Origin of the sequence: Chryseobacterium sp. Mn2064 (genome assembly GCF_049319685.1) — a bacterium.
Lineage (GTDB): Bacteria > Bacteroidota > Bacteroidia > Flavobacteriales > Weeksellaceae > Chryseobacterium.
In genome coordinates this window covers 346,029-403,699 of the sequence record NZ_JBMOUE010000001.1, presented here as the reverse complement: position 1 = coordinate 403,699, position 57,671 = coordinate 346,029, and the positions used below count along the sequence as shown (strand labels likewise).

The 57,671-nt window shown below is 36.0% G+C and carries 58 protein-coding genes and 1 riboswitch (2 of these 59 cut by a window edge); of the genes, 28 read left to right on the top strand and 30 right to left on the bottom strand.

Features of this window, described 5'->3' with window-relative positions:
- From pheA to ACL9RH_RS01820, 4 genes are all read left to right on the top strand, one after another.
- A protein-coding gene (gene pheA / locus ACL9RH_RS01835) for a prephenate dehydratase (protein WP_422691620.1) crosses the window boundary here: on the top strand, window positions 1-675 show its 3' portion. It extends 174 nt beyond the left edge of the window; only the last 675 of its 849 coding nucleotides appear in the window; the start codon falls outside the window, past its left edge; its stop codon occupies window positions 673-675.
- Between the two features lie 352 nt (window positions 676-1,027).
- Complete coding sequence (locus tag ACL9RH_RS01830) at window positions 1,028-1,738, top strand: hypothetical protein (RefSeq protein WP_422691619.1); 711 nt, start codon at window positions 1,028-1,030, stop codon at window positions 1,736-1,738.
- A gap of 111 nt (window positions 1,739-1,849) precedes the next feature.
- The gene (locus tag ACL9RH_RS01825; RefSeq protein ID WP_422691618.1) at window positions 1,850-4,072 is read left to right on the top strand and encodes a DUF2339 domain-containing protein; all 2,223 of its coding nucleotides are present in this window, start codon (window positions 1,850-1,852) and stop codon (window positions 4,070-4,072) included.
- Between the two features lie 114 nt (window positions 4,073-4,186).
- A complete protein-coding gene (locus ACL9RH_RS01820; RefSeq protein ID WP_422691617.1) occupies window positions 4,187-4,621 on the top strand; it encodes a hypothetical protein in 435 nt (144 codons plus the stop codon).
- A gap of 57 nt (window positions 4,622-4,678) precedes the next feature.
- Here the strand turns inward: ACL9RH_RS01820 and ACL9RH_RS01815 are convergent, their stop codons facing one another.
- Complete coding sequence (locus ACL9RH_RS01815) at window positions 4,679-5,956, bottom strand: replication-associated recombination protein A (RefSeq protein ID WP_422691616.1); 1,278 nt, start codon at window positions 5,954-5,956, stop codon at window positions 4,679-4,681.
- Between the two features lie 101 nt (window positions 5,957-6,057).
- Between ACL9RH_RS01815 and yidD the strand changes: the two genes are divergently transcribed.
- On the top strand, window positions 6,058-6,306 hold the full coding sequence (gene yidD / locus ACL9RH_RS01810; protein WP_422691615.1) for a membrane protein insertion efficiency factor YidD: 249 nt from the start codon (window positions 6,058-6,060) through the stop codon (window positions 6,304-6,306).
- Window positions 6,307-6,753: 447 nt separating this feature from the next.
- Complete coding sequence (gene lgt, locus ACL9RH_RS01805; RefSeq protein WP_422692646.1) at window positions 6,754-7,602, top strand: prolipoprotein diacylglyceryl transferase; 849 nt, start codon at window positions 6,754-6,756, stop codon at window positions 7,600-7,602.
- A gap of 58 nt (window positions 7,603-7,660) precedes the next feature.
- Here the strand turns inward: lgt and ACL9RH_RS01800 are convergent, their stop codons facing one another.
- The 4 genes from ACL9RH_RS01800 to ACL9RH_RS01785 are packed head-to-tail and all read right to left on the bottom strand — an operon-like array spanning window position 7,661 to window position 10,485.
- Window positions 7,661-8,239, bottom strand: coding sequence for a hypothetical protein (locus ACL9RH_RS01800; RefSeq protein ID WP_422691614.1), 579 nt, complete (start codon window positions 8,237-8,239; stop codon window positions 7,661-7,663).
- Window positions 8,226-8,702 carry an RNA polymerase sigma factor gene (locus tag ACL9RH_RS01795; RefSeq protein WP_422691613.1) on the bottom strand — a complete coding sequence of 159 codons (477 nt, stop codon included), beginning with the start codon at window positions 8,700-8,702 and terminating at the stop codon, window positions 8,226-8,228. Before ACL9RH_RS01795 ends, ACL9RH_RS01800 begins: the two co-directional genes overlap by 14 nt.
- 37 nt (window positions 8,703-8,739) lie before the next feature.
- Entirely contained in the window at window positions 8,740-8,928 is a 189-nt protein-coding gene (locus tag ACL9RH_RS01790) for a hypothetical protein (RefSeq protein WP_422691612.1), read from the bottom strand.
- 51 nt (window positions 8,929-8,979) lie between these two features.
- A complete protein-coding gene (locus ACL9RH_RS01785) occupies window positions 8,980-10,485 on the bottom strand; it encodes an NAD(P)H-hydrate dehydratase (RefSeq protein ID WP_422691611.1) in 1,506 nt (501 codons plus the stop codon).
- 243 nt (window positions 10,486-10,728) lie between these two features.
- On the opposite strand from ACL9RH_RS01785, the gene mscL reads away from it, so the two are divergent.
- On the top strand, window positions 10,729-11,109 hold the full coding sequence (mscL, locus tag ACL9RH_RS01780) for a large conductance mechanosensitive channel protein MscL (RefSeq protein WP_422691610.1): 381 nt from the start codon (window positions 10,729-10,731) through the stop codon (window positions 11,107-11,109).
- Window positions 11,110-11,179: 70 nt separating this feature from the next.
- On the opposite strand, the gene ACL9RH_RS01775 is transcribed toward mscL, so the two are convergent.
- Both ACL9RH_RS01775 and ACL9RH_RS01770 read right to left on the bottom strand, forming a co-directional pair.
- A complete protein-coding gene (locus ACL9RH_RS01775) occupies window positions 11,180-12,139 on the bottom strand; it encodes a D-2-hydroxyacid dehydrogenase (protein WP_422691609.1) in 960 nt (319 codons plus the stop codon).
- 96 nt (window positions 12,140-12,235) lie between these two features.
- Entirely contained in the window at window positions 12,236-12,646 is a 411-nt protein-coding gene (locus tag ACL9RH_RS01770; protein ID WP_068942588.1) for an LNS2 domain-containing protein, read from the bottom strand.
- Between the two features lie 337 nt (window positions 12,647-12,983).
- Here ACL9RH_RS01770 and idi point away from each other — a divergent pair, with 337 nt between their 5' ends.
- From idi to gcvT, 3 genes are read left to right on the top strand one after another with little or no spacing between them, the layout of a single operon-like run.
- Window positions 12,984-13,493 (top strand): isopentenyl-diphosphate Delta-isomerase, encoded by a 510-nt coding sequence (idi, locus tag ACL9RH_RS01765; RefSeq protein ID WP_422692645.1) that lies wholly within the window; start codon window positions 12,984-12,986, stop codon window positions 13,491-13,493.
- Between the two features lie 2 nt (window positions 13,494-13,495).
- Window positions 13,496-13,966, top strand: a complete 471-nt coding sequence (locus ACL9RH_RS01760; protein ID WP_422691608.1) for a hypothetical protein — start codon at window positions 13,496-13,498, stop codon at window positions 13,964-13,966.
- 9 nt (window positions 13,967-13,975) lie between these two features.
- Complete coding sequence (gcvT, locus tag ACL9RH_RS01755; RefSeq protein ID WP_422691607.1) at window positions 13,976-15,052, top strand: glycine cleavage system aminomethyltransferase GcvT; 1,077 nt, start codon at window positions 13,976-13,978, stop codon at window positions 15,050-15,052.
- A 74-nt stretch (window positions 15,053-15,126) separates the two neighbouring features.
- Here gcvT and ACL9RH_RS01750 read toward each other — a convergent pair whose 3' ends face one another.
- Entirely contained in the window at window positions 15,127-15,570 is a 444-nt protein-coding gene (locus ACL9RH_RS01750; RefSeq protein WP_422691606.1) for a hypothetical protein, read from the bottom strand.
- Between the two features lie 5 nt (window positions 15,571-15,575).
- A complete protein-coding gene (locus ACL9RH_RS01745) occupies window positions 15,576-15,929 on the bottom strand; it encodes an arsenate reductase family protein (RefSeq protein WP_422691605.1) in 354 nt (117 codons plus the stop codon).
- 121 nt (window positions 15,930-16,050) lie between these two features.
- Here ACL9RH_RS01745 and ACL9RH_RS01740 point away from each other — a divergent pair, with 121 nt between their 5' ends.
- The 5 genes from ACL9RH_RS01740 to ACL9RH_RS01720 all read left to right on the top strand — a co-directional run bounded on the left by ACL9RH_RS01740 (window position 16,051) and on the right by ACL9RH_RS01720 (window position 21,054).
- Window positions 16,051-16,518 carry an acyl-CoA thioesterase gene (locus ACL9RH_RS01740; protein ID WP_422691604.1) on the top strand — a complete coding sequence of 156 codons (468 nt, stop codon included), beginning with the start codon at window positions 16,051-16,053 and terminating at the stop codon, window positions 16,516-16,518.
- 96 nt (window positions 16,519-16,614) lie between these two features.
- Complete coding sequence (locus tag ACL9RH_RS01735; protein WP_422691603.1) at window positions 16,615-17,451, top strand: GLPGLI family protein; 837 nt, start codon at window positions 16,615-16,617, stop codon at window positions 17,449-17,451.
- A gap of 86 nt (window positions 17,452-17,537) precedes the next feature.
- A riboswitch (Fluoride riboswitch) is annotated at window positions 17,538-17,605 on the top strand.
- Between the two features lie 30 nt (window positions 17,606-17,635).
- Window positions 17,636-18,943, top strand: coding sequence for a voltage-gated chloride channel family protein (locus ACL9RH_RS01730; RefSeq protein ID WP_422691602.1), 1,308 nt, complete (start codon window positions 17,636-17,638; stop codon window positions 18,941-18,943).
- Between the two features lie 157 nt (window positions 18,944-19,100).
- A complete protein-coding gene (locus ACL9RH_RS01725; RefSeq protein ID WP_422691601.1) occupies window positions 19,101-19,976 on the top strand; it encodes a LysR family transcriptional regulator in 876 nt (291 codons plus the stop codon).
- 142 nt (window positions 19,977-20,118) lie between these two features.
- Window positions 20,119-21,054 carry a YeiH family protein gene (locus tag ACL9RH_RS01720; protein ID WP_422691600.1) on the top strand — a complete coding sequence of 312 codons (936 nt, stop codon included), beginning with the start codon at window positions 20,119-20,121 and terminating at the stop codon, window positions 21,052-21,054.
- Between the two features lie 80 nt (window positions 21,055-21,134).
- Here the strand turns inward: ACL9RH_RS01720 and ACL9RH_RS01715 are convergent, their stop codons facing one another.
- The 8 genes from ACL9RH_RS01715 to ACL9RH_RS01680 form a co-directional block, all read right to left on the bottom strand.
- Window positions 21,135-21,317, bottom strand: coding sequence for a hypothetical protein (locus ACL9RH_RS01715; RefSeq protein ID WP_422691599.1), 183 nt, complete (start codon window positions 21,315-21,317; stop codon window positions 21,135-21,137).
- Window positions 21,318-21,485: 168 nt separating this feature from the next.
- Window positions 21,486-22,727, bottom strand: coding sequence for an MFS transporter (locus tag ACL9RH_RS01710; protein ID WP_422691598.1), 1,242 nt, complete (start codon window positions 22,725-22,727; stop codon window positions 21,486-21,488).
- A 73-nt stretch (window positions 22,728-22,800) separates the two neighbouring features.
- Window positions 22,801-24,366 (bottom strand): ribonuclease Y, encoded by a 1,566-nt coding sequence (gene rny, locus ACL9RH_RS01705; protein ID WP_422691597.1) that lies wholly within the window; start codon window positions 24,364-24,366, stop codon window positions 22,801-22,803.
- A gap of 232 nt (window positions 24,367-24,598) precedes the next feature.
- Complete coding sequence (locus tag ACL9RH_RS01700; protein WP_422691596.1) at window positions 24,599-24,886, bottom strand: cell division protein ZapA; 288 nt, start codon at window positions 24,884-24,886, stop codon at window positions 24,599-24,601.
- Window positions 24,886-25,335, bottom strand: coding sequence for a hypothetical protein (locus ACL9RH_RS01695; RefSeq protein ID WP_422691595.1), 450 nt, complete (start codon window positions 25,333-25,335; stop codon window positions 24,886-24,888). Before ACL9RH_RS01695 ends, ACL9RH_RS01700 begins: the two co-directional genes overlap by 1 nt.
- Window positions 25,328-26,110 (bottom strand): porin family protein, encoded by a 783-nt coding sequence (locus tag ACL9RH_RS01690; RefSeq protein ID WP_422691594.1) that lies wholly within the window; start codon window positions 26,108-26,110, stop codon window positions 25,328-25,330. Before ACL9RH_RS01690 ends, ACL9RH_RS01695 begins: the two co-directional genes overlap by 8 nt.
- A 3-nt stretch (window positions 26,111-26,113) precedes the next feature.
- Window positions 26,114-26,845: a bifunctional demethylmenaquinone methyltransferase/2-methoxy-6-polyprenyl-1,4-benzoquinol methylase UbiE gene (gene ubiE / locus ACL9RH_RS01685; protein WP_047096897.1), complete on the bottom strand. Its 732-nt coding sequence runs from the start codon at window positions 26,843-26,845 to the stop codon at window positions 26,114-26,116.
- Between the two features lie 3 nt (window positions 26,846-26,848).
- Window positions 26,849-27,418, bottom strand: a complete 570-nt coding sequence (locus ACL9RH_RS01680) for a hypothetical protein (RefSeq protein WP_105701516.1) — start codon at window positions 27,416-27,418, stop codon at window positions 26,849-26,851.
- Window positions 27,419-27,519: 101 nt separating this feature from the next.
- On the opposite strand from ACL9RH_RS01680, the gene ACL9RH_RS01675 reads away from it, so the two are divergent.
- Both ACL9RH_RS01675 and ACL9RH_RS01670 read left to right on the top strand, forming a co-directional pair.
- A complete protein-coding gene (locus ACL9RH_RS01675; protein WP_422691593.1) occupies window positions 27,520-28,587 on the top strand; it encodes a 3-oxoacyl-ACP synthase III family protein in 1,068 nt (355 codons plus the stop codon).
- A 65-nt stretch (window positions 28,588-28,652) separates the two neighbouring features.
- The gene (locus ACL9RH_RS01670) at window positions 28,653-29,858 is read left to right on the top strand and encodes a metallophosphoesterase (RefSeq protein ID WP_422691592.1); all 1,206 of its coding nucleotides are present in this window, start codon (window positions 28,653-28,655) and stop codon (window positions 29,856-29,858) included.
- A gap of 154 nt (window positions 29,859-30,012) precedes the next feature.
- On the opposite strand, the gene ACL9RH_RS01665 is transcribed toward ACL9RH_RS01670, so the two are convergent.
- Complete coding sequence (locus ACL9RH_RS01665; protein ID WP_422691591.1) at window positions 30,013-30,765, bottom strand: polysaccharide deacetylase family protein; 753 nt, start codon at window positions 30,763-30,765, stop codon at window positions 30,013-30,015.
- 84 nt (window positions 30,766-30,849) lie between these two features.
- Complete coding sequence (locus tag ACL9RH_RS01660; protein ID WP_422691590.1) at window positions 30,850-31,815, bottom strand: NAD-dependent epimerase/dehydratase family protein; 966 nt, start codon at window positions 31,813-31,815, stop codon at window positions 30,850-30,852.
- A gap of 319 nt (window positions 31,816-32,134) precedes the next feature.
- On the opposite strand from ACL9RH_RS01660, the gene ggt reads away from it, so the two are divergent.
- Together ggt and ACL9RH_RS01650 are read left to right on the top strand one after the other, a co-directional pair.
- Window positions 32,135-33,823: a gamma-glutamyltransferase gene (ggt, locus tag ACL9RH_RS01655; RefSeq protein WP_422691589.1), complete on the top strand. Its 1,689-nt coding sequence runs from the start codon at window positions 32,135-32,137 to the stop codon at window positions 33,821-33,823.
- Between the two features lie 193 nt (window positions 33,824-34,016).
- Window positions 34,017-35,297 (top strand): dicarboxylate/amino acid:cation symporter, encoded by a 1,281-nt coding sequence (locus ACL9RH_RS01650; protein ID WP_422691588.1) that lies wholly within the window; start codon window positions 34,017-34,019, stop codon window positions 35,295-35,297.
- A gap of 141 nt (window positions 35,298-35,438) precedes the next feature.
- Here ACL9RH_RS01650 and ACL9RH_RS01645 read toward each other — a convergent pair whose 3' ends face one another.
- The 7 genes from ACL9RH_RS01645 to gyrB all read right to left on the bottom strand — a co-directional run bounded on the left by ACL9RH_RS01645 (window position 35,439) and on the right by gyrB (window position 45,763).
- Window positions 35,439-36,290, bottom strand: a complete 852-nt coding sequence (locus ACL9RH_RS01645) for a diacylglycerol/lipid kinase family protein (RefSeq protein ID WP_422691587.1) — start codon at window positions 36,288-36,290, stop codon at window positions 35,439-35,441.
- A gap of 43 nt (window positions 36,291-36,333) precedes the next feature.
- Complete coding sequence (locus tag ACL9RH_RS01640) at window positions 36,334-37,161, bottom strand: RsiV family protein (protein ID WP_422691586.1); 828 nt, start codon at window positions 37,159-37,161, stop codon at window positions 36,334-36,336.
- A gap of 94 nt (window positions 37,162-37,255) precedes the next feature.
- Window positions 37,256-39,187: a transglutaminase domain-containing protein gene (locus tag ACL9RH_RS01635; protein WP_422691585.1), complete on the bottom strand. Its 1,932-nt coding sequence runs from the start codon at window positions 39,185-39,187 to the stop codon at window positions 37,256-37,258.
- 2 nt (window positions 39,188-39,189) lie between these two features.
- Window positions 39,190-41,082, bottom strand: a complete 1,893-nt coding sequence (locus ACL9RH_RS01630) for a DUF3857 domain-containing protein (protein WP_422691584.1) — start codon at window positions 41,080-41,082, stop codon at window positions 39,190-39,192.
- A 46-nt stretch (window positions 41,083-41,128) separates the two neighbouring features.
- Window positions 41,129-43,045: a transglutaminase domain-containing protein gene (locus tag ACL9RH_RS01625; protein WP_422691583.1), complete on the bottom strand. Its 1,917-nt coding sequence runs from the start codon at window positions 43,043-43,045 to the stop codon at window positions 41,129-41,131.
- 287 nt (window positions 43,046-43,332) lie between these two features.
- Window positions 43,333-43,746 carry a DUF5684 domain-containing protein gene (locus ACL9RH_RS01620; RefSeq protein ID WP_422691582.1) on the bottom strand — a complete coding sequence of 138 codons (414 nt, stop codon included), beginning with the start codon at window positions 43,744-43,746 and terminating at the stop codon, window positions 43,333-43,335.
- 82 nt (window positions 43,747-43,828) lie between these two features.
- Window positions 43,829-45,763, bottom strand: a complete 1,935-nt coding sequence (gyrB, locus tag ACL9RH_RS01615) for a DNA topoisomerase (ATP-hydrolyzing) subunit B (protein ID WP_422691581.1) — start codon at window positions 45,761-45,763, stop codon at window positions 43,829-43,831.
- Window positions 45,764-46,142: 379 nt separating this feature from the next.
- On the opposite strand from gyrB, the gene ACL9RH_RS01610 reads away from it, so the two are divergent.
- The 3 genes from ACL9RH_RS01610 to ACL9RH_RS01600 are packed head-to-tail and all read left to right on the top strand — an operon-like array spanning window position 46,143 to window position 49,012.
- On the top strand, window positions 46,143-47,486 hold the full coding sequence (locus ACL9RH_RS01610) for a cytochrome ubiquinol oxidase subunit I (protein WP_422691580.1): 1,344 nt from the start codon (window positions 46,143-46,145) through the stop codon (window positions 47,484-47,486).
- On the top strand, window positions 47,483-48,487 hold the full coding sequence (locus ACL9RH_RS01605) for a cytochrome d ubiquinol oxidase subunit II (RefSeq protein WP_422691579.1): 1,005 nt from the start codon (window positions 47,483-47,485) through the stop codon (window positions 48,485-48,487). The genes ACL9RH_RS01610 and ACL9RH_RS01605 overlap by 4 nt, the downstream gene beginning before the upstream one ends.
- A gap of 9 nt (window positions 48,488-48,496) precedes the next feature.
- Window positions 48,497-49,012 (top strand): ClbS/DfsB family four-helix bundle protein, encoded by a 516-nt coding sequence (locus tag ACL9RH_RS01600; protein WP_422691578.1) that lies wholly within the window; start codon window positions 48,497-48,499, stop codon window positions 49,010-49,012.
- 36 nt (window positions 49,013-49,048) lie between these two features.
- Here the strand turns inward: ACL9RH_RS01600 and lysS are convergent, their stop codons facing one another.
- The 4 genes from lysS to ACL9RH_RS01580 form a co-directional block, all read right to left on the bottom strand.
- The gene (gene lysS / locus ACL9RH_RS01595) at window positions 49,049-50,746 is read right to left on the bottom strand and encodes a lysine--tRNA ligase (protein WP_422691577.1); all 1,698 of its coding nucleotides are present in this window, start codon (window positions 50,744-50,746) and stop codon (window positions 49,049-49,051) included.
- Between the two features lie 281 nt (window positions 50,747-51,027).
- Entirely contained in the window at window positions 51,028-51,954 is a 927-nt protein-coding gene (rlmF, locus tag ACL9RH_RS01590; protein ID WP_422691576.1) for a 23S rRNA (adenine(1618)-N(6))-methyltransferase RlmF, read from the bottom strand.
- Window positions 51,955-51,957: 3 nt separating this feature from the next.
- Complete coding sequence (locus ACL9RH_RS01585) at window positions 51,958-52,335, bottom strand: c-type cytochrome (RefSeq protein WP_422691575.1); 378 nt, start codon at window positions 52,333-52,335, stop codon at window positions 51,958-51,960.
- Complete coding sequence (locus tag ACL9RH_RS01580) at window positions 52,335-52,553, bottom strand: hypothetical protein (protein ID WP_422691574.1); 219 nt, start codon at window positions 52,551-52,553, stop codon at window positions 52,335-52,337. Before ACL9RH_RS01580 ends, ACL9RH_RS01585 begins: the two co-directional genes overlap by 1 nt.
- Window positions 52,554-52,789: 236 nt before the next feature.
- Here ACL9RH_RS01580 and ACL9RH_RS01575 point away from each other — a divergent pair, with 236 nt between their 5' ends.
- The 6 genes from ACL9RH_RS01575 to ACL9RH_RS01550 form a co-directional block, all read left to right on the top strand.
- Window positions 52,790-53,434, top strand: coding sequence for a hypothetical protein (locus ACL9RH_RS01575; protein WP_422691573.1), 645 nt, complete (start codon window positions 52,790-52,792; stop codon window positions 53,432-53,434).
- Between the two features lie 253 nt (window positions 53,435-53,687).
- Window positions 53,688-55,112, top strand: a complete 1,425-nt coding sequence (locus ACL9RH_RS01570) for an anthranilate synthase component I family protein (protein ID WP_422691572.1) — start codon at window positions 53,688-53,690, stop codon at window positions 55,110-55,112.
- Window positions 55,113-55,161: 49 nt separating this feature from the next.
- Window positions 55,162-55,761: an anthranilate synthase component II gene (locus ACL9RH_RS01565; RefSeq protein ID WP_422691571.1), complete on the top strand. Its 600-nt coding sequence runs from the start codon at window positions 55,162-55,164 to the stop codon at window positions 55,759-55,761.
- Window positions 55,762-55,802: 41 nt separating this feature from the next.
- Complete coding sequence (trpD, locus tag ACL9RH_RS01560; RefSeq protein ID WP_422691570.1) at window positions 55,803-56,789, top strand: anthranilate phosphoribosyltransferase; 987 nt, start codon at window positions 55,803-55,805, stop codon at window positions 56,787-56,789.
- Window positions 56,790-56,840: 51 nt separating this feature from the next.
- Window positions 56,841-57,614 (top strand): indole-3-glycerol phosphate synthase TrpC, encoded by a 774-nt coding sequence (trpC, locus tag ACL9RH_RS01555; RefSeq protein ID WP_422691569.1) that lies wholly within the window; start codon window positions 56,841-56,843, stop codon window positions 57,612-57,614.
- A 48-nt stretch (window positions 57,615-57,662) separates the two neighbouring features.
- On the top strand, window positions 57,663-57,671 hold the 5' portion of the coding sequence (locus ACL9RH_RS01550) for a phosphoribosylanthranilate isomerase (RefSeq protein WP_422692644.1). Its footprint extends 666 nt past the window's final position; the window shows 9 of its 675 coding nt (coding positions 1-9); it begins with the start codon at window positions 57,663-57,665; the stop codon falls past the right edge of the window.

Genomic DNA, 57,671 nt, shown 5'->3' with positions numbered 1-57,671 from the left:
GTTTCTATGACGCTGGATTATTTATATAAGACCCCGTCCATCAAAATTGAAGCGGAAGCAGTAATGCCTATTGCCCATCACCTGATGATTCATCCTGAAAATGCGATAGAGGATATTGAAAGAATATATTCGCACCCTCAGGCATTGGCACAGAGTTTCCATTTCCTGGATACTCATTATAAAGGTATTCCTAAGCAGGATTTTTCTTCTACAGCTGCAGCCGCTAAATTTATTTCGGAAAATCCTGAGACTAAAATTGCTGCCGTCGCCAATCAGTTTGCCGCTAATCTATATGGTCTTAAAATCGTAGACCGCAATATTCAGGATTTTGAACAGAATCACACCCGATTTATTGTGATCTCTAAGCATCAGGAAAAATATGAAAATCCAAATCTGGAAATTCTTGGAGAAAAATCAGGAATGTTGATTACTCTTCCTGAAGATCACCCCGGAGGACTTCATCAGGTTTTATCTGTTTTTGCCTGGAGAAAAATGAACCTCAGCAAAATTGAATCCAGAACATTGAAAACGGGTCTGGGTAATTATTTCTTCTTTATAAATGTGGAAGGACACTGGGAGGAAGTTTTACATGGAAACTCTCTGAAAGAGCTGGAATCCATCAATGCCGATGTCGATTTTCTTGGAAACTATAAAGAATTCCTTCTGGAAAGCTAAAAAAATCTGCTAAAATCTATAAAAAAGAGTGCTGTCATGAGAAAACAGCGCTTTTTTTATGCTTAAAATCAAGAAAAAACGCACAAATAATCATCTAAATTACAAGGGTTTATATTGTATAAAAATAACCCATACAAAAGGGAGAATTATTTTTTTTTAAACCTCTCACAAACACCCAATTAATCAACAAAACTCAATAATAACTCGTAAATTAATTATGTAATATTTATCGCTAAAAAACAAACAAATGTTTAGATATATTACATCATATTAATATTAAAAATATAAAATTCACAATGCAGAGTATAATTTTTATTGTATATTTGTTAACAACTAATTAAAAATCTTGATCATGAAAACTAAAATTTACAGCCTAATATTTGCGTGTGCTTCATTACCATTATTTTCACAAGTTGGTATTAATACAGACACCCCTACAGCCACTTTGGACGTTAATGGAACATTAAGAGTTAGGGTTACTCCACCTGCGGCTACTGTAACTGGATATCAGGTTTTAGCTCAAGACGCAGCTACTACAGAAGTTTTCGCACTGGACCCACAATTATTAATTGCCGCATCCGGTACAAACACTTCCGTTTATGCTGCAAAAAAAAACACCGGTATCAGCCTTCTTTCCGTAGGAGTTCTTGGAGACTTCAAGCCTGTTAATTTCCTAGCAGCCGAAAGAAGTATAGGAAGTGCAGCTTTATTTAATGACACCAATTCAACGTACACCATACCATCTACAGGGGTTTATGCTGTTTCTTACTCGTTCAGATTCGGAACAGGAATACAGGCTTCTTTATTAAGCAGTGGTACAGGTATTGGAATTACAAGAACAAGAGGAGCCGGAGCGGGGGTTACTACGTTAATAGACTCACGTACTTTCAACGGTGTGAACCTTGTAGTAGCCAATTTAACCATATCAGACTCTACGATCAATTCATTATATTCATTTCAGGCAGGTGACAGAGTTACCTTTGGTTTCATAGACCCAGGAATCACTTTAACACTATTATCCACCAGTGTTGCATCTTTCTACATCTACAAAGTATCTAATTAAAAAAACATATTGTTAGTTATCTATACCGTTAACCCATCGCTATACAGTGATGGGTTAATTTTTTAACAGTGTTTTTGAACACATTTCTTTATATTTGATAAAAACTATAACATGAATGAATTTTTTGCAGCTGCATTAGTCATAGTTATTATCATCATTTTTAATAATCTGAATTCAAAAATCAGAAGGCTTGAGAAGGAAATATCTGATCTTAGGTCTAAAATCAACATACCTCTATCAACAACTAAAACGGTCAAAGAAAATATTCCGCCAGATAATATTATTTCTCCTGAACAGCTACAACCTCATGAAACCGAAAGAGAAAATATAAGATTTCCTGAAAATGATCTACCTCAAACTGTTCCTCAAAAAGACTGGATTACTCCCCTATTTGATTTTTTAAAACAAAATGCACTTACCATTATTGGTATTTTCACTCTTGTTCTGGGAATTGGTTATTTTGTAAAATACGCGATAGACAAAAACTGGATCGGAGAAACGGCAAGAGCCGGAATTGGATTCTTCACCGGAGCAGCCATCATCCTTATTGGGCATTTCCTCAGGAAAAATTATACTACTTTCGCTTCTATTATTACGGGAGGTGGAATTGCTGTTCTCTATTTCACAGTAACCATCGCATTCCGGGAATATCATCTTTTTTCTCAGAACACGGCTTTTGTCATCACAAGTTTGATTACAGCTGCGTCCATCATTCTATCTTATTATTATAAAAGTGAAGTTCTTATTATTTTTTCGTTGATTGGTGGGTTTACCGCCCCTTTGATGATCAGTACAGGAGACAGTAATTATCCTTTCCTGTTTATTTATCTTAGTCTTTTAAATATAGGAATGCTTATCATATCTTTCCTTAAGCATTGGAAAAGCATTGGATGGACCGCTTATATTTTTACAACCTGTTATCTTCTTTACTGGACGACAGACGATCCTGAGATTTTAGCAATTATCTTCTATATGATCAGTTATGTGATCTTTTATGTTTTTGCTTTGCAGGATTATATTAAAAAAGGTAAGCTTTCAACGTCTGATATTTTAATGCTTGCTTTTGTTAATTTTTCAAGTATTTTAGGTCCGATTTATATTTTTAATGAATTACACTATGAACCAGCGATTATCTTCCCTCTTATTTTTGCTGTAATCAATTCCATTCTTATTTTTAGAGAATACGGGCGGAAAAGTTTTGCGATACCTTATGCTGTATTTGCAGGAATCACAACCAGTCTGATCACTGTAGCTGTTGCCATTCAGTTCGAAACACACCTCATCACCAGTATTTGGGCGATAGAAGCTACTCTACTTCTTTTCCTCTGGAAAAAAACCGGACATCAGATTTTCAAAATCTGCTTTTATATTCTTTTTCCTCTGGTATTGATCGCTCAAACTATTACATGGACAGATTATCTTGGGGTAAAAAATTATACTATTATCTTTAATCCTGTCTTCATTACAAGTTCTTTTACTATTGCTTCAAGCATTATTAATTTATATTTACTCAAAAACAGCACAAAAGAAAAAGAGAACAACTTCTTTGAAGAGCTTATTACAGTAGCCAGCTACGGAATCATCTACACAACCTTCCTTTTGGAAATCATATGCCATCTTTCCGAAATGCCATGGTCTACAGTTCTAACTTCAGGATTATTATATAGCATTTATTATATTTTCGCATTATTAGCCTTCAAAAAACGATTGGGGATCCGAAGTGAAATTCAGACGGCTTTAATCTATGTTTTGCTAATTCTTTCTGCAATTAATATATCAATAGCCACATCGTCTGTTGTGGACACTATTCTATCTGGAAAATTATCTACCGGTTTTTATCTGCTGCATTTGCTTCAATGGATTCCTCTTATATATGTATGTTTCCGTATTATTCCTTCCTCGGAATTTCATAAACGTACCGTTTCTTATTGGATTCTTTCTCTGGCAATCATCATTTCTGTAAGTTGTGAGCTTCATCATTCCTATGTTTTAACCGTTTCTCAGGATATTCTTCGTTCTTATACTGCCAAAGAACATTTTAATATGCTTTATCTGCCAATAATATGGGCCGTTCTTGCCAGCATTTTTATTTATATAGGTTTGAAAAAGAATATTCAGGAATACAACAAAATTGGTTTTGCATTATTAGGATTAATGATCTTAAAACTTTATGCTTATGACGTGTGGCAGATGGATAATATTTCAAGAATCAGTGCATTTATTGCTCTTGGAGTTATTTTACTGCTCAGTTCTTTTGCTTTTCAGCGTCTTAAAAATATCATCAAAAATATGGTTGATAAAAAGAATGAATCTGAAGAGCATAAAGACTCATAATCAATAGAAAATAAGTTTATTACTAAACAAAACTTAAAACAATGGAACATTCCGTTCACATTTTATAAAAAATAACTATATTTATCTCGTTTTTAATATTTACCTATTCTGATTATGAAAAAATTACTCTATTCTTTTTTACTACTATCGTCTGCGGCTTTAGTAGCACAGCAAAAAGCTTCTCCAAAGTTTGCTATTGCCGATCATGCTATCGGAACAGTGGATATGTTCAATGCAAAAAAATCCTCAGTACAGGTTTTGAAAGTATACGGAACCCTGGCAAGTCTTCCTCAAAATCTGAAGAAATACAGTAAATTATTTACAAAAGGAGTGACTGAATATAAATTTAAGGACGGAAAAAATATATTTGACACCATGTCTTTGGCTGAAATCAATACCCAACATGGAATTTCGCAGGATACTTCTGTTTTTATTGACGGTGTGGAGTTCAATGATACAACAACCTTAATTTACCCACAAATCAAGAAAAAAACTGAGGAAAAAATGCATAATGGTAAAAAGACATTATTCATTTCCACGACTGAGTAATTTCCAATCAAGATATAACAGAAAAGGATACTATTACAACAGTATCCTTTTTTATTTTTAATATTTATTATTCCATTTCTTCTTCAACTCTTCATAGATTTTCTTTTCCGTAGAGTTGTTTCCCGGTTCGTATAATTTGATGTTTTTAATTTCCTCAGGAAGAAAATCCTGATCTACAAAGTTACCTTCATAAGAATGGGCATATTTGTATTCTTTTCCATAATCAAGATCTTTCATCAGTTTGGTTGGAGCATTTCTCAAATGAAGCGGAACGGGAAGATTCCCGGTTTGTTTTACCAGCGCTAAAGCATCATTAATTGCCATGTAAGCAGAATTGCTTTTAGGAGATACCGCAAGATAGACCGCAGTTTCACTTAGAATAATTCTTGCCTCAGGATTTCCGATAACGTTTACCGCCTGGAAACAGTTGTTGGCAATCACCAAAGCATTAGGATTAGCCAATCCGATATCTTCAGCAGCCAGGATAAGCATTCGTCTTGCGATAAATTTGATATCTTCTCCACCAGCAATCATTCTCGCCAACCAATAAACCGCTCCGTTGGGATCACTTCCTCTCATAGATTTGATAAAAGCTGAAATAATATCATAATGCTGCTCTCCATTCTTATCATAAAGAGCCATGGCTTCCTGAAGAACTTCAAGAACATCAGAATTGATAATTTCCTTTACCTTAGAATTCTTATACTGATTCAGAACTAGTTCCACAGAATTGATCAGTTTTCGGGCATCGCCTCCAGAATATTGGATCAAAGCTTCTTTTTCAAGAATTTTAAAATCGGTTCCCTCCTCTTTATTATATCTCGCGGAAGCAATATCAACAAGTTCTTCCAGCTTTTCATAGCTTAATGCCTTTAAAATATAAACCTGACTTCTGGAAAGCAATGCGGAAACCACTTCAAAACTTGGGTTCTCTGTAGTAGCCCCTATCAGAACAATCCACCCTTTTTCAACCGCATGAAGCAGGGAATCCTGCTGGGATTTATTAAAACGGTGAATTTCATCTATAAATAAAATCGGAGGTTTGCCGGAAAATAAGTTCTGTTTTTTAGCATCATCAATCACGTCGCGTACATCCTTCACCCCGGAAGAAACAGCCGAAAGCTTATAGAATTTTCTCCCTGACTGTTCAGAAATTATTTCTGCCAGTGTTGTTTTTCCTGTTCCGGGAGGCCCCCAAAAGATTAAGGAATTCAGGGTATCGTTTTCAATCATTTTTCTGATGGTTCCTTTTTCTCCGGTAAGATGCTCCTGCCCCAGTACTTCAGTCAGATTTTTGGGTCTTAATTTTTCGGCTAATGGAATATTTTGGTTCAAAGTAATTTTATTTTTAAGATCAATATTTCAGATTTTCGAACGCTGAAACTTCTAACAAAATTAAACTAATTTTCATTTTTTTACGCTATTTTTGCATTGTTTTGAAACTTACATTCAATAAAATCATTACATTTCCTTTGGTAATTTTGATAAAATTTTACCAATGGTTTATCTCGCCTATACTTCCCAAAAACTGCCGTTACGAACCTACCTGCTCACATTACATGCTGGAAGCGCTTAAGGTGCATGGGTTATTTAAAGGCTTCTGGCTGGGATTTAAAAGGATTTTGAGCTGCCATCCCTGGGGAGGAAGCGGGTACGATCCTGTTCCGCCGAAACATCATCATTAAAAATCAAACGATTAAATCAATAGAAAAATGAATACTATTTTTTTCAGAATTTATCTGGTACTATTTGCATTGATTACGCAGTGTCTTGTAGCACAGGAATACCCCGGAGGTTTATCTGATGGAACTTTGGATGTCAACGGAAACAATATTCCTGTAAAGATCTTTTCTACTACAGAGTTTGGAGATCTTACTGCTTTTCCCGACAGAGCCATCAATAATAATGTTGTTGTCATCCTGAATGAGGCTAATTTTGAGATAGCTTATTACAATTACGGGATTTCAACGTTGGCGAAATTCAAAGATGCAAAATATCAGTTTTTTGATAAAAATTTCAAATTGATTGAAACTGCTGCTAATAAAGATAACATCACCACATTTAAATACGCTGTAAAATCGGCAAAACCGATCACAGATTCTGATAAAGTAGAACTTAAAACTCCTTTTAAAATATGGGATCCTTCTAAAGGAATCCAAATAGGTGGTTTTACACTGCACTTTTATAGCTTGATGTTTGTGTTTGCCTTCGGATTCGGATATATTCTGATGACGAAAATTTTCAAGATTGATAATGTAAACCAAAAATACCTGGAACCTCTTTTCACATGGACTTTGATAGGAACCATTCTTGGAGCAAGATTAGGCCACGTTATTTTTTACCAGCCGGAGTTGTTCAAACAGGATTTCTGGAGTGTTTTCTTACCGATCAGTACTAAAAACGGATTTAAGTTTACAGGATTCTCTGGATTAGCCAGTCACGGAGCTACTATCGCTTTGATCTTTACTACCCTTTATTATTCTTTTAAAATCATTAAGAAAAATCCTTTCTGGGTATATGACAGATTGGGTATTGTAGTGGCTTTAGGAGGTGCATTTGTAAGGATGGGGAACTTTTTCAATTCTGAGATTTTAGGAAAACCTGCAGACGCTAATTCTCCTTTTGCTTTACTTTTCCCTCAACAGAGCAGTGAGTATGGTCTTACCGTACCTCGTTATCCAAGCCAGCTTTTTGAGGCAATAGGTTACGTTACTCTTTTCATTTTGCTATGGGTTTTATATAGAAAAACGGATAAAAAGTATCAGCAAGGATGGCTATTTGGTCTTTTCTTCATCATTCTCTGGGCGATTAGATTCTTTGTTGAATTCCTGAAAGAACCACAGGGAGACGAATTTATCCAAATTGGAAGTTTGAACACAGGACAGGTTTTATCTATTCCTTTTATGATCGCAGGAGTTGTTATTATGATTGTTTCCAAGAAGTTCAAAATCACTGAAGAAGAGAACGCAAAACCGGAATAAATAAACATATAAATAAATTAAAAAAGCTTTTCAGAATTCTGAAAAGCTTTTTTAATGATTATATCTGAGAATTGATCATATCAATATTATCAAGAAGCCTTTTAATTTTTTTCTTTGAGGCTCTTTCTGCAAAGGGTCGGAAAACAAAATACATCAAAAGAAGAAATATAATAAGAGCAGAATAGGAAAAGATCATTAAAAGATCATTATCTGAAACATCTTTATATATATAAAATGCATACCCCCCTCCCATTAAAACGAAAGCTGACATTTGAAAACCATTTACTTTCGATTCTTTTAAAGTACTTTTTTTAAGGTGATTTAAAAAATCCTGATTAGTAGCGAACTCAGTCGTATTGACTTTATTTAAAGATCGAATTTTAATGAACACCATGATACTGATTCCTAAAAAAATAAAGACTTCTCCTATGATTCTTGTGTAATGATCCGCTTTACCAAATACAATAACGCAAATGATGATTACCCATATAAGAACTGCCGCCGCAGCCAACAAATACATATTCCTCTTTTTTGAAGACTTGTATCGTTTGACACTTGATTTTATTTCTTCTGAATCGGGTAAAAGTACGTTTCTTTCGGAAAGCCATATTTCCTTTATTTTTTCAAAATCGTCCATCCTCTTCAATTTTTTTCATTAATTTCTTTTTAATCCGATGAAGCTTAACGCGACAATTAGCATGTGAAGTACCGGTAATTTCAGCAATTTCTTCCTGTGAAAGTCCGTTTAACGACAGAGCTATCATAATTCTTTCAATTTCCGGCAGCTCTGAAATGTACTGCTGAAGAAGAGACAGTCTTTCATCTTTTTCAAAGTTATATTCTTCCTGTTTTATATTTTCAGGAAAGTCGGTTTTCAGATGGCTCTTATCTTTTTGAATTTGTCTCAAGCATTTGTTGGTCGCAATTCTATAGATCCAGGTACTGATTTCTGAACGTTCTTCAAATTTTCGAATGTTTTCCCACACAGAAACAAAGGTTTCCTGCGTCATATCTCTGGCCATATCATAATCATTGAAATAGCCAAGACACACCCGAAAAATCCTGGGAGAATACATGCGATAAATTTCATCAAAATCCATTGGGAAGATGTCTGTAAATTCTAAATGCAAAATGATATTAGAACCCTATTTTTTTTCCTCGCACTATTGTAATGATGGCCAGAAGCTCCAATCCAATACCAATACCTGCAAGAAGGCCATTGTAAAGGTCCGGAATGACCAACCAGTTTCTTAAGAATAAAGGAAGTATCACCAGCAAAATTCCAACTGCCATGATCTTTTGTCCTCTTTTTATCATTGTACTCATCTCGTCAATTTTAAGTTGCTTTATTCTTTAGATACAAAACAATGAAAAATGTTACAGTTTATATTGTAAAAGCTTAAATACATTTCCCAACTCATTTACCACATCTGTGGGCAATACAGCTTCCTGAGAATACTTTTCAGCAGCAAAGTCCGCTGCTCTTCCATGTAACCACACTCCAAAAATCGCTGCATTTTCACCAGAATATCCCTGAGCCAGAAGTGAGGTAAGAATTCCGGTAAGGACATCACCACTTCCTCCTTTTGCAAGCCCCGCATTTCCTGTAATATTGTAATACACTTTTCCCTGAGGGGTAATAATTTGTGTATGATGGTCTTTCAGTACGATATAAATATTCAACTCTCTTGATTTTTCTATAGCAAGCTCAAGTCGTTTAAAGGAGTTTTCTGTATTTCCGAACAAGCGTTCAAATTCTTTTGGATGTGGCGTAATAATAGATTTTTGAGGAATCAGTTTAAGATTTTCCGACGTTTTTGACAGGATATTCAAAGCATCTGCGTCCAGTACTAAGGGTTGATGATAGTTTTCAAGAAAGTTGAACAAACCTTTCTCTGTGTCTGGATGAATTCCCAAACCCGGCCCAATTCCGTACGTAAAATCTGGATTATTTTCAAAAGCTGTCATATATTTTTCGCCACCTTCTATAAACATGGCCTCTGGACAGGTACTCTGAAGTACATCATAACCACAATTAGGAGAAAGCGTAAAAGTAAGCCCTGCCCCGGTTTTTAACGCCGACTTTGTTGCTAATACGACAGCTCCGATCTTTCCATAACTTCCCCCTGCAATCACTGCTTTTCCATAATTTCCTTTATGAGAAAAATCCTGTCTTGGTTTAAAAATTCTTTCTATCAATAAATCATCTGTCACAAAGTACTTCGTTTCGGTCTTTTCTGAATACTCTTTACTTAAATCAATATCAAGAATCACTACTTTTCCGGTATATTTTCCGGTCTCCGGATGAAGAAAGCTGCGTTTCCAACATTGAAAACTCAGCGTGTAATCTGCTTTCAGAATAACAGCTTCATCTTCAAATAAACTGTCGACAGATAACCCTGAAGGAACATCAACAGATAGGGTAAGATTATCCTTTGTATTGAGTAGCTCAACAAGACGTTGGAGATCTCCTTCCAAGGGTCTGGATAATCCTGTTCCGAAAAGTGCATCAATGATAATCGTTTTATCATCAAAGCTGTGTTGTTCTATCTGACTGAACTTCCGAATGGTTATCCCCGAGATATCCCTGAGTCTTTTCAGATTCACGGCTGCATCTTCAGAAAATTTACTTTTGGGGTCGCTTACAAAAATATCCACATCAAATCCTTTCATGTAGAGCATTCTCGAAATCGCTAATCCATCCCCGCCATTATTTCCGTTTCCGCAAAATACAGCTGCTCTCTTATGGTTTTTACAATGTTCAGAGATCCAATTGGCAATGGCGACTGAAGCTCTCTCCATCAACTGAATGGAAGAAACAGGCTCGTGTGAAATGGTAAACTGATCCCAATTTCGTATTTGTTCGGCGGTGAAAATTTTCATAATACCTCATCAAGTTTTAAGCAAATTACAAAACATTTTCTATTAGAATGGCACAATAATGATAAAAAAAGCTACTTATTATTCATAGAATAACAGTTTTCTTGAAATTCGGATTTTCATCAAATAAAGTATTATATATACAAAATAAAATTCTAACATTTGGGAATAAAAACTACAGAAAGTAATGTTTTTTACATTTTAAATTATATTTTTGTGTATATACTAATTAAAAAAATATAAATTATGGGATTTGTAAAAGAATTTAAAGAGTTTGCTTTCAAGGGCAATGTTCTCGATCTTGCTGTCGGTGTGATCATTGGTGCAGCATTTGGTAAAATTGTTTCGTCTTTAGTAGAAGATGTAATTACTCCGCTGATTTTGAATCCGGCGTTAAAAGCTGCAGGGGCAGAAAATATTGCCAAGCTATCCTGGAACGGAGTGGCTTATGGAAACTTCCTTTCTGCGGTAATCAGCTTTCTGTGTATCGCTATGGTTCTTTTCTGGATCATTAAAATAGCGAATAAGGTTAATAAGAAAGAGGCTCCGGCTCCGGCAGGACCTACAGAAGATCAAAAACTATTAACAGAGATCAGAGATTTGTTAAAAAATAAAAACGGTTTATAATCTGTTTCCACTATATAACAATAAAAAGCACCTCAATCGAGGTGCTTTTATCATATATTCTAACTTTCACTTAGTGGATCTGCAAAATACTTGAGATCTGTTCTGCAAGAGAAAGCCCGATTCTGTCCTGTGCTTCAAGAGTGGAAGCTCCTGTATGGGGTGTCAAAGAGATTTTTGAATGCGTAAGAATCTCCTTAGATGGTGTAGGTTCGTTGATGAAAACATCTAATCCTGCAAATCTTACTTTACCGGAATCCAATGCTTCAACCAAAGCAGCTTCATCTATAACTCCTCCTCTAGAGCAGTTCACAATGGCTACTCCATCTTTCATGATCTCAAATTCATTTTTACCAATCATATATCCGTCTTTCTGAGCGGGAACGTGTAGTGTAATAAAGTCTGAATGCTTCAAAACTTCCTGTAACGGCTCAGTTTCTATATCTACATTGATGAACTGATTGTTGTAGAATTTCACTTTGATGCTGGCTTTCCCTACGTTATTATCCGCAGCAACCACTCTCATCCCAAGGCCTAAAGCTATTCTGGCAACCTCCTGCCCAATTCTTCCCATCCCAACAATTCCGATGGTTTTTCCTCTCAGCTCTATTCCAGCAGCATATGCTTTTTTAAGTCCTGCAAACTCCGTATCTCCTACCACTGGCATTTTTCTATTGGAATCCTGAAGGAATCTGGCTCCTGAAAACAGATGAGCAAAAACAAGTTCCGCCACCGATTCTGATGAAGCTGAAGGAGTATTGATTACATGAATACCTTTTTCTCTGGCATAGTCTACATCAATATTATCCATTCCTACTCCTCCTCTTCCAATAATTTCAATGGATGGGCATCCGTCAATAATATCTTTTCTTACCTGGGTAGCACTCCTCACCAATAAAGTTCGGATTTTATGCTCGTTAATATAATCTACCAAAAACTCCTGTGGAACTTTTGTAGTGATCACCTCAAAGCCTTTTTCTGCTAATGCATCAATCCCTGATTGATCCAGGCCGTCGTTTGCTAAAACTTTCATAAATACAAGTATATTTAAAATTGAAAAGATTTAAAAATTAAAAACATTTCTGGGTTCCCCTTGTTATTTAATCTTTAAATCTTTGATTTATATTTTTTATTCGCCATCTTCTTTGAATACTTCAATAGTCACCTGCTTTTCTACCAAATCTGTAAACCTTCCTTTGTATCGGGTAGCTCTTACCAGGTGATTGTCTATCCAGTGGTAGTTTCCTCCTCTTGGCTTTCCGCAAAGTACGCTGTGGTATTTGAAACCATGCTTATCCAGCCAGTCTATTGTAATTTGCTTAAGATTTTCGGTTCTTGAAGTGAAAAAACAGATCTGATGTCCTTCATCATACCATTTGTTGATTGTTTCCAATGCATCTGGATAAGGCTCGCAGGTAACCATTCTCTCCGGTTCTTCATTGGGAACGTCATCAGTAATGGTTCCGTCTATGTCTATTAAGTAATTTTTTACGCCATCTTTAAGGATCGGGCTAATGTGCTCTATGTATTCTAATTCCATCATTAAACATTAAGTAACAAAGTTAGGGCTTTTCGCTCTAATAGTCTTACAAAACTTGGTTTATATTAATATTTTACTATAAAAAATACTATTTAAAGAATAATATTAATATTTTATCAACTATTTTCCTGCTTATGATTAAAAATTTTCGCTTATCAAAAAAACATCTCTAATTAAGAAGGTTCAAAAAAATATCATAAGTAAAAAATACGGTAAAGAGCGGTTAAAAAAACGGGTATCCGCCTCAACTTATCAATAGCATCTGCTTTTATGATAAAAAACATGATGTTTGCCTAAAAATTTCCAAAATACATTTATTACACTTACATTTGTAGAAATGGAAGAATTTGTAGTTTTAGTGAATCCTGAAGATGAAGTTTTGGGTCTGATGGAAAAGCAGCAGGCACACATCAATGGTCTGTTGCATCGTGCTTTTTCTGTATTTCTGTTCAACAGCAAAGGAGAAATGCTTCTTCAGAAAAGAGCTTCAGGAAAATACCATTCTCCCAATCAGTGGACTAATGCTGTGTGCTCGCATCCTAGAGAAGGGGAAACCTATCTTACAGGAGCAAATCGCAGACTGAGAGAGGAATTGGGAATTGAAGCCGAACTTTCAGAAAAATTCTATTTCATTTATAAAGCAGATGTAGGCGGTGGTTTATGGGAACATGAGCTCGATCATGTTTTTATAGGACACCATGAGTCCGATTTCAATCTTAATGAAGAAGAAGTGGAAGAAGTAAGATTTATTTCTCCCGAAGATTTGGATAAGGAAATAGCGGAACATCCTGAAAACTTTACGGAATGGTTTAAAATCATCCTTGAAGAATACAAACACCATTTTTAATAATGAAAAGAATACTGCTTTTTTCTGCAATTCTGTCAGGAAGTTTATTTTTTGCCCAACAAGCAAAAGTATACGAAAGTCCCAATTATACCATCAATGTTCCTGAAGGCTGGAAATCTACCAACGACAGCGATATTGTCAATATTTTCCCAACAAGCCAGATTGGAGCGATCACAATCTCTGAATACCACGATCTTCCTCTCCCTAAAGAAGAAATGAAAAAATTTGTTCTGGCTCTTTATCAGTCCCAAGATGCTGAGACTAAAGTGAAGGAAAAAAAAGGATCAAAAGGCTATACAGAATATTCTTACGAACACTACGATGAAAAAGAGAAGCTTTTCTGGACGACCAAGGCTTTTCAAAAAGATCAAAATTTATACTTAGTTTCTATCAACTGTGGACAGAAGTTCTGGAACGGAAACTATATGACCTTATTTAATGAGACTTTCAATAGTTTTAAAATAAAGAAATAAAAATTAAATATGAAGAAAACAGCATTGTACGACAAACATGTTTCTTTGGGAGCTAAGATCGTACCTTTTGCAGGTTTTGAAATGCCTGTACAATATTCCGGAGTAACGGAAGAGCACTTTGCCGTAAGAGAAAAAGCCGGATTATTTGATGTTTCCCACATGGGACAGTTTTTCATCGAAGGACCAGGTTCAAAAGATCTTTTACAGTTTGTAACGACCAACAATGTAGACGCTCTTGAAAACGGAAAAGCACAATATTCTTGTCTTCCTAACGAAAACGGAGGAATTGTAGACGACCTTATTGTTTACAAAATAGAAGATGACAAATATTTTGTGGTTGTAAATGCTTCTAATATAGATAAAGACTGGGATCATATCTCAAAGTATAATACTTTCGGAGCTAAAATGACGAATGCTTCTGATGAGATGTCATTATTGGCAATTCAGGGGCCGAAAGCGACGGAAATCCTTCAAAAGATCACGGATGTAAATCTTTCAGAAATTCCTTACTACCACTTTACGATAGGAAGTGTAGCAGGTGAAAATAACGTGATTATTTCCAATACAGGTTATACAGGAAGTGGAGGTTTCGAGATCTATTTCAACAATGAAAGTGCTGAAAAACTTTGGGATGCTGTAATAAATGCTGGTGCTGAAGAAGGAATTATTCCTTGCGGTTTGGCTGCCAGAGATACTTTAAGATTGGAAAAAGGATTTTGCCTTTACGGAAATGATATTGACGATACTACTTCTCCAATTGAAGCTGGATTGGGATGGATCACCAAGTTTGATAAAGATTTCGTGTCTAAAGAAACTTTCGCAAAACAAAAAGAAGAAGGAGTTACCAGAAAACTGGTAGGTTTTGAACTTACAGACAAAGGGGTTCCAAGACATGACTACCCTGTTGTAGATGCTGAAGGAAATGTAATTGGAAAAGTAACTTCCGGAACACAGTCTCCTATGAAGAAGGTTGGTTTAGGACTTGCTTATGTAGATAAACCTCATTTCAAACTAGGTTCTGAGATCTTCATTCAGGTAAGAAACAAAAACATTCCTGCAAAAGTGGTGAAAGCTCCTTTTGTATAATCGGAAAAAATATTTATAAATACATCAGCCCTGTAAAATTTACAGGGCTGATTTGTTATTTCAAAAGAAGATTTTCAGTCTGAGATATATTTTACAAGAGAGGCTCCGTTTTGAAGATTCAATGTAAGTCTTTCTATTAAAAAGCGCACGTCACTTAAAAAAGTGTCTTTCAAATATCCTTCTTCTACATCGTGCCCCCAGCTGATTCTTTTATAAAATTCAGGGTTTTCTGCTAGTGCATATTCCAGTTCAATCAGTTTTATTCGTAAATGTTCTATACTTGTAAAACCTTCGTATTCTTCGGTGTAATCCCAGAAATCCAACAAAGTAAGATCAACGTTTAAAACTCTTTCAACTTGCCTTAACAGTCGATCTTCATCTCCTGCATCCCCATCCCCTGTCATCATTAAGTTTAAGCCGTTTCTATGATCAAAATGATAACGGTCTCTAAGCTCCAAATACTTTTCAAATGGTTCTTTTACATCAAAAATGAGATAGATCTCTAATCCAAATCCCATATGCGCTATATCACACCAAAGAACTTCTGCAATTCTTCAACGTTCTTCTTATCATTTCCAACGAAAATCTCCTTATCTGTCATAAAAACAGGTCTTTTCAGAAAAGTATAATGATCAAGCAATAATTCTTTAAAATCTTTTTCCGTCAAAGCCTTTACATCCAATCCTCTCAGCTTAATCTGAGTAGATTTTTTACTGAACAAAGCTTCATATGAATTTGTTTTTTTATGCATCTCTTCCAATTCCTCTTCGGTAATAGGAGCTTTCTTTATTTCTCGAAGTTCCCAGTCGGTAAGGTCAAATTGTGCTAAAATTTTTCTGCAGGTATCACAAGTGTTGAGATAAAATACTTTCTTCATTGCTATTTCTAAATCTGTTATTTGTTAAAATTCTCTTTCATTGAACGTTTCGTTTATCAAAAGTAGGATTTAATCTAAAACTTTGGAAATTATTAAATAACTTTATTCAAATTTTATAAAGATGCAGAACAAGCCTATTACTTTTCAGTTTATTTCTGAACCTTCGGATGTTAATTATGGAGGAAATGTACATGGAGGAAGTGTTATGAAATGGATTGATCAGGCTGGCTATGCCTGTGCCACTACCTGGAGCGGAAATTATTCTGTTACCGTGTATGTAGGAGGAATCCGTTTTTATGAACCTATTAAAATTGGTGAAGTGGTAAAAGTAGATGCTCAGGTAATTTATACCGGGAGCTCCAGTATGCATATTGCCATCAATGTTTTTTCAAGAAACTTAAAGCAGCCTACTTTTGATAAAAAAACCCATTGCATCATTGTTTTTGTGGCTGTAGATGAAAATGGTAAAAAGCTTCCGGTACCGAAATGGATTCCGGAAACCGAAGAAGAGAAGCAGCAGGAAATGTACGCAAAACGTCTGATGGAACTTCGCACACAGATTGAGGATGAAATGAAACCGTTTTTGTAACAACTATGTTGACCATCTAAGGTTCTTTTCCGGATGAGAGGTTTTGAGGTTTAATGCTTGAGGTTACATATCGATAAAAACAACCCACCACATTATATGAAAAATATTTTCACCTTAATAACATTGCTTGCTACAGCTCTAGTTCAGTCTCAGACCCATCGTTTTATTTATGAACTCCAATATAAGATGGATTCTACGGAAACTTCCCATGAAAAACTGAACATGATTCTGGATATTACTCCAAAAGAGGTAAAATTTTATGGAAAAAATCTTCTTACTACAGATTCTCTCAACAAAAAATTCGGAATGAATACAAGTCATACCGATATGTCCGGACAGGTGGTAAAAAGAAAGATCAATTCTTTTGATAATGAAAACTTCATCAATATTAAAAATGGGTACTATTCTTTTAAAACTACAGATAAAATAAACTGGACGATTTCTAATGAAACCAAAAAAGTAGAAAACTATACTCTACAAAAGGCTACTACCCGATTTGGAGGAAGAAACTGGACTGCCTGGTTCTGCAAAGATATTCCCTTTAATGAAGGACCTTTCAAACTACGTGGATTGCCGGGTTTAATCTTTGAGGTATCGGACACCGGTCAGAACTTTATTTATCATCTTATTAAGAGCCAGGAACTGCCGCAAATATATGCTACTGATGATTTTCTTGAATCCAATTTTGGAAATAAAGCGATTCCCATCAATGAAAAACAGAAGTATAAACTGATCATGGAATTTTATAATGATCCTTTTGCTTTTGAAAGAAACAACTTCAGCAAATCCAATAATGATTTGAAAATCAACATTAACGGAAAAGAAATTCGGAATGTGGACGAACTGAATACACAGACCAAAAGCATGCAGGAAGTGATAAGGAAATACAACAACCCGTTTGAGATTGATAAAGCCATTCATTACAAAGAATAAAATTTCAATATAAACAGGCATGCTTCGTTAATCTTATTTGTCTTTATTTTCTTTTTGGAAAACGAATTCTTCTTTTTATATTTGTACCAGCAAAAGGAAATGGTGTTCTTCCTTACCCAACCGCTTTACAAAAGCTGATGACGCCTGATTGAGAGATTATTAACAATAACTAATCAGGATCATTATGTCAAAAAATCAACGAACACTTGGTAAAAAAGCAGTTTTTCACACTCATTTTTTCTTCAGAAAATTTCCAGCTGTTCCTTATATTATAAAATGGTTATCGATCAGTATTATTATTGGAGCTTTAGTAGGAACGGCATCTGCAGGCTTTCTACAATCGCTGGAATGGGCAACCAATTTTAGAGAGCATCATATCTGGATCATTGCCTTTCTTCCTGTTGCAGGATTGCTCATTGGGCTTCTCTATTATTATTGGGGAAAAGATGTTGAAGCAGGAAACAATCTTCTGATTGATACTATTCACGATCCCAAAGAAACCATTCCCTTCAAAATGGCGCCTTTTGTTTACCTCGGAACCATTGTCACTCATTTTTTTGGAGGATCTGCAGGGCGAGAAGGAACAGCGCTTCAAATGGCGGGCGCTATTGCCGATCAGCTTGCCAGACCTTTTAAACTTGACAAAAGTGAAAGAAGAATATTAATTATTTCTGCAATCGCTGCCGGATTTGGTTCTGTATTCGGAACTCCCCTTGCCGGAGCCGTTTTTGGACTTGAAGTTTTTCTGATCGGAAGAATTCGCTATAATGCCATATTTCCGGCTTTTGCTTCTGCGATATTGGCAGATTGGGCAACCAATTTGTGGAATGTAAAACATACTCATTATCATATTGATTTCATTCCCAAACTTGAATTTTTGCCTATCCTATATAGTATTTTGGCAGGAATTGCTTTTGGAATTTGTGCCGCAGCTTTCAGTAAAATCATCCATTGGGCAGGTTCTTTTTTAAAATCAAAAATTAAATATCCACCGCTTCGCCCTGTAGCCGGAGGAATTATCATTGCTTTGGCCGTTTTTGCAATGGGGACCACCCGATACATTGGGCTAGGCGTTCCCGTTATTCTGGAATCTTTTGAAAAACAGCTTCCATTATATGATTTTGCTCTAAAAATGATTTTTACGATCATCACTTTATCTGCAGGATTCAAAGGAGGGGAAGTAACCCCGCTATTTTTTATTGGAGCCACGTTGGGAAGCGCTTTATCTTTGTTTATTCCTTTACCCTTCGGATTATTGGCCGGAATGGGCTTTGTTGCCGTATTTGCTGGTGCTACCAATACTCCTCTGGCCTGTATGCTGATGGGAATAGAACTATTCGGTGCTGAATCTGGAGTGTACATTGCGATTGCCTGTGTTGTTTCTTACTTATTGTCAGGGCACAACAGTATTTATACGAAACAAAAAATTGGAGAAGCCAAAAACAGAAGATATGAAAGTCAGCAAGACCGTTCGATCTCGGAGTTTTTATAAGGGTAAGTTTAGAGATTCTTGATGCTAGTTGTTTTGTTAATAGTTATCCATACCGTTAAACTCTCAAATCTTTCCACTCTCAAACTCAAAAACCCTCAAACGCTCAAACGCTCCAACTCCCCTCTCCGTTTCCAACTATAATTCGTAATTTTACCTCATGTTTGATTACAGATTAAAAGTTTTCCATACCGTGGCTTCAAGGCTGAGTTTCACCAAGGCTTCAGAAGAGCTGCATATTTCACAGCCTGCTGTTACAAAGCACATCAAAGAAATTGAAACTCAATTAGGAGCTAAATTGTTCAACCGTAAAGGAACTTCTATTCAGCTTACCCAAAGTGGGAAGATTCTTTATGATTATGCTGAAAAAACCAGAAATATGTACCGTGATCTTGAATTTGAGATCAGCCAGATCAACCAACAGCATAAAGGAAAACTGATCATCGGAGCCAGCACAACCGTTGCCCAGTATATTTTACCGGAGATCTTAGCCAAATTCAACGCCTATTATAAAGATATCAAGATTGAACTGCTTACAGGAAATACTGAAGCAATTTCAACGCTATTGAAAGAAGAGAAAATTGACCTGGGAATTATTGAAGGAGAGTCACAGTCTTCTTATTTTGACTATAAAACCTTCAAACCTGATGAAATTGTTCTGGCTGCAAAATCGGATCATCCTTTAGCCCACAAAACATTAAACCTGAAAGATCTGTATCAACTAGACCTTATCTTCAGGGAGCAGGGTTCCGGAACTTTAGAGTTTATACAGAACCGGTTAAAAGAAAAAGAGGTTAATATCAATGAATTGAACACCGTTATTCAATTAGGAAGCAGCGAAAGTATTAAAAACTATCTTCTTCATTCCGAATGTATGGCTTTTCTATCCATCAGCACAATTCTTACCGAGCTGAAAAATAATATTCTGACGGTTGTTGATATCAAAAATTTCAGCATTGAGCGGGATTTCCATTTTATTCTTCCCAAAGGAGAACAGTCCGAGTTGATTGAACTTTTTTTACGATTCGCAGAATAACTGTAAAAGTCAATATTCATGATGGCAACTTTTATCGTAAATCAATACAATTATAACTTATAGTTATCCAATATAACAAAATACGATTTACTTTGTAATACTAATTTCCGGAATTTTGATGCAGATTTTAAAAGTTCGCATTATGAAAAATTTCATTCAAAATGAAATGACACGGAAAATAGTCTTCATCATTTTAGCGATGGTATGTTTAACTCCATTGATTTCTTCTCCGATTGCTCTGGCTCTTGGCTTTGGTTTAGCTGTTCTCATCGGAAATCCTTTCGAAAAAAACCTTCATCAATACATTCATCTGCTCCTTCAGATCTCTATTGTTGGGTTAGGTTTTGGATTAAAGCTCGACGAAGCGCTTCATGCCGGGAAAACAGGTCTGATGCTTACTGTTGTAAGTATTGTCACCGTCATGGTTCTCGGATATTTTTTAGGAAAATTGTTCAAACTGGAAAGACCACTTTCTTATCTTCTTTCTGCCGGAACCGCAATTTGTGGCGGGAGTGCCATTGCAGCCGTTTCTCCTATTATCAAACCCAACACTAAGCAGATTTCTCTGGCTTTGGCTATTGTATTTACGTTAAATTCAATTGCTTTATTCGTTTATCCTGCGATTGGACATCTTTTGCATCTCTCTCAGGAACAATTTGGGTTGTGGTGTGCGGTAGGAATTCACGATACAAGTTCTGTTGTAGGTGCGGCAAGTAAATATGGGGATGAAGCCTTGAAAATCGCAACTACAGTGAAGCTGGCACGGGCCTTATGGATTATTCCCGTTTCTCTGATTACCATGTTCGTTTTTAAAAGCAAAGATTCGAAAATAAAAATCCCGTGGTTTATAGGATATTTTATTGTAGCGATCCTATTGAATACGTATTTCCCTATCCTTGACCGTTTCAGCAGCTCAATAACGGTTTTGGCAAAATCAGGACTGAATCTGACCTTATTTTTTATCGGTTCTACCCTTTCTATCCAGACTTTGAAAACGATAGGTATAAAACCATTACTTACAGCCGTCATTCTTTGGGTAACTATCAGCGTAGGAAGTCTTCTTTATATTCTCCATTAAAAACAGCAGAACCCTTTCAATAATCAAAAGGGTTCTGCATATTAAATGTGGAAATGTTTATTTCAAGTGAAATAATTTTTTTAAACTTCTCCGCAAGTATACACTTGTGGGCAAGCAATATATTGAGGACAGTATTTAGGACCTGTTACAGATCCTGAGCAGCTGCATCCGCACTGAGATAAATCCGGAGTCCCGCTGATTCCTCCTGTAATACTTTTTAGATCCTGCTTTTTAAGCTTTTTAGCATTTTTCATAATGTTCATGTGAATTAGTTTGATTTAATATTATAGTTTTTGTTGCCTTCCAAAGTTAAACAAATATTAAACACTCACAACATAATTTAATATAAATTTAAATAATATATTGATTATAAACTTATTAATCCAAATTGAGACATAAAACATTTATCAATATTTATTAAACAAATTAATTTATTCAGTAAATTCGAGATCTTTGTTGTGCGTTTCCGAAATGGTGAGTGAAGAATAAAACGCAAGCCCGAATACAACTACTCCTACAATAGCGGCACTTTCCACAATAGAAAAGTTCCCCTTCAAAGAATCAAAAGCGAGAATCATTACAGGTACCAGACCTCTAACCATATTGGGTACAGTAGTGGTTGCTGTATTTCTGATATTGGTTCCGAACTGTTCTGCGGCTAAAGTAACAAACATGGCCCAATATCCGGTTCCTAAGCCAAGCCATACACAGAACATATAATATTTCGTTTCTGTATTGGTATTTCCGAAAAGCATCACAGCCACACCAATTAACGTGAAAAGAAGCATATAAAAGATAGCCATTTTACGGGATTTTAAAGCATGGGAAATAAAACCACTGGTGAGATCACCCACAGAAATACCGATATAAGCCCACATAATTGCTTTTCCCGGGTTGAGATCCTTAATTCCCATTTCAGGCGCAAATTGATTGGCTAAAACTGCCAGAATCCCTATACAATACCAGGTAGGTAATCCTACAGCAATGCATTTCAAATATCGTATCAATCGATCTTTATTGGTGAAAAAGGACAGGAAATTTCCTTTGGAAACATTTTTATGTTCAATATTCTTATAAATTCCGGATTCGGAGACACTTACTCTTAGGATAAGCAGTACAATCCCCATAATTCCACCGATGATGTAAGAAATGTTCCAACCTCCAGCTAATTCCACTGTAAGCTGAGCGACAACGGCTCCCATTAATCCAAAGCCTGCTACAACGGAGGTTCCGATGGCTCTTAAATTTTTTGGCAGGCTTTCAGAAACCAGTGTAATTCCGGCTCCAAGCTCCCCAGCAAGCCCTACACCTGCTATAAACCTAAGACCTGCATATTGGTACACCAAATGCTCTTTTGGAAAATAGGGAAGAAAACCACAGGCAATGTTCGCCAGAGAATACACCAGGATTGATCCAAATAATACGGATAACCTTCCTTTTTTATCTCCGAAAATACCCCAGAAAATACCGCCAAGAAGCAAACCAATCATTTGGGCATTTAAAATAAACGTTCCATCCACATCAGGATTCAGGCCTAAAGCTTTCAGGCTGGGAATTCTTACGATCCCAAATAAAAGAAGGTCGTAAATATCTACAAAGTAACCTAAAGCGGCAATGATCACAGGAATAGAGAAAATAAGTCTTGCTTTTGCAGACAGAGAAAGTTCTTGCATTTTTAAATTTTGATAAAAATAAAAAACCTTTCAATTTCTTGAAAGGTTTTCATTAAATATCTTTTTCCGATTATTATCTTGCAATATTCACGGCTCTTGTCTCTCTGATTACGGTTACTTTTACCTGTCCCGGGTAAGTAAGTTCGTTCTGGATTTTCTCAGAAATATCGTAAGAAAGTTGAGAAGCTACTTCGTCATTCACTTTTCCGCTTTCTACCATTACTCTTAGTTCTCTACCTGCCTGGATGGCGTAAGCACTTGATACTCCATCGAAGCTTAATGCTGCAGATTCAAGATCTTTCAATCTCTGGATATAAGATTCTAGTACCTGTCTTCTCGCTCCCGGTCTTGCTCCTGAAATCGCATCGGCAACCTGAATAATTGGAGAAAGTAATGACTTCATTTCAATTTCGTCGTGGTGAGCTCCAATAGCATTCACTACTTCAGGGTTTTCACCATATTTCTCAGCCCATTGCATCCCTAATAAAGCGTGTGGAAGTTCAGATTCCTGCTCCGGAACTTTACCAATATCGTGTAAAAGACCTGCTCTTTTTGCCAGTTTTACGTTTAATCCTAATTCAGCAGCCATTGTTGCAGCGATATTTGCCACCTCTCTTGAGTGCTGTAGTAAGTTTTGTCCGTAAGAAGAACGATACTTCATTCTACCTACTATTTTAATCAATTCAGGATGTAATCCGTGGATACCTAAATCGATGATCGTTCTCTTCCCTACTTCAATGATCTCCTCTTCAATCTGTTTTCTTGTTTTTTCTACAACTTCTTCGATTCTTGCCGGGTGAATTCTACCGTCAGTAACCAATCTGTGAAGGGATAGTCTTGCGATTTCTCTTCTTACCGGATCAAAGCATGAAAGAAGAATGGCTTCAGGGGTATCGTCTACGATAATCTCTACTCCTGTTACGGCTTCTAAAGCACGGATATTTCTACCTTCTCTACCGATAATTCTACCTTTTACTTCATCAGATTCAATATTGAAAACAGAAACTGAGTTTTCAATAGCCTGTTCTGTTCCAATTCTCTGGATTGTTTGGATAACGATTTTTCTAGCTTCGTTTTTAGCATTCATCTGAGCTTCTTCCATGATGCTCTGAACGTGCGCCTGTGCTCTCGTTTTTGCTTCAGCTCTCATGGTTTCTACCAATTCTGCCTTAGCTTCGTCTGCTGTATAGTTGGAAATTTTTTCAAGAATTTCAACTTTTTTAGCGGTTGCAGTGTCTAATTCGTGCTGTTTCTTTTCTAAAATTTCGTTCTTCTTAGAATAGTCTGCAATCTGCTTATCCAAATCTTTTTCAAGTTTTCCTACTTTGCTAAGTTCGTCATTCAGCTTGTGCTCTTTATCTTTGGTTCTTTTTTCAACCTCCTGCATTTTCTTTTCACGTGACTGAATGTCTGCATCATGCTGTGATTTTAGCTCCAGGAATTTTTCTTTAGCCTGTAGGTTTTTTTCTTTCTTTATGGATTCGGCTTGTACGTTAGCTTTTTCTATAAGGTTTTCGGCATTTTTATTGGCATCATCTATGATGAATTTTGCTTTAGTATTCAGAGAGCTTCTGGAGAAAAACATTCCCACGGCTGCTCCGATTACTAAACAAACAACACCGACTATAACTTCTATCATAATTTATCTTGAGTTTTAATTGTATTCATATCCTTTAAAAATAAAAAAAGCCCACAATAATCCAGAGATTGAGAGTAAACTCCTAATCAACACGATTTGAACTGATTTCCATTGTCTGTAATCCGGAAGTCCGGCACGCCATTCGATGGACATTTGTTCGGTAATTGTTTAGCGTTGAGTTTACCTTTAATGTGTTAGAATTATTGTAGGCAGTCTGTAAGGGAAAAAAAATCTATTTCCCAATTTCATTCAACGTTTGATTAATCTGCGTTAATCTTTCGTTGGTAGAATTAATATTTTTCTCGTAGTTAAGAGATACGACTTCTGCGTTGGTTCCCAATTTCAGGGCGCACATCGCCAAGGCATCCTGTTTATCTCTTACATCGAAGTTCTGTTCAAAATCTTTAATCATATTCTCGATCTGCTTCCCTACTTTACGCAAAGTTTCCTCCTCTGCTGCCGGTACGTTCAGCGGATATACTCTTCCTGCAATGTTGACGGTTATTCTCCTTACCTCCATTATAGTCCACTGTTTTGAAGCTGAGCAATACAGAAATCAATTTCTTTTACCAATCTGTTGATATGGTTTTTCATTAATCTATTGTGTTCAGGATTTCCTGATATTGCTGAATAAAGCTTTATATTTTTTTGTTCTTCTGCTAATACCTGATTTTTTCGTCTCTCCTCATCATACTTCTTCTTCAACTCTTCATGCTCAATACTTAATTCTTTTAAATTTTCCGTAAGATTTTTATAGTTCTTTTGCAGAGTCGAAATCTTTCTCTCTAATTCTGAAAAATTGTTTTCTAAATCTTGAAGCATTTCAGGTTTGTATATTCTAACTAGAAGCAAAAATAAAAAAATAATAACACTAACAAAAATAAAACGCTCTATATTTTGATATCTCAACAAAAAAGGAGATGCAAAGCACCTCCTATGTATTTTTAACGGGACATTTTTCTTATTCAAATTTAAGAACAAACATCACGGCTCTGGTCTGTAATGTAGAGATTGCAGATGCCCAGTATGGAGGTGTTGTTGCATTATCGGCAACTTTCTCGTTATTCATGAAAAATGTTCCTCTGATGGCTGGTGTCAGTTTAAACTTGTTGAAGTAAAACTGAATCCCCATTTCTGCAGACCACGCAAAGTTGTGCGTAGTAGATCTGTAGATTCCCTGCATGTTATCATCGGTGGAAGTTGCATTAGACTGAAGGTTTACCACATAGTTTACCCCTGCTGCAACGTAAGGCCTAGAATTGTACCATCTTTGTCCATGAAGTTCTAAAAGCACAGGAACATCAATCAAAGTAGATTTGATTTCTCTTACTTTATCTTTGTCCTGAAGAGGGAACGGCATGAAAGGAGGATTGGTTAAAGATCCACCGGCATAGATGTCATTAGATTGTGTATTAAAAGTCAACTGTCTTTGTGCAAACTGTAAACCTGGTTCTATCCTTACGTCCAGATAGTCGTTCAGTCTCCATTTTGCAATCAGTCCGGCACCGAAACTATAACTTTCCTTAGAGGTTACAAGGTTTTCATTTTCGTTCATCCCGTATTTTGGATGCAGTACGATGCGGTAATCCAGTCTGTTCCCGTTCAAATAAAACCCCCAACTGAATTTCTGCTCGTCAAAGTCTTCCAACTTATCCATTCTGTTTCGGGTTCTGAATTGCGCGTTTGCAAAAACGGCAACATTTACTGAGGTTAAAACCAGTGCTTTTAATAGAAATTTATTCATAGGTTACTTTGTTGCTTTATAAATTGTGGCTATACCTAAACTTAATTTTTTATATTCAACTTTCTTAAATCCCGTATCTAAAAGAATTTGTTTCATCTTCTCCCCGAAAGGAAAAGCATTCACAGAATCCGGAAGGTATGTATACGCCCTATTATCTTTGGAAACCAATCTGCCTATTGCAGGTAATATATTTTTGAAATAAAACATATAAAATGGCCCCATAAACCCCTCAACCTTTGAAAACTCCAGTATATAAACACTCTTGTTATCTTTAACTACTCTTCTTAACTCTGCCAAACCTTTGGTAAGGTTTTCAAAATTCCTTACTCCAAATGCAACGGAAACAGCATCAAATCTATTGTCCTCGAAAGGTAAATTTTCAGCATCTCCTTTTTGCATTGAAATTTTGCCGTCTAATTTAAGTTTTTTTATTTTAATAACGCCAACATTCAGCATTTGTTGTGATAAATCTAAACCAACTACTTTAGAACCGGTTCCTTTTTCAATGGTAATAGCCAGATCTCCCGTTCCTGTAGCCACATCCAGCACTTCCTGCGGGTTGTCATTTTTCATCCATCTTACCAGTTTATTTCTCCACAGAACGTCAATTTTCATGGATAAAACATGGTTCAGAAGGTCGTACTTCGGTGCAATGTTGTCGAACATATCCTCTACTTGGCTTTTTTTTGTAGCCTCTGAATTGTAGGGAGTAACTTTGGTGATATCTTTTGTCAAAACTTAAAACTTGTAATATTCTTTATAATAATTTAGGTAATCCTGCTTTCTGAAGATTTTGGATCTCGATTCCACCTGTTGGATATTCTTGATCACTTTATCATAGTCTTCATCTACATTGTAATAGAAATCTTCTGTGTAAAGCTTATTGAAGCGTTTTGCTCCTCCGTAGTAATCTTTTCCGTCAATAACCGTTTTATCAAGTGCAGAAAGTAACGAATCTTTTTTAAGATTATAACCATAATACTGGTCGTTCACGTAATAATCCTGGTGTGTAATATTGATCAGACCGCGAAGTTTATTTACTTCAAATGCAGAATCGTACAGCATTTTTTTATTCTGATCAAAAACCTGAATAGAGTTTTTCCCTTTATTCAAATCCACATGCACATACTGCCCCGCTGAAATGATTCCTTCAGAACCGTTATTGATTTTAAAGTAATACGTATTCGGGGTAGGATTATCTACAACATAATAATTCTTCTTGGCTAAAAAAAGGAAGTAGATCCCAAAGGCAACGATAAACGCCACAGCTGCAATAAGTAAGCCTTTTAAGGATGAATTGTTTTTCATAGATTGTAAAGTACAATTTTTGCAAATTTAATAATATTTTTAATTCTCCGTTATTAATATTAATTATTAACTTTGCATCTTTAAAAAAATCATATAAACGAATGCCGAATACGATCATTATTGGCTCTGGATCTTATATTCCGAACAGAGTTATTGGTAGAGATTATTTCATGAATTCCGAGTTCTACACTGAAGACGGAGTAAAGATTGAAAAGCCTGTGGAAGAGACCATTGCGAAATTTGTAGAGATTACAGAAATCGAAAACAGGAGATTCATTGAGGATGATCTTTCCAACTCTCAAATCGGTTATGAAGCTGCAAAAATTGCCCTTGAGGACGCAAAAGTAGACGGCGAAGAATTGGATTATATCATCTACGCAAGCAATTTCGGGGAAGTTACCGAAAACGGATATGCTGATTTCATGCCGACAATGGCTGCAAGAGTAAAAAATAAACTGGGTATTAAAAACAGAAAATGCGTAACGTATGATATGCTTTTCGGATGCCCGGGATGGGTTGAAGCAATGATCCTTGCTGACAATCTTATTAAAGCTAAAGTTGCTAAAACGATCCTGGTTATCGGAGGAGAAACATTAAGCAGAGTAACAGATCCGCATGACAGAAACAGAATGATCTTTGCAGACGGCGCAGGTGCTGTTGTTGTAAAAGCAACGGACGATGAAACTGTTGGAATTATTGCTCACAATACAATTTGTGACAACGGTCAGGAACTTAATTATCTTGAAAACGCCCCTTCCATCAACAAAGAAGTTGATCAGAAACGTCTTTACGTAAGAATGTTGGGAAGAAAGATCTATGAGTACGCTCTTAAAAATGTACCTGTAGCGATTAAAGATACGATTACAGATGCTCATCTTTCTATTGAAGATATAGACAAAATCTTAATTCACCAGGCGAATGCAAAAATGGATTACGCTATGATTGAGAGACTTCACAAGCTTTATGACATTAAAGAGTACGACCACGCGATCTCTCCTATGACGATCCAGGACTTCGGAAATACATCTGTAGCAACAATTCCTACAATGTATGATTTAATAATTAAAGGAAAAATGGAGGGTCAAACGTTTAAAGATAAAGGTAACATTGTAATGACTTCGGTAGGTGCCGGAATGAACATCAATGCTATCGTTTATAGATTTCCTTAATATATTTAAAATAACAAAAAATATAAAAGCACAGGGAAGTTATTCTTTGTGCTTTTTTTGAGATTATGCAAAAGAACTTTTTAATTATCGCCGGGATCTTCCTTTTTTTGGAAGTATATATTTATCAAGCGATCAGAACACTTACTGATAACTCATGGATCAGAATCGGATATTGGGTGATATCCTTAGCAGTATATGCTATTTTCGCGTACGAGGTCACTCATTATCAAAGATCAGACAAAAGTATGGCAAGGGCTCAGATCATGATTTCCCTGTTTCTGATTTTCATTCTTCCGAAAATATTTGTGGTTTTATTCCTGCTTATTGATGATATTGTCCGATTAGGAGGTTATCTGATCGGCTTTGCAAAACCTACAGAAAACTTCTTCCCGGAAAGGCGAAAGTTCTTAAGCTTAGTAGGATTGGGAATGAGCGGAGTGCTTTCAGCTCTGTTTATTGATGGAATTACCTTTGGAAAATACCGCCATAAGGTGAGAAGAGTAAGGGTAAATTTCAATAATCTTCCCAAAAGTTTTAAAGGCTATAAAATTGTACAGATCTCAGACGTTCACAGTGGAAGTTTCTCGGATCCCAGCAAATTACAGCACGCCATTGACTTAATCAACGAACAAAATCCGGACTTGGTATTATTCACCGGAGATATGGTAAATAATGTAGCGGAAGAGTTCAAACCTTTCATCCCATTATTCTCAAAGATAAAAGCTAAAGATGGTAAGTTTGCCGTATTGGGAAACCACGATTACGGAGACTATGTAAACTGGGAATCTCCTAAAGCTAAAAAAGACAACCTAGATACTCTGATCGATTACGAAAAACAAGCTGGTTTTGATATGCTGAGAAACGAACACAGAGTCATTGAAAAAAACGGTGAAAAGCTATACATTCTTGGTGTTGAAAACTGGGGGCTAAAACCTTTCCCACAGTTTGGTAAAATAGACGACGCTTTAAAAGGCGTTCCTGAATCTGCCACAAAAATATTAATGAGCCACGACCCTACTCACTTCGATTATGTGGTTAAAAAACACTCCGGAAACATTCATTTAACCTTATCCGGTCATACCCACGGAATGCAGTTTGGATTAGATCTTAAAAACGTAAAATGGTCACCAGTACAGTATCGATACCCAAAATGGGCCGACTTGTACGAAAGCGAAGGAAAACTGCTATACGTAAACAGAGGTTTTGGCGTATTGGGTTACCCTGGAAGAGTGGGTGTATTACCTGAAATTACGCTTTTTGAATTGAGTTAAAAATGCGGGCTGAAAGTTGTTTAGTTACGGGTTGTTTGGTTGCTCGTTGTATAGCATAAGATGTAGATTGTTTTTCTTCTTAATTACCCACAACGTCTGCCTGAAACGCTCCTACTCTCAAACACCCTAATCGCTTCAATCTAACACCTATCACCTAAAATATATAATCTTTCATACGGGAAGTAGCCATTTCCCTGTCGTTGAGAAAAGTAAGGAGGGCATCTAATTTGTCCTCCATTTTTTTGCCCGAAAACAAACCTCGGTAAAAAGGAATATCAAATGGATACTTATTAAAATCGGTAAACTGCCAGGAATTAAGATAGATTAAAACAAACTCTTCATTCTGTAAAGTTTCCAGTACCATATTCTGATAATACTTCATAGGAAGAATCTGAAACACAAAATCGTTGTAAGGCAACTGACTGTACGGCGATATACTTTCCGGAACGATACTCAATCCGTCTTCTTCTGTAATTTCCGTATCTCTTTTCAAACGTTTGAAAGGAAAAAGAATATTGGCATTATCTATATTGGAGACATAATTAAACTCCAGCATCTTCAGATCTTCCTGTGAAATTGTAACGTCCTTCTGACGAATTCCCCGGATCTGTTTCTCCAAAAGTTCCTGAATATTCTTCTTGGCATTTTCTATTTCTTCCAGATTGGAGTCTTTATTATAAAAAGCAATTTCATGCCCTTTGGATGAAATTGCTTTTATAAGATTCTGCAGTTTTTCAGCAAGAGAAACCTCAACAAAAAAACTGGCTTTTGTATCATGAATATCTAAAATTCTAAGAATTGCTTTGGTATTATCTTCTGTGATTTTTAACCTTTCTCCATCTGTAATTGGAGAGCCATTTCGGGCTTTCGCTTCAATAGTAAGAATGTTAAAAGTCAATAAAACCATTTAAATTATATTTTAGATAAAACACATAATTAACTAAAAATCAGACGTTAAAAAACAATCTAATTAAAGTATAACTTCACTTAATTAATTCTTTGCTAATTTTACTTTAAGATTCTTGATCATATCTTTCGTCATTTCAGAAACTCCGAAATCATACGTTAATCCCCAATCTTTTTTCGCTACTGAATCATCAATAGAAGCAGGCCATGAATCGGCAATTGCCTGTCTGAAATCCGGGTTGTAATCGATAGCAAAATCAGGAATTTCTTTCTTGATTTCTTCTGCCAGTTCTGCCGGAGTAAAAGACATTCCGCCTAAGTTGTAAGAGGAACGAACGGTAAGACTTTCTTTTGGAGCGTCCATTAATTTCAATGTTGCATTAATAGCATCATCCATATACAACATAGGCATACCTGTGTTCTCAGAAATGAAACTTGTATATTTCCCCTCTTCTATCGCTTTATAGAAAATTTCTACAGCGTAGTCAGTAGTTCCACCTCCTGCCGGAGTTTTCCATGAGATCAATCCAGGATATCTGATACTTCTTACATCCACTCCATATTTGTCAAAATAGTACTCACACCATTTTTCCCCCGCCATTTTAGAAATTCCGTAAACTGTTGTCGGATTCAGGACTACATCCTGCCCTACATCATGCTTTGGAATTCCTTTTCCAAATACCGCAATAGAACTTGGCCAGAAAATCTTTTTAAGAAGCCCTTCTTTTGCCATTTCACAGAAATGAAGCAAAGGTTCAAGATTTAATTTCCATGCGAAAATAGGCTGCTTTTCTGAAGTTCCAGACAGTAAAGAGGCTAAGTGATACACTGTAGTGATATCGTAATCTTTAATTACCTGTCTTACTAATTGCGTATTCGTAACATCCATTCTCTCATAATGTCCCGCAGAGGTAATTCCCTCCTGCCATCTGTCCAGTCCGGAAGCAACAACATTTTCTGCTCCGTGAATTTCAACAAGTCTATTGGTAAGTTCCGTGCCAATTTGTCCCAAGGCACCTGTAATCAGTATTCTTTCCGTATAGGATTCCATTTTTCAGATTTTTTTAGAATTATACAAAAGTAAAAAAATCATGCTTATCATAAGAAAAAAGCAGTATTTAAAAATTCACCAGCCCATAGCCATGGAAATTATTCATTGATTTCTTTTTGTTACTTACAGATTATCAATCAAATGACTATTCATCTCGCATCTTTCTTATAAAAAATATGAATAATCTCATATTCAATCTCACTATTCCAATATTTGCTCCTGAAATAGGCATCATCTATTTTTCATTTGTAATTTATACGTATTCTGAACCATGTTTTTAGATAAAAAAATTCTTTATTTTTGTTATAAAGAAAATCATATGAAGAAGCTGTTAATTGTTTCGGTATTATTAGCCAGTCAGTTAAGCTGGGCACAGTTTAAAGACATTAGTATCATAAAAGAAGTACAGGTAAAAAATAAGGGCGTTGTAGTCTCTGCGCATCCTCTGGCCAGTGAAGCGGGGGCAAAAATTCTAAGAATGGGAGGAAATGCCTACGATGCCGTTACAGCAACCCAATATGCATTAGCCGTAGTTTATCCTCAGGCAGGAAACATTGGAGGAGGCGGATTTTTAGTAGGAGTGAAAAACAATGGCGAAAAATTCACTCTGGATTATAGGGAAACAGCTCCCAGAAAAGCATCCAGAGACATGTACCTTGATAAGCAGGGAAAAGCAGACACCGACCTTTCTCAAAACGGCAGACTTGCCGTAGGAATTCCGGGAAGTGTGGCAGGTTTCTTCGCTACTTTAAAATACTGTAAGCTTCCCATGGAAAAGATCATCCAACCTGCTATTGATCTTGCAGAACAGGGATTCGCCATTACAGAAAAGGAGGCAGATATGCTGAACAGCCAGAAAGAAAAATTCCAGAAGAACAATAAATCCTCCATTCTATTTGTAAAAGATAGTCCATGGAAAGCCGGGGATCTTCTTATTCAGAAAGACCTTGCTGAAACCTTGAAACTTATTCAAAAATTGGGAGCAAAAGGATTTTATGAAGGAAAAACCGCGGAACTTCTGGTTGCCGAAATGAAAAGAGGAAACGGAATTATCACTCTTGAAGATCTTAAAAACTACAAAGTTGCAGAAAGAAAAGCCTTAGAATTTGAATATAAAGGAAACAATGTTGTTTCCATGCCATTACCTTCGAGCGGAGGGCTTCTTTTGGCGCAGATGCTTAGGATGGCGAGCTTTGAGAATCTTGAAAAATATCAGCAGAATTCCACTAAAGCGGTTCAGATTATGGCTGAAGCCGAAAGAAGAGCTTTTGCTGACCGCGCAGAATATATGGGAGACCCGGATTTTATTCAGGACAAAACGCCTTATTTGATTTCAGATGAATATCTTAAAAAAAGATGGAAAAGCTTCAATTTTGATAAAGCCACTCCAAGTGCAGAAGTAGGAAAAATTATTGCACAACCAAAAGAATCTACCCAAACTACCCATATTTCAGTATTGGATAAGGATGGAAACGCTGCCTCTGTAACAACTACCTTAAACGGATATTACGGAAGTAAAGTTCTGGTTTCAGGAGCCGGATTCTTTTTGAATAATGAAATGGATGATTTTTCCATCAAACCCGGAGTTCCAAATATGTTTGGAGCTGTTGGCGGGGAAGCCAATTCTATTCAGCCTAATAAAAGAATGCTTTCTTCTATGACTCCTACGATCCTTCTTAAAAACGGAAAACCTTATATGGTTGTAGGAACACCGGGAGGAACTACTATTCCGACCTCTGTTTATCAGTCTGTTGTAAATGTTGTTGATTTTAAACTGAATGCCAATATTTCAGTGAATGCCCCGAAGTTTCACCATCAATGGCTGCCGGAAACCATTACTGTAGAAAACAACTTCCCGGAAAGTACGATTTCTGAACTGAAAAGCAAAAACTACGTCATTGAAAAGACAAAATATATTGGAAAAACAGAAATGATCATCCTTGATGAAAAAGGAAATATCCATGCTGTGGCAGATGGCCGTGGAGACGATTCTGTTGCTACGGAATAATATAATTTTCAAAATATAAGATATAAAAAGGACCGGATTGAAGCTCTCGGTCCTTTTTTATAACTATTAATCAGTACTTTTTGAGAAAGAATCGATTCTCTATCCACCTCCTTATATTTCTATATTAAATTTAATGACTTTTGTCATATTTTAAAAAAAAATCATAATTTCGCCTTCTCAAAAATCATTTCTATTGAAAGCAAAAAAGATTTACCAGCAGCTTTATTTCCAGGTGATCATCGCCATTATTACAGGGATTCTTTTAGGAAAATTTTATCCTGAACTGGGAGAAAAAATGAAACCGCTAGGAGATGGCTTCATCAAATTGGTAAAAATGATTATTGCTCCGGTCATTTTCATTACCCTTACCTTAGGAATTGCACACATGACGGATCTGAAAAAAGTAGGACGAATTGCCATAAAAGCGATGATTTACTTTTTTACATTTTCAACGCTTGCTTTAATCATAGGTTTATTTGTTGGAAATATTTTACAACCAGGACATGGTCTCAACATAGATCCTTCCACCCTTTCTGGAGATGTTTCACAATATCAGGCCAAAGCTCATGAATCTACCCTTACCGGATTTATTATGAATATTATTCCGGAAACCTTATTCAGCCCTTTAGTGGGTGATAATATTCTTCAGGTTCTTTTGGTTGCTATTCTGATGGGTGTAGCTTTGGTTCTTACAAAAGAGAAAAGCCAAAGAGTTACAGATTTTTTGCAGGATCTTTCAACGCCGGTATTCAAAATTGTTCATATTCTGATGAAACTGGCGCCTATCGGAGCTTTTGGCGCAATGGCATTTACTATAGGAAAATACGGACTTCATTCTGTATTGAACCTGATATTTCTGGTTGCTACTTTTTATCTTACCTCTATTCTTTTTGTTGTATTGGTTTTAGGTGCGGTAGCCTGGTATAATGGTTTTAACATTTTTAAGCTTCTTTTCTATCTTAAAGAAGAACTGCTTCTTGTTTTAGGAACCAGCTCTTCAGAATCGGCTCTTCCCGGATTGATGCAGAAGCTTGAAAAAGCAGGCTGTTCAAAGACAATTGTTGGTCTTGTGGTTCCCACAGGATATTCTTTCAATCTTGACGGAACCAATATTTATATGACTTTGGCTTCATTATTTATCGCACAGGCATTGAATATCCATCTTCCTATTGAAAAACAGCTGATGCTTCTTTTGGTGGCGATGCTTAGTTCAAAAGGTGCAGCAGGTGTTACCGGTGCCGGATTTGTTACCCTTGCAGCAACATTAGCTGTGGTTCCTGAGATTCCTATTGCAGGAATGACATTAATCCTGGGAATTGATAAATTTATGAGCGAATGCCGTGCTTTGACAAACGTTATTGGAAACTCTGTAGCGACAGTTGTAGTCGCCAATTGGGAGAAACAGCTTGATAAAGATCAGCTTCTTTACTGCTTGGATCATCCGCAGGAAATTGAGAAAAAACTGGAAGTGTAGATACGTGCTAGTTTGAGTTTGAGAGTGGTAGTGTTTGAGGATTTAACGTGGTGGGTAGCTAAGAAGAAAAACAATCTACATCTTATGCCACGCAACTAAACAACCTGCAACTCTCAACCGTAACAAAACAAACTAGCAACTCTAAACCAGAATATTCAAACTTGCGGGCTGTACTTTTACATGAACAGGAGATTGAATTTTATTGAATTCCCCATCAAGATGCCAGTTCTTCGTATTAACTTTGAATGAAATCTCAGAAACCGGAAGATAAGTAACATATTCATCATCTTTCAGGCGTTTGGTAAACATTCTGAAAGCAAATAGCGCGGAATAAGTCAGAGGGAATTTCTTCACTAAAACCATATCTACCAAACCGTCACTTTTACTTGCTTTGGGAGCAATGTATGCGTTATTTCCAAACTGTCGGGTGTTAGCAATATTCAGCATAAGATATCTTCCGTTATACTGCTGATACTTTTCATCAAAAAATTTCACCTTGATCGGTTTATAATTGAAAAAGGTTTTCAGAGAAACTTTGATATAGTTTTTGAATCCGCGGCTTGTTTTTTCAAACTCTTTCACCACTTTTCCGTCAAATCCTGTTCCTGAAACGTTGATGGAAAGTTTGTCGTTTACCGTAAACGTATCTATCTTTCTGGATTTTTTTGCTTTTATTTTTTCTAGAAGTTCGTCAAGATTTTTACTGAATTGGGTTTCATTAGAAAATCCGTTTCCTGAACCGGCAGGGAAAATAGCAAGTACTTTTTCTGTATTGATTAGATTTTTGGCTACCGTAGAAATGGTTCCATCCCCTCCAATGGCCACAAAAATATCCACATCGTTAAAGTGCGTCTGAATAAATTCATCAGTTCCCGGAATAGATTCCGAAACATAATACAGTGGATTTTCAACCTTGGCTGTAAGCTCATTTAAAAACGGCTGATAATTTTTTTTGGCTGAAAAGGGATTGATAATAAAAGCTACTTTGTTCATCACCGCAAAATTAAAAAATGCTTACTGAATTGTAAGCATTAATTTACTTAATTTTCATTCTTTCTTTAAATTCTGCATTTAAAGTACCTTTTAATTCTTCCCAGGACACCGGAATTGTGATATCTCCGGCAGCAAAAGCCGCGATTTCGTAAGGGCTATAATGGAAATACAGGTTTTTCTCGTCAAAATAGAAGTTGTCAGATGCCGGAATTTTATCTACTAACAGCATTTCAGAGTTTTTCACTTCTCCATCGCTGTCTGTAGTTCCGCTGTTAATCTTATTAATATTCTTCATCAGAATTGCCTCAATTTTATTTTTAGGCATTGAAGTAATATCTGATAATTCAAGCTTTTTACTGTTTTTAAGATCAAAAACTCTTTCAGAAAAACCATATTCGTCATGAGCCCCTCCAATGTATGCACTTCCTGTATATTGAATATGCATATATCCGTTATTATTGGATTTCAGCTTCATACGAGAGTCTGAATACCAATTCTGAGCATACGTAATGTCTGAGTACGAATCTTCATTATCTTCCTTCATAGACTTGAAATAGTTATTTTTTTCATTTTCGATATAAGCCTGAAGACCGGCTTTAGAAAAGTCCTTAATTTTATCGTTTTGAAAATAGATACTGTCCAGGAGCTTTTTGTCTTTTAAGGTAGGAAACACCAATAGTTTGGAGGTAAAAGATGCTTTCAACGAATCGGTTATTTTAACGGAATCGTCTACTTTGACAGAGTCTACAACGAATGCTTCAGCAGATTTATTATCCGTTTTTTCGGTCGTTTCTCCCTTTGTTTCTCCTTTTTTGCAGGCTGTAATGGCCAGGAATGATGACAATGCTAAAACAGCAATCGTATTTTTCATAATTTCAATTTTTTGATAACAATACAAAAACCATTCAAAAGATGAATGGTTTTCAAAAATATTTTTTTTAAATGAATTTCTGGCGATGAGCCAATTATTTCTTAATCAAGCTGATCACCTGGTTTTCAAATTTTGAAGCAACGCCCCAAATCTGTTTAAATGCAGGGTAATATTCTTTAGGATAATCCGAGCTGCTTATTTTTGATGTCGAAGTAATTTCCAGTTTGTTTCCTTTTTGCACAACAGAATAACTGTATGTAATTTCTTTATCTTCGGTAACGATCTTTTTTTCTTTTGGCATTTCTTCAATTACATATCCTTCCGGGATTTCAAGGATAACCTTTTTGGTTTTTGTGGAAGGAGTTCCAAAGTCAATCGGATATTTTCTTTCTTCGGTCTGATCAAATTCATTGGAGTTTTTACTTAAAAACAGCATTGGATTGATGATCATTTTCTTTCCTATTTTATCTATCAAATTGTTTGAGGAGAAGTTCATTTTGCTTTCAAATTCTCCGTTTTCAAGAACTTTTGATTCTATCCCGGTAAAGTCTATTGAGAAGTTATCTTTATACTGTTTCTTATATTTTTCAGGATTTTCATCATAACTGTCTTTTACATACATGGCAAATGCCCCGGTGTCACGATCCGAATAGGTTCCGGAAACACTTCCATCTTCATTGATCTTTGCATCAACGGTAAGAAATGTGTTGCTTTCCTTCTGGTTGGTCATTTTAATAAGCAGTGCTTTATTTTTAGTGACCACCACTCCGTATTCATTCCAATTTCCTAAAGGAATTTCATCTATAGAAGACTGTTTGTGGGTAGCATCATAGATATGTAAAGCCCCGTCAATTTCTACGCTGGCCAATACAAAGTTCATTTTTGAAACATTGGGAGACACGAGATTTATTACTCCGTTATCTACTGTAGAAATAATAAGAGGATCTGCTTTGATTCCTGACTCACGAAGCATCATCACAAGAAATAGGTTGATTTCTGCTGCATTTCCTACTTTGGTATCCAGTAGTTTTTTGATTCCATCTTCTGTATAAATACCACGGTCTTTATTCCATTTGAATGTTTTCTGAACATATGAAAAGATCGCGTTGGATTTTTCAAGATCTGTTTTCATTTCCAAAACACCTGCTGGAATGCTTTCTTTGGCCAGTTTTGTTTTTTTCAACTCACCTCCGAAATCTTCGTCCTGATAAAGTCTTTTTCCAATCTGATCCCAGGAAGATGAGTAGAGTTTAAGCTCTCTAAAGTTAGTTGAATTCAGCTCACCACTAATTTTTGTGCGGAAATTTTTATCATTTCTTACCCATTTCTCAGTTTTGAATCCTTTAAGATTTTCATAGGCAAATCTAAATGTTTTGTACTGAGTTCCATACATATTTCGGTCTTCAACTTCCCTGTATTTTGGTGGAATACTTCCTGTATAGTTGATGTTATAAGCGATACTGAGCGGAGCATCCAAAACATATTCTGTATTTAGAGAAGGGATATCAGATTCGATCAGCATTTCCGGAACGATGAATAAGAATGGGGAGATCACTTCGTATTGATATTCCAGAACAGATCCGTTCTTCACATTGGGAAAAGCGAATTTGTTCACCGTAACGTTTTTGCTTTCTTTACTTTTATACTGGGAGCTCTTTTCTACTTTTACGGGAACTACATTTCCGTTTTCAAGGTTATAGGTGAATGCTTTGAACTTTCCTAATGCTTCTCTCTCGCTATTTACACTATAAAGAGGTATTTCAAGGTTCAACCATTCTTCAGCTTTATCTTTATCATAGATTTTCACTCTGTAGAAGTACTTTTTACTCATGTTTCCTGTAGAAGTATCTACCATGAAGTGCATCGACTTGTAGAGAATTTCTGCAGGTGCGTTTTCATCCAACAAAGATTTTGTCTTAGAAAGATCTGCATCATTGAATTTTGGAGGATTCAGAAAGGCATATTTCTGAGCGTTCACCAGCAATGTACCTGTGGAGCAAACCAACAGTACGAATATTTTTTTCATCATTATATTTTTGTAATTAAAATTTTTGAGTTATCCATATTCATGATTTTCTTTCTGAAACTAACGTATTCATTATATTTTTCTTTTGGATAAATACCTTTAATAATCTGTATTTTCCTTACTACTTTTACCTGAGCGTCACTTTTTACAAAGCTTATTTTATAAGAGCCAAATTCTGAAGTGATGTTGGAATCTGTAGGCGTTTCGTCAATTTTATAGCCTTTGGGAAGCGTAAAAGCAATTTCATAATCGTCTTCATAAGATTGTCTTACCTCAAATGGAAGTTCACGGCTCTCATCTGTTTTGTAAATATCATCCGTAAAAATCGGAACAGCTCTGAACAGAAGACTGCTGCCTACTTTTTTGGAGAAATTATTGGTTTTAAAATCTATATCATATGTTATTAATGCTTTATCTCTGTCGTTGATAAAGTTTTTCATTTCAACTTTTTCAAAATTCAGTGTTTTGAATCTGCGTTTCAAAGCGTCATTCTTTTCTTTCGGATCCAGATTTATAAATCCTAAGTTAAAGTCGTACTGACTTCCTGTATAGTAAAAGTTTCCTTCTCCTGTAATGCTGTTGTCTTCATTAAGGTTAATCTTCAGCAATTGCTTTTCTTTATTCTGCTCTGCTTTATAGACGGGTGTATTGATCAGTTCGATTCCTTTTGGGGTCACAGCCAGTACATTCCTGTCGGTCGTGCTATAGCTCAAATGGTTGAAAGCAATCTGTTGAGAGGTATTTTCAAGCCAGATATTTCCTTTTTCGGTAGGAACCATCAGAATGGCATGATTACCGCCCATAGAAGGGAAGTCAGGATCAAAAGAAACCTGTGACGCACTGGAATTGATGATACAATAGTTAGACGGAATTCCAGCTTCATTCAAAAGGGTTTTCATATAGTTGGTAAGACCTTTACAGTCTCCATATCCTTTTTTATTCACCTCATCCGGCATCATAGGAAGCCACCCTCCTATTCCCAATCCTACAAATATATATCGCGTCTTTGACTGCATATGCTGAAACAGTTTCTTCACTTTATCTTCTGTAGATCCTTCCAGTTTCAATGCGGCAATTTCGGATTTAATAGCTGGTGTGGAAACAGCAACCGGTTCCACAAGGTTATTGTAATACCAAACTCCGAAGTCTTTCCAATTGTTTAACGTTCCTTTTCTTCCTGCCAGATTGAACTGTACCAAAGAAAAGCCTACTTTAGGTAAAATTTTTACGGGTTCCGGTACCATGAAATCGTCATCAATAGCCGGAACATTTTTGTAAGAATATGTTTTTTCTGTACTATTCCCGCTTTCTATAACTGAAGTGTAGTTATATTTTGAAGGATAATTTTTAGTTTTAAGTTCAATTCCTGATTTATTAATGATCTTAAGCTGACTTTCCTCCAGGGAAGTATTATTGGAAGAAAAGGGCACAAAATCCGGAATAAAAACGGTATTTTCATCCGTCAGCTCATAAGAAAAGTCTACCGTATACGGATAGTAAGCGGAAGTATAAGATAACGCTAAAACCCTGTTATCTGAGTAGAATATTCCCTGAGGATTATTGGCGAAGTCATTAAAATCAGATTTTGAAAAGCTTTTTACTTTTTTACCTGCTTCGTCGTAGATGGTTACCTTTACATTAGAAATATTGTCTCCTTTTTGGTAAGGAATATAGATTGCCGCTTTGGAATCTCCATCTTTATTAAGAACCGTTGTTACTTTATTATACTGATATCTGATCTCATCAATTTTGTTGATCTGAACAGTTGTAAAGTTTTTTCTGATTACAACATCTGCATTCTTCTTTAAATTTTCCGGAATTGCAGAAGCCGGAAAGTTCTGTGCGAAATACAATGAGGCTGTAGATAAAGCCCCTACTACTAAAAATTTCATCATTACTGTTATTTTTTCAGGAAATAATAATTCATCAAAATCATGATTTCTATTTTTTCACTAAACTGACTACCTGATTTTCTGTATCGGAAACAATCTTCCAGATCTGTTTGAAAAACGGATAGTATTCTTTAGGATAATTTTGGCTGGCAACTTTTACACTGGAGGTAATTATTACTTTGTTGCCTACATTTTCAACTTTATAGTTGAAGGATATTTCTTCATCATCTGTTGCTATTTTTTTATCTTTCGGAAAGCTCACAACTTTATAGTTCTCCGGAATTTCCAACTCTATTCTTTTTTCTTTATTAAAGGCCGAAATAAAATCTATCTGGTGTACTCTCTGCTCCGTCTGATCGAATGATTCTTTGTCTGTATTAAGAAAAAGAAGTGGGTTGATGATCACTTTATTTCCGACAACATCCATTAAATTGTTCTCAGAAAACGTCACCTTTGTTTCAAAATCACCGTCTGCAAGCAGCTTTGACTCTACATTCTTACTATCCAAGTTGTATTGAGCAGGAAAAGACTGTTTATATTTTTCCTTGTTCACTTCAAACTCATCATAGGAATCAATGGCGTACATCCCGTTATCTTTTCGTACAAAAGTTCCTTTTACGGTATTATTTTCAATATCTAAGGTCGCTTTAATATCAAATTGTTTCTTGCTGACATTGGTGTTGGAGAATGAAACGGATGTTCCTTTATCTTTTTCCAGCAGAATTCCGAAATCGTTCCAATCTCTTTCAGGGAGTAAATTAACCTTAGAATTAGGAGACGTTGCATCATAAAAATAAATCTGATTATTGATTTTAACAGAAGTCAATAAAAAGTTTACATTACTGATATTCGGAGAAATAATATTTAAAATTCCATTATCTACCGTAGAAATCAGCAATGGATTGGCTTCAATTCCGGCATCTCTCAACAACATAATCAAAAGAAGATTGATGTCGGCACTGTTCCCTGATTTTGTTTTAAGAAGCTGTTTCAAACTCTGGGAAGCGATTACCCCATCATTTCGATTCCATTTATAATTTTCTTTTACAAAATTGAAAATTTTATCTGCTCTTCCTGAAGGTTCGTAATACGTTTTAATATTTTCGGGAAGTATATCTTTTACATTACTTTTCAAAAATCCCCCAAAATCGTCATAGTTCCGGAATTTTACAGCAACATCATTCCAGTCTTTAAAACCATCATATACAAAATTTTTGGAAGAATATCTCTTCAGTTCAGGCTTTATTTTTCCTCTAAACCTATCCAAATCCTTTACATGCTTTTCCTTCTGAATCGATTTTATATTTTCATACCCAAATCTGAATACATTATATAAAGAACCTAATCTATCTTCAGTACTTGAAATATGGTACTTAGGTTTAATAAGATTTCCGGTTGTATTGAAAACATAGGTAATAGCTTCGTCAGGATATTCCAGATTATACTCCTCGTAAACCACAGGAATATTATATTCCAGGAAATAAACAGGGTTCATAATGTTTCGGCTCGTTATCTTATAACTGTATTCTATTACCGATCCATCTGCTATATTAGGAAGCGCCAGTTTATAAATATTTAAACCTTCTGTAAAATTTTCTTTCAGCTGCTCCTTTTTATCGATGACAATTTTTTCCACCTTATTATTAGAAAGATTATAAATCTTTGCCTCAAATCTACTTAACGATTCATCCGTCTGTAAAGGAATATTAATATTCAGCCAATCTTCCGATCGCTTTTTATCATATATCTTGATTTTAGAATAATATTCTTTCTCCAAAGATTTGTCATTCAATATATTATACCTCATACTGTTATAAATAATTTCAGCAGGAGCATTTGTTTCTATTAAAGAATTGGTCTTTTTCAAATCTGCTTCATCAAAAGGAGGTGGGGAGAGAAATTTGTTTTGAGCAAAAAAAATATTAAATGCCAGACAACTTACAGCTATAGTAAGTTTAGGACTCATGTTCATGGTTTATCGTTTTATTAGTTTTGAATAATTATCCCACAAAGAAATCGGGAGATAAAATAAGGGAGAGCCTATAAAGCTTCAATACATTTTTTTTCATCATGATTATTAAAGTTTTGCAAACATAAGAAAATCTTAATTATTGTTAAAACAATATTAAAATAATTTTTATCAAATGATTATCAGCAATATAAACAAAATATAGCAGATACCACCATTCAATATTCCTGGGATTTGGACATAAAAAAAGACCTCATTTCTGAAGCCTTTAATTTTTTTGTTTTTTAATCATTTGGAATTTTCTTACTATCAAATGGATCACTTCCTAATCCTAGTACTGGGATAAAAATAAATCCAAAAAGTAGAATCAGAATGGTGTACAATGGAGTTTCTTTGGAAAAACCTTTAGCGAGCCTGTCATAAACTACCCAACAGGCATAGATGTTCACCAACGGAATACAGAAAAGAATGATCCACCATATTGGCTTTTTCACAATATCCAGCAGTACAATTGTATTATAAATAGGGATAAAGGCTGCCCAAGCATCTTCTCTTCCCGCTTTCCGGAAAATTTTATACATACAGTATCCGTAAAAAATATAGCACACTAGACCGAAGAACATTGTTCCTATCCCAAGTCCTGCAGCAGCAGCGCCATTCATCCCCTCATAAGGGTCTGCTTGTAAAAGAGTTAACATAGTATTATTTTTTTTGATTTGTCCAAATATAAAAAAAGCTTCTAAATAATTAGAAGCTTTTTTATTATATTTTTAAAAACGATTATGCATCGATCTTTGCATATTTCGCATTTTTCTCGATGAATTCTCTTCTTGGCGGAACTTCATCTCCCATCAACATTGAGAAAATACTGTCTGCTTCCACTGCATTATCAATGGTTACCTGCTTCAATATTCTGTGTTCTGGGTTAAGTGTTGTTTCCCAAAGTTGCTCAGGGTTCATTTCTCCAAGACCTTTGTAACGCTGTACTTCTACTCCTTTTCCGTCCGGAGACATTTCCAGTGTAAACTCTTCACGCTCTTTCTCGTTATAAGCATAGATTTTTTTGTTTCCTTTCTTTAATAAATATAAAGGAGGTTGAGCGATATAGATATATCCATTCTCAATAAGTTCCTTCATATATCTGAAGAAGAAAGTAAGGATAAGAGTTGAAATGTGAGATCCGTCGATATCGGCATCGGTCATGATTACGATTTTGTGATATCTCAGCTTAGCCATGTTCAATGCTTTGCTATCTTCTTCTGTACCTACAGAAACTCCAAGAGCGGTGTAGATATTTCTGATTTCCTCATTATCGTAAACTTTATGAAGCATAGATTTTTCTACGTTCAAAATCTTACCTCTCAAAGGAAGAATAGCCTGAAAGTGTCTGTCACGTCCCTGTTTAGCTGTTCCACCCGCGGAATCTCCCTCTACAAGGAAAATTTCAGATTCTGCCGGATCTTTAGATGAACAGTCAGATAGTTTACCCGGAAGACCAGAACCTCCCATTGGAGATTTTCTCTGAACCATTTCACGAGCTTTCTTAGCGGCCTGTCTTGCTTTTGCTGCTAAAACAACTTTCTGAACAATTATTTTAGCTTCGTTAGGGTTTTCTTCCAAGAAATTAGTAAGCATTTCCCCTACAATTTTATCTACAGCTCCTGAAACTTCAGAGTTTCCTAATTTTGTTTTGGTCTGCCCTTCAAACTGAGGTTCCATTACCTTTACAGAAACTACTGCTGTTAATCCCTCACGGAAGTCATCACCGGTAATTTCTACTTTTTCTTTCGCCGGAAGCCCCAATTCGTCAGCATATTTCTTTAAAGTTCTCGTTAAAGCTCTTCTGAAACCTGCAAGGTGAGTACCTCCTTCGTGAGTGTTAATGTTATTAACATAAGAATGAAGATTTTCATTAAAAGAAGTATTGTAACGCATCGCTACTTCTACAGGAATATCGTCTCTTTCTCCTTCCATGAAAATCACATGTTCCATAATAGACTCACGGTTTCCATCGATGTAAGCGACGAATTCTTTTAATCCTCCTTCAGAATGAAAAACTTCTGATTTGAAAGAACCGTCTTCCAATTTCTCTCTCTCATCAGTAAGCGTTATCGTGATTCCTTTATTAAGGTAAGAAAGTTCTCTTAAACGGCTTGCTAATGTATCGTAATTGTAAACTAATTCTGTAAATATTGTATCGTCCGGCTGGAAAAACTGCTTGGTCCCTCTTCTTTCACTGTGACCAATTTCTTCAACTCCCGTCTGGGCTTTTCCTCTTGAATAGATCTGTTGGTATACATTCCCGTCTCTGTAAACAGTGGTGATCATTTCGTTGGAAAGTGCATTCACACAAGAAACCCCAACTCCGTGAAGACCACCAGAAACTTTATAAGAATCTTTATCAAACTTACCTCCGGCACCTATCTTTGTCATTACAACCTCAAGGGCTGATTTTTGTTCTTTTTCGTGGAAGTCTACCGGAATACCTCTACCATTATCGCTTACTTCAATTCCGTTTCCTTCTTTAATGCTTACGAAAATCGTATCACAGTATCCTGCCAACGCTTCGTCAATAGAGTTATCTACTACTTCATAAACCAAGTGGTGAAGTCCTCTGACTCCTACATCACCAATGTACATTGAAGGACGCATACGAACGTGCTCCATTCCTTCCAATGCCTGAATACTACTAGCTGTATATTGTTTCTGACTCATATCAAATATTAAAATCTTGCCATATGCAAAGACCTACAAATATCGTGATTTTTTTCGAGGTATAAAAGTTAAAAATTGTCAAAAAAGCATGAGTATAAGAATAAAAAACACCAAAAGAAATCTATCTGTATTTTTAGAGTAATCAATTTAAATCATTACAAATTCAAAATCAATTTTTTATCATTTTTTGAAAGTAATGATCTCGGAACCTGTACTACTTTAAACAGGCTTATTTTGTCATTCAAAATCTTGAGTGAGGGCTGTTATTTAGAAATAAAGGAAACAAAGTTAAAATTCTTTTCATCAAGTCATACTGTATTAAATCATACCTGGGATCAATAATTTATACGTAAATTTATTTACTCAAATAGTTGGTATTATGGATGATTTTATTGCTGCCCGTGCGCAGATGGCCCTTTCTCTGGGCTTCCATATCATTTTCTCGTGTGTAGGTATGGTAATGCCTTTTTTAATGGCTTTTGCCCATTGGAAATACTTAAAAACAAATAATGAAGTCTATAAAGGTCTTACAAAAGCCTGGAGCAAAGGAGTTGCTATTCTGTTTGCAACAGGTGCTGTTTCCGGAACTATGCTTTCCTTTGAGCTGGGACTTCTGTGGCCTGGTTTTATGAAACACGCCGGACCTATATTCGGGATGCCGTTTTCTCTGGAAGGGACGGCTTTTTTTATTGAAGCAATTGCCATAGGATTCTTCTTATATGGTTGGGAAAGATTCAATAAATGGTTTCATTGGTTCTGTGGATTTCTTGTAGGGATAAGTGGACTTGCTTCTGGTATTCTGGTTGTAGCAGCTAATTCCTGGATGAATTCTCCTTCCGGTTTTGATTATATTAACGGACAATATCTTAATATAGATCCTATTAAAGCGATGCTCAACGACGCATGGTTTCCACAAGCGCTGCATATGACGGTAGCTGCATTTTGTGCCACCGGATTTGCCGTAGCTGGAGTTCATGCCTTTATGATTATGAGGAAAAGAAATATTGAGTTTCATACTAAAGCCTTTAGAATTGCAGTAGGTTTTGCCTTGATTGGAGCATTTGGAGCTCCTTTGAGCGGTGATGTTGCGGCAAAGTCCGTAGCAGAAAGGCAACCCATCAAACTGGCCGCTATGGAGGCTCATTTTGAAACAGAGAAAGGTGCTTCGTTTGTTATTGGTGGGATTCCGGATGAAAAAAACGAAGAAATAAAATATGCTATTAAAATTCCTAAAGTTTTAAGTTTTCTGGTAAGCAATGATTTCAATGCGGAAGTGAAAGGGCTTAAAGATTTTCCAAGAGATGAATGGCCGCCTGTTGCCGTTACACATTACGCTTTTCAGATTATGATCTTTTTCGGAGTGGTAATGATCTCCATCGGAGTTGTTTATTTATATGCTTTCTTCTTCAGAAAAGAATGGCTGAGTAAACACTGGCTGCTAAAAACCTTTTTGATAGCAACTCCTTTTGGATATATTGCATTGGAAGCAGGGTGGACAGTAACAGAGGTGGGAAGACAGCCCTGGATTATCTATGGAATTATGAGAACTGTAGATGCAGTCACTCCAATGCCGGGAATACAGTATTCTTTCTATTTCTTTACGGCTATTTTCATATCCTTATCATTGATTCTTGTTTTCCTTTTAAAGAGACAGATTCAAATGGTTCCAAAACTTTACGATCCTACCGATTCTCAGTTTAACGATAAAAACAAGAAATCATGATTTACATTGTTATAGGTTTTCTCTGGCTTTCCATCTGTCTTTATATTATTCTGGGCGGAGCAGATTTCGGGGCTGGTATTGTAGAACTTTTTACCAATAAAAAAGCCCGTCACAAAACCCAGGAAATCATGTATGAATCTATTGCTCCTGTGTGGGAAGCCAATCATATGTGGCTCATCATTGCGATTGTAATCCTTTTTGTGGGGTTTCCTGAAATCTATACTACAATGTCTACCTATCTTCATATTCCTCTGGTATTGATGCTTGTAGGGATCATTGCAAGAGGAACGGCATTTACCTTCAGACATTATGATGCTGTAAAAGATAACTGGCAGGTTCTGTATACCCATATTTTTTACTATGCCAGTCTTTTGACTCCTTTCTTCTTAGGGTTAATTGCAGCTGCAACCGTTTCGCATTCCATCAATCCGGATGCTACCAATTTCCTGGATTTATATATTTACAGTTGGTTGAATTGGTTTGGAGTATCCGTTGGTTTATTTACCGTAGCGCTTTGTGCTTATCTTGCCTCTATTTTTTCATTGAGAGAAACCAAAGACAAGTCTGAACTTTTATTAATGATCAGAAAATCCAAACAGACCATGATCTTTGTGGTTATTACCGGAATTCTTGTCTTTGCAACTGCTTATATTTCAGACATTCCACTGTTAATGTGGGTATTTTCAAAACCTTTAGGAATTATGTCGATTGCTTTTGCTACGATTGCCTTGCTTCTTATTCTTAGGGCTCTGAACCGTCAGAAACTGCTTCCTGTACGTGCGCTGGCAGGATTTCAGATGGTGATGATCCTTGTAGCAGCTACCTATCAGCACAATCCGAATATTATTCTTTTAGGGAATGGGCAACATCTTTCTCTGTTAGAACATATGGCACCGGCAAAAACCATTTCTGCCTTGGGCTGGGCACTGATGCTAGGTTCATTATTTATTCTTCCGTTTTTATTTTATCTGATGGCTTCATTCAGTAAGTTGAGAAAATAACAATCCATCATGCAGAATTATAAAGATAAAACCGAACTTATTGAAGAAATCAGGAAAAGATATCTTCTGTATGATCAGGAATTTGAAAATATAAAAGAAGAAGACAAAAATCTATTACAACCCGGAGTCGATAAAACACCTTTTCAGAATCTCTCCTATCAAATTGGATGGACAAACTTACTTCTTCAATGGGAATCTGATGAAAAGAAAGGCATTGATGTAAAAACACCAACTCCTGATTATAAATGGAATAATTTAAAAGGTTTATACGAATCTTTTTACACTCAATACAGCTCTTTTACCATCGCTCAACAGAGAGCTTTGCTAAAAAAACAGGTGAACGAAATTATAGAATGGATCGAATCTCTGGATCATGAAACTTTATTTTTACCGGAACAGAGAAAGTGGGCCACAACGCCTGCAAAATGGCCGGTCTGGAAATGGATCCACATCAATACGGTAGCGCCATTCAAAAACTTTAGGACACCGCTTCGGAAATGGAAAAAAGAAAAAGGTACAGAATAATTCTGTACCTTTTATATGTATATCTTATGAGAAATCTTAAGCCAATTTCATCAAAAGAACATCGTCAATTTTCTCTACTTTCACAATATTATTCTTTGTTAAAGTTTTAGACGCTTTGTCCCATTTCTTACCGGATAACTGGCTTCTTTCTTTTACTTCAGCTAAAGACATTGCTTCTTCCTGAGAATTAAGAATTTCAAGGATTACTTTTTCATCTTCTCCCAATTCAATCTGAGGAACTGCTTTTTCAGGTCTCATCTGAGGGAAGAATAATACTTCCTGAATGGAAGGGTTATTTGTTAAGAACATGATCAGTCTATCCATACCGATTCCTAATCCTGAAGTTGGCGGCATACCATACTCAAGAGCTCTTAGGAAATCCTGATCGATGAACATTGCCTCATCGTCTCCTCTTTCAGATAAAGCCATTTGTGCTTCAAAACGTTCTCTTTGATCGATAGGATCATTAAGCTCTGAATAAGCGTTGGCAATTTCTTTACCGCACACCATCAATTCAAAACGTTCTGTTAAGCCTTCTTTGCTTCTGTGTTTCTTTGTCAGTGGAGACATTTCGATCGGATAATCTGTAATGAAAGTCGGCTGAATGAAGTTTCCTTCACATTTCTCACCGAAGATCTCATCAATCAGTTTTCCTTTACCCATCGTCTCATTCACTTCAATACCAATAGACTTAGCAAAATCGTATAATTCCTTCTCCGTTTTTCCAGTGATATCAAAACCTGTAAATTTCAGGATCGCTTCAGTCATAGAAACTCTTGGATACGGTGCTTTGAAGTCTACATTATGTTCTCCAAATGTAGCCGTTGTAGTTCCATTTACCTGAATCGCACAGAATTCCAATAATTTCTCAGTGAAATCCATCATCCAGTTGTAATCTTTGTACGCTACATAGATTTCCATAGCCGTAAACTCAGGGTTGTGCGTTCTGTCCATTCCTTCATTTCTGAAGTTTTTAGAGAACTCATATACTCCGTCAAAACCACCTACGATCAATCTTTTAAGATATAATTCGTTGGCAATTCTTAAATACAATGGAATATCCAGTGCATTGTGGTGCGTGATGAATGGTTTTGCTGAAGCTCCACCAGGGATTGACTGTAGAATTGGAGTTTCCACTTCAAAATATCCCGCGTCATTAAAGAATGTTCTCATGGCATTGAACAGTTTAGTTCTTTTCACGAAAATTTCTTTCACCTGCGGATTTACCGTTAAATCTACATAACGCTGTCTGTATCTTAATTCAGGATCTGTAAATCCGTCATGTACCACTCCATTCTCATCGGTCTTCGCTTGAGGAAGAGGACGCAAAGCTTTGGTAAGAAGTGTAAAGTTTTTTACTAAAACCGTCTTCTCTCCTACCTGAGTCGTAAACAATTCTCCTTCAATACCAATAATATCACCGATATCTAAAAGGTGTTTGTATACTTCATTATAAAGTTCTTTATCTTCACCCGGACAAATTTCGTCTCTGTTGAAATAAACCTGAATTTTTCCTTTAGAATCTTGCAATTCTGCAAAAGAAGCCTTCCCCTGAATTCTGCGGGACATCAATCTACCAGCGATCTTCACCTGTTTACTTTCAGAGAAGTCCTGTTTTATAGATTCTGTAGTATCTGTGATTATATACTCATCCGCCGGGAACGCATTAATCCCCATTTCAGTAAGCTTATTCAGCTTTTCTCTTCTAATGATTTCTTGTTCTGATAATTGCATTTCTTATTTTTCTAAAAGCGTACAAATTTAGGGATTTTTGAGTTGACCGTCAATTGATTTTTTCAGAAATTTTAAAAAGTGAACAAGGAATGGAGTTGAGATAAGGGATATAAGGTATTGGAACCAATAATTGAAGTATTTAAACGCTGGGGTCGCAAAGATTACTACTATAATGGTAAAAAAACGATCGCAAAGCCGTTTCACTTACCAAGGTACCCTATTATTAGTTAATTTAGTCTCGTAATTTGAGCTATCGTGCCAGAAACTTTAAACTTTGAATTTTAAATCAACCAGGTTTTTCTGTCCTTTTTAGGAATAAACGTCCATGCTAACATTCTGCTTATTTTTTGACCTTGAGCCATATCTATAATTTTGAAATCAGCTTTACATTTCTTTAAAAGAGCAGTCAGTTTAGGAAGATTATCTTTTTTAGAAACCAGACACGTAAACCAAACAACCTGAGATGAATATAAAATACTTTCATTAATCATGTTTGTAATAAAAGCAATTTCGCCTCCTTCGCACCACAATTCAGTCTGCTGTCCGCCAAAGTTTAACAGAGGTTGTTTAGATTTTGATTTTTTAAGATTTTTTGTTTTTCTGAGGTTCCCTTTTATAGCAGATTCTTCGGAATCGTGAAAAGGAGGGTTACACATAGAAAAAGTAAACCTGTCATCCGGACCTATTATATTTTTAAAAATATGGTTTGAATCTGGCTGATGTTTCAACTGAATTGATGATTCTAAATCAGGATTTTGATCTAAAATATGCTGTGCATTTTTCAAAGAATCCTCATTAATATCGGTTCCCATCATTTGCCATCCGTAAGACCTTTGGGCAATTAACGGGTACACAAGGTTGGCCCCTACCCCAATGTCCAATCCTTTCACAGAGCTCCCTTCAGGAATATGATTTTCTTTATCTGCCAAAAGGTCTGCAATATAATGTACATAATCGGCCCTGCCAGGAATCGGAGGACATAAATTGGTATCAGGAATATCCCAATTTTTAATATGGTAAAAATGTAAAAGGAGTGCCTTGTTGAGAAGTTTAACCGCTTCAGGAATACTGAAATTGATGGTTACCGTTTGATAGGCATTTACAAAAACGTAATGTTTCAGTTCCGGCACACAAGAAATAAGCTGCTCAAAATCATAGGGATTGCGATGCAGATTTCTTGTGTGCAGACTGGATTTTTCAGCGGACATATTTTATTTCTTCTGACTTAAAATATATTCTACCATTTTTTTGGCATCTTCTTTAGACACCTGTGGATGGGCAGCCATAGGAACACCTCCCCATACTCCACTTCCGCCTTCTATAATTTTGGAAGCCAACAGCTCTATATCCTTTTCGGTATATTTACCGGCAATTTCCTTATAAGAAGGTCCTATCATTCTCTCATTAACAGAGTGACATCCTGAGCAGTCTAAAGTTTCCATGATCTGGTCACCGGAAAGATTAGATTTTGCAGGTTCTGAAACAGCAGCGGTTTCAGAAGAAGAGGAAGACACTTCTGCTGTATTTTCTTTTTTAGAACAGGAAAACATGAGAAATCCTAATGCCCCTGCCAAAAATATTTTTTTCATTATTTTTTTGCTGTAGAATCTGTTTTAGCAGCTTCAGGAGCAGGTGTAGCCGGAGTTGCAGCAGCTGGAGCAGCAGGTTTTGCCGTAGAATCTACTACTGTAGTTGCTTCCGGCTCTTCAAGCATCGTGTTGCTGTCTTGTAATGAATGATCTACTTTTTTAGAACAGTTTACTACTAATAAACCTCCGATAAATGCAATTGCTAATACTTTTTTCATTGTTTTCTAATTTGACAGCAAAAATATAAAAAATAAAGTTTTAAACTTATGATAAATGTTCTCTTTAACTGAAATTTTAAAGATGAGCATACCTCTTGAATTCATTTATATGAAGTATTTGACCTTTCTTAGAAATAGGATGTCCGGATAAATAATATGTCTTTAAATATCTCAAAGTTTGCGACTTGGGATCAAATACCTTTCCGACTTTTATATTAAAATAGTAACTTTAAACCATGGTTTTAATTTCAAAGATTCTGTTTTTTACCAGCCATCATGGTTTTTACACCGTGATCCTGCTCATCGTATTCTTTGTGCTACTGTCTTATGTAACCAAAAAAGTATGGTTTTTGATTCCTATCATTCCTCTGGCTATTTTGAATGGATTCGGAGGACAATTTATAAACGCATGGTTTCTAAACCAATATGGAACAGAAAGTACAGCAATCATTACTTCAGATGTAGAAACTAATTCTACTCTCAATGACATGTACATTCATGATTATGAAGCCATCGTAAAAAAACAGGATGGGAAATATACCTCAACGTTCTTTTCTACGACTACTGCAGCGATATATCCGATTGAAAATGCTATCAGAATTCCTCGGACGGAAGTCTCATTTCCTGTAAAGTATATTCCGGGATATGAAAAAAATATTGTTATCCTTTATGCCCAGTCAGAACAGGGGCAAACAGAGCTTAAATACTCAAAACTAGCTCCAATTAATTCAGCAAAAATAAAGTATGAAGCAGATAGAACCAACAGAGAGTTTATTGAGGAATACATCTCAGCCTTAGAGGATTATATACAATATTATGATGATGAAAATTATAAATCAAAGCTCAAAGAACTCAAAGAAGAACTTAAGCACCTGAAATAACATAAGTAGACGTTAAGTTTTTTTAATTTTTCACTTTTTTATTTTTTGTATTAAAAATTTTTCTACTTTTGTAGCATGTTTAACATGAGCAACAATATTTGGTGGTGGCTTTCAAACTCTTCGTCGGGTCTGGAAGTATTGTCATGTTGTTAGTAGTACAGCAGAAATAATTAAAATAAACAATATATAGGCTTTGACGGATAACGTTGAAGCCTTTTTTTATTCCTTAATCTCAAAAAAAATAAAACAACAGATGTTTACTGATACAATCAAAATAAAAACCGTTTCGAAAAAAACACTGGGAGATCTTCACACTCCGATGAATATCTATCTGAAGATAAGAGATAAATTCCGTGACACGATTCTTCTGGAAAGTTCTGATTCAAAGAGTATTGATAATAATTTTTCTTTTATTGCCATCAATGCCATTGCCGGAATTGAAGTGAAAAACCTTACTGAATTTGAAATTAAATTTCCTGATTCGGCTCCGGTAAAACAATTTATCATGGAACGAAATATCACCGAGATATTTGAAGATTTCCGCAAAGCTTTTGAATGTGAGAAAACCAATGATCCTATAGAGCAGACGGCTCAGAGCCTTTTTGGCTATACCAGTTTTGAAGCGGTACAGTTCTTCGAAAATATTGATTTAAAGGCACAAAGCCCAGAAGTAGAAATTCCTATTTTAAGATATCGATTATATCAGTATGTGATTGCTATCAACCATTTTAATGATGAAATGTACATTATTGAAAATCAAATTAATGGAATTAAATCTGAGCTCCATTTATTAGAAAACCTCATCAAAAATCAGAATACCCCGGTTTATCCTTTCGAAAAGAACGGTCAGGAAACATCCAACATCACCAGCGAGGAATATATTGAACTGGTAAAAACCGCTCAGAAGCACTGCATGAGAGGAGATGTATTCCAATTGGTACTCAGCAGAAGGTTTGAACAGAAATTTAAAGGAGACGAATTTAACGTTTACAGAGCATTGAGAAACATCAACCCATCTCCTTACCTATTCTACTTTGATTATGGAAGTTACAAGCTTTTTGGATCAAGTCCTGAAAGCCAACTCATTATAAAAAATAATAAAGCGACCATACACCCCATTGCAGGAACCGCAAGGAGAACAGGTAATTTTGAAGCTGATCTTCAAGCCATAGAAGCTTTAAAAGCAGATCCTAAAGAAAATGCCGAACACACTATGCTGGTAGATCTGGCAAGAAATGATTTGGGAAAACTTGGTAAAAATGTAACGGTTACCAAACTTAAAGAGATACAGCTTTTTTCTCATGTTATTCATATGGTAAGTGAAGTGACGGCAGAGCTACCGGAAGATATCAATCCTTTAGAAATGGTTTCTGCCACTTTTCCTCAGGGAACTTTAAGTGGAGCTCCAAAACATAAAGCTCTTCAGCTGATTGATCAATATGAAAAAGATTCCCGCGGATATTATGGAGGATGCATCGGAATGATAGGATTAAACGGAACCTGCAATCAGGCCATTATGATCAGAACCTTCTTAAGCAAGAACAATACACTCTATTATCAGGCCGGTGCGGGACTTGTTGCCAAATCGATCCCGGAAAACGAGCTTCAGGAAGTAAACAATAAGTTAAATGCATTAAAGAAAGCAGTAGAGAAAGCAGAAAAGCTGGTAGAAAATTAATACCAGTCATAGCAAAGCCCCCTAACCATCCTCAACAAAAAATAAAAAAATGGACAACAATATAAACACCCAGCAAACTCAATCAAAGGTTCTTGTCTTTGACAACTATGACAGCTTTACCTATAATCTTGTTCAGATCATTGAAAAAATTCTGAATCAGAAAGTAGATGTCGTAAGAAATGACAAAATAACGTTGGAAGAAATAGATCAGTACGATAAAATCATTCTTTCACCAGGCCCGGGAATTCCAGAGGAAGCAGGTATTCTATTGGATTTGATTAAAGAATATGCTCCTACAAAAAGTATTCTGGGAGTTTGTCTTGGCCAGCAGGCTATTGCCGAAGCTTTTGGAGGAAGTCTGATCAATCTTTCGGAGATTTTTCACGGAGTAGCCACCACCACAGAACTTGTGAAAGAAAACACAAAACTTTTCAGAAACCTGAACTCAGGAATTGAAGTGGGAAGATACCACAGCTGGGCAGTAAATCCTGATGATTTCCCAACAGACCTCGAAATCACAGCAGTAGATAAAGACGGAATGATCATGGCTTTGCAGCATAAAACATACGATGTGCACGCTGTACAGTTTCACCCTGAAAGCATTTTGACTCCCGAAGGAGAAGTTATTATTAAAAATTTTCTTCTATAATGATAGCAACAGAAAAACCCTCAACCCTAAAAACACCCCAAATGAAGGACATATTACAATACCTTTTCAACCATCATACGCTCTCAAAATCTGAAGCGAAAGCCATGATGATCGAAATTGCACAGAATAAATTCAATGCCTCAGAGGTTACTGCTTTTATCAGCGTTTTCCTGATGCGAAACATCACCCTGAAAGAACTGGAAGGCTTTAGAGAAGCTCTCCTTCAGATGGCCGTTCCTGTACATGTAGACGCCAGCGATGCAATAGATATTGTAGGAACAGGTGGTGACGGAAAAAATACAATCAATATATCAACCCTAGCCAGCTTTGTAGTGGCTGGAGCAGGACAAAAAGTAACAAAGCACGGAAATTACGGAGCATCTACCGTTACGGGCTCATCCAACGTACTTGAAGAACTTGGGTATCAGTTCAAAAACAATTCAGATCTGCTGAATGAAGATCTTGAAAGAGCCAATATCTGTTTCCTGCATGCCCCATACTTCCACCCCGCTTTACAATCTGTTGGTTTATTAAGAAAATCATTGGGATTAAGAACATTTTTCAATCTCTTAGGTCCTTTAGTTAATCCCGTAAAACCTCAGTTTTCAATGATTGGTGTGTACAATCTGGAAATCGCAAGAATTTATCAGTACCTGCTTCAAAAAGAAGATCCTGAGTTTATTCTGGTTCACGGACTGGATGGTTATGACGAAATCAGTCTGACTCATGACAGTAAGATCATTACCAAAAAAGGAGAAGAAATTTATTCTGCAGAAGATTTAGGGTTCAACCCTGTGCGTCTTGAAGATATCCAAGCCGGAAATACAGCCCAGGAAACTGCAAAAATTTTCAGAAACATTCTTGAAGGAAACGGTACCGAGCAGCAAAATTCTGTAGTGCTGGCCAATGCATCTGTAGCATTGTATCATACTCATAAATTCGGAACCTATGATGATTGCCTGCTTTTAGCTAAAGAAAGTCTGGAAAGTGGAAAAGCTTTAAAAAGCCTTGAACTTCTGATTAACTGATAACATAAGCCAATTAACGATTTTTTACCATTTAATCTCCAAGAACAAGAAATGACCATACTAGATAAAATTATTGAAAGAAAAAAAGAGGAAATTGCCATAGCCAAGGTCAATATCTCTCTTGAGCAGTTAAAAGACACCGAGTTTTTCAAAAAAACTACTTATTCTCTGAAAGAATCAGTGAAAAACAAAAACGGAATTATAGCAGAATTTAAAAGACAGTCTCCCTCAAAAGGAATCATCAATGATCAGGTTCAGCCATTGGAAGTGGTTTCATCTTATGAAAAGTTTGGAGCCAGTGGAATTTCTATTTTAACGGATCAGGATTTTTTCGGAGGAAGTTTCAACGATATCCTGAGTGTTAGAAATCATATTCGTATTCCTATTTTAAGAAAAGATTTTATGATTGATGAATATCAGTTTTATGAAGCGAAAAGTATGGGTGCTGATGTTGTTTTACTGATTGCATCCTGCCTTTCTCCCAATCAGGTTCAGGAATTTACACATCTGGCCCACGAACTGAATATGGAGGTTTTATTGGAAATTCATACAGAAGAAGAACTGAAACATTGTCATAAGGACATGGATCTGGTGGGCATCAACAACAGAAACTTAAAAGATTTCAAAGTAGATCTGCAGCACTCTGTACAGTTGAAAAACCTTCTTCCAAAAGATGTTTTGTCTGTTGCTGAAAGTGGAATTTATAATCTTCAGGATTTCACTTATTTAAAAGAACAGGGATTCAACAGCTTTCTGATGGGAGAATATTTTATGAGAAATACCAATCCCGCAAAAGCTTTTGAAGACTTTACCCAACAAATCTGAAAATTTTTCTATTGAGAATTTAAAATGAATCACCAATTATCATCCCATATGAACCAG

Excerpts from the sequence above, each read along its gene's own strand:
- ACL9RH_RS01665 (WP_422691591.1), bottom strand. The coding sequence starts at position 30,765 with ATGGTTTTATTGACTTTTAACATTCTTACTATTGAAGCGAAAGCCCGA.
- ACL9RH_RS01830 (WP_422691619.1), top strand. The coding sequence starts at position 1,028 with ATGAAAACTAAAATTTACAGCCTAATATTTGCGTGTGCTTCATTACCA.
- ACL9RH_RS01715 (WP_422691599.1), bottom strand. The coding sequence starts at position 21,317 with ATGAACATTATGAAAAATGCTAAAAAGCTTAAAAAGCAGGATCTAAAA.
- ACL9RH_RS01600 (WP_422691578.1), top strand. The coding sequence starts at position 48,497 with ATGCAGAATTATAAAGATAAAACCGAACTTATTGAAGAAATCAGGAAA.
- ACL9RH_RS01790 (WP_422691612.1), bottom strand. The coding sequence starts at position 8,928 with ATGAGTACAATGATAAAAAGAGGACAAAAGATCATGGCAGTTGGAATT.
- ACL9RH_RS01700 (WP_422691596.1), bottom strand. The coding sequence starts at position 24,886 with ATGGAGGTAAGGAGAATAACCGTCAACATTGCAGGAAGAGTATATCCG.
- ACL9RH_RS01670 (WP_422691592.1), top strand. The coding sequence starts at position 28,653 with ATGCAAAAGAACTTTTTAATTATCGCCGGGATCTTCCTTTTTTTGGAA.
- ACL9RH_RS01745 (WP_422691605.1), bottom strand. The coding sequence starts at position 15,929 with ATGAAGAAAGTATTTTATCTCAACACTTGTGATACCTGCAGAAAAATT.
- ACL9RH_RS01820 (WP_422691617.1), top strand. The coding sequence starts at position 4,187 with ATGAAAAAATTACTCTATTCTTTTTTACTACTATCGTCTGCGGCTTTA.
- ACL9RH_RS01635 (WP_422691585.1), bottom strand. The coding sequence starts at position 39,187 with ATGAAAAAAATATTCGTACTGTTGGTTTGCTCCACAGGTACATTGCTG.
- ACL9RH_RS01675 (WP_422691593.1), top strand. The coding sequence starts at position 27,520 with ATGCCGAATACGATCATTATTGGCTCTGGATCTTATATTCCGAACAGA.
- trpD (WP_422691570.1), top strand. The coding sequence starts at position 55,803 with ATGAAGGACATATTACAATACCTTTTCAACCATCATACGCTCTCAAAA.
- ACL9RH_RS01795 (WP_422691613.1), bottom strand. The coding sequence starts at position 8,702 with ATGGATTTTGATGAAATTTATCGCATGTATTCTCCCAGGATTTTTCGG.
- ACL9RH_RS01710 (WP_422691598.1), bottom strand. The coding sequence starts at position 22,727 with ATGCAAGAACTTTCTCTGTCTGCAAAAGCAAGACTTATTTTCTCTATT.
- gcvT (WP_422691607.1), top strand. The coding sequence starts at position 13,976 with ATGAAGAAAACAGCATTGTACGACAAACATGTTTCTTTGGGAGCTAAG.
- ACL9RH_RS01720 (WP_422691600.1), top strand. The coding sequence starts at position 20,119 with ATGAAAAATTTCATTCAAAATGAAATGACACGGAAAATAGTCTTCATC.
- ACL9RH_RS01625 (WP_422691583.1), bottom strand. The coding sequence starts at position 43,045 with ATGAGTCCTAAACTTACTATAGCTGTAAGTTGTCTGGCATTTAATATT.
- ACL9RH_RS01585 (WP_422691575.1), bottom strand. The coding sequence starts at position 52,335 with ATGAAAAAAATATTTTTGGCAGGGGCATTAGGATTTCTCATGTTTTCC.
- ACL9RH_RS01565 (WP_422691571.1), top strand. The coding sequence starts at position 55,162 with ATGGACAACAATATAAACACCCAGCAAACTCAATCAAAGGTTCTTGTC.
- ACL9RH_RS01570 (WP_422691572.1), top strand. The coding sequence starts at position 53,688 with ATGTTTACTGATACAATCAAAATAAAAACCGTTTCGAAAAAAACACTG.
- ACL9RH_RS01620 (WP_422691582.1), bottom strand. The coding sequence starts at position 43,746 with ATGTTAACTCTTTTACAAGCAGACCCTTATGAGGGGATGAATGGCGCT.
- trpC (WP_422691569.1), top strand. The coding sequence starts at position 56,841 with ATGACCATACTAGATAAAATTATTGAAAGAAAAAAAGAGGAAATTGCC.
- ACL9RH_RS01630 (WP_422691584.1), bottom strand. The coding sequence starts at position 41,082 with ATGATGAAATTTTTAGTAGTAGGGGCTTTATCTACAGCCTCATTGTAT.
- ACL9RH_RS01575 (WP_422691573.1), top strand. The coding sequence starts at position 52,790 with ATGGTTTTAATTTCAAAGATTCTGTTTTTTACCAGCCATCATGGTTTT.
- ACL9RH_RS01760 (WP_422691608.1), top strand. The coding sequence starts at position 13,496 with ATGAAAAGAATACTGCTTTTTTCTGCAATTCTGTCAGGAAGTTTATTT.
- ACL9RH_RS01660 (WP_422691590.1), bottom strand. The coding sequence starts at position 31,815 with ATGGAATCCTATACGGAAAGAATACTGATTACAGGTGCCTTGGGACAA.
- rny (WP_422691597.1), bottom strand. The coding sequence starts at position 24,366 with ATGATAGAAGTTATAGTCGGTGTTGTTTGTTTAGTAATCGGAGCAGCC.
- ggt (WP_422691589.1), top strand. The coding sequence starts at position 32,135 with ATGAAGAAGCTGTTAATTGTTTCGGTATTATTAGCCAGTCAGTTAAGC.
- ACL9RH_RS01800 (WP_422691614.1), bottom strand. The coding sequence starts at position 8,239 with ATGGACGATTTTGAAAAAATAAAGGAAATATGGCTTTCCGAAAGAAAC.
- ACL9RH_RS01770 (WP_068942588.1), bottom strand. The coding sequence starts at position 12,646 with ATGGAATTAGAATACATAGAGCACATTAGCCCGATCCTTAAAGATGGC.
- ACL9RH_RS01750 (WP_422691606.1), bottom strand. The coding sequence starts at position 15,570 with ATGGGATTTGGATTAGAGATCTATCTCATTTTTGATGTAAAAGAACCA.
- ACL9RH_RS01645 (WP_422691587.1), bottom strand. The coding sequence starts at position 36,290 with ATGAACAAAGTAGCTTTTATTATCAATCCCTTTTCAGCCAAAAAAAAT.
- ACL9RH_RS01640 (WP_422691586.1), bottom strand. The coding sequence starts at position 37,161 with ATGAAAAATACGATTGCTGTTTTAGCATTGTCATCATTCCTGGCCATT.
- ACL9RH_RS01775 (WP_422691609.1), bottom strand. The coding sequence starts at position 12,139 with ATGAAAGTTTTAGCAAACGACGGCCTGGATCAATCAGGGATTGATGCA.
- ACL9RH_RS01735 (WP_422691603.1), top strand. The coding sequence starts at position 16,615 with ATGAAAAATATTTTCACCTTAATAACATTGCTTGCTACAGCTCTAGTT.
- ACL9RH_RS01730 (WP_422691602.1), top strand. The coding sequence starts at position 17,636 with ATGTCAAAAAATCAACGAACACTTGGTAAAAAAGCAGTTTTTCACACT.
- mscL (WP_422691610.1), top strand. The coding sequence starts at position 10,729 with ATGGGATTTGTAAAAGAATTTAAAGAGTTTGCTTTCAAGGGCAATGTT.
- gyrB (WP_422691581.1), bottom strand. The coding sequence starts at position 45,763 with ATGAGTCAGAAACAATATACAGCTAGTAGTATTCAGGCATTGGAAGGA.
- ACL9RH_RS01605 (WP_422691579.1), top strand. The coding sequence starts at position 47,483 with ATGATTTACATTGTTATAGGTTTTCTCTGGCTTTCCATCTGTCTTTAT.
- ACL9RH_RS01580 (WP_422691574.1), bottom strand. The coding sequence starts at position 52,553 with ATGAAAAAAGTATTAGCAATTGCATTTATCGGAGGTTTATTAGTAGTA.
- ACL9RH_RS01690 (WP_422691594.1), bottom strand. The coding sequence starts at position 26,110 with ATGAATAAATTTCTATTAAAAGCACTGGTTTTAACCTCAGTAAATGTT.
- rlmF (WP_422691576.1), bottom strand. The coding sequence starts at position 51,954 with ATGTCCGCTGAAAAATCCAGTCTGCACACAAGAAATCTGCATCGCAAT.
- ACL9RH_RS01785 (WP_422691611.1), bottom strand. The coding sequence starts at position 10,485 with ATGAAAATTTTCACCGCCGAACAAATACGAAATTGGGATCAGTTTACC.
- ACL9RH_RS01825 (WP_422691618.1), top strand. The coding sequence starts at position 1,850 with ATGAATGAATTTTTTGCAGCTGCATTAGTCATAGTTATTATCATCATT.
- ACL9RH_RS01740 (WP_422691604.1), top strand. The coding sequence starts at position 16,051 with ATGCAGAACAAGCCTATTACTTTTCAGTTTATTTCTGAACCTTCGGAT.
- ACL9RH_RS01725 (WP_422691601.1), top strand. The coding sequence starts at position 19,101 with ATGTTTGATTACAGATTAAAAGTTTTCCATACCGTGGCTTCAAGGCTG.
- ACL9RH_RS01680 (WP_105701516.1), bottom strand. The coding sequence starts at position 27,418 with ATGAAAAACAATTCATCCTTAAAAGGCTTACTTATTGCAGCTGTGGCG.
- lysS (WP_422691577.1), bottom strand. The coding sequence starts at position 50,746 with ATGCAATTATCAGAACAAGAAATCATTAGAAGAGAAAAGCTGAATAAG.
- idi (WP_422692645.1), top strand. The coding sequence starts at position 12,984 with ATGGAAGAATTTGTAGTTTTAGTGAATCCTGAAGATGAAGTTTTGGGT.
- ACL9RH_RS01610 (WP_422691580.1), top strand. The coding sequence starts at position 46,143 with ATGGATGATTTTATTGCTGCCCGTGCGCAGATGGCCCTTTCTCTGGGC.